At 50.6% G+C, this 57,671-nt stretch carries 49 protein-coding genes and 1 rRNA gene; 28 read left to right on the forward strand and 22 right to left on the reverse strand.

Features of this window, described 5'->3' with window-relative positions; translation table 11 throughout:
* A 5S ribosomal RNA gene (gene rrf, locus ABD836_RS16940) occupies positions 1 to 115 on the forward strand.
* Positions 116 to 570: 455 nt separating this feature from the next.
* Here rrf and ABD836_RS16945 read toward each other — a convergent pair.
* From ABD836_RS16945 to ABD836_RS16955, 3 genes are read right to left on the reverse strand one after another with little or no spacing between them, the layout of a single operon-like run.
* Entirely contained in the window at positions 571 to 1,533 is a 963-nt protein-coding gene (locus ABD836_RS16945) for a hypothetical protein (protein ID WP_344938264.1), read from the reverse strand.
* 18 nt (positions 1,534 to 1,551) lie between these two features.
* Positions 1,552 to 2,535, reverse strand: a complete 984-nt coding sequence (locus ABD836_RS16950) for an alpha/beta hydrolase family protein (RefSeq protein WP_344938266.1) — start codon at positions 2,533 to 2,535, stop codon at positions 1,552 to 1,554.
* Positions 2,536 to 2,537: 2 nt separating this feature from the next.
* A complete protein-coding gene (locus tag ABD836_RS16955) occupies positions 2,538 to 3,341 on the reverse strand; it encodes a hypothetical protein (protein WP_344938268.1) in 804 nt (267 codons plus the stop codon).
* A 381-nt stretch (positions 3,342 to 3,722) separates the two neighbouring features.
* Here ABD836_RS16955 and ABD836_RS16960 point away from each other — a divergent pair, with 381 nt between their 5' ends.
* The 6 genes from ABD836_RS16960 to ABD836_RS16985 all read left to right on the forward strand — a co-directional run bounded on the left by ABD836_RS16960 (position 3,723) and on the right by ABD836_RS16985 (position 9,793).
* The gene (locus tag ABD836_RS16960; RefSeq protein WP_344938270.1) at positions 3,723 to 4,886 is read left to right on the forward strand and encodes an aromatic ring-hydroxylating dioxygenase subunit alpha; all 1,164 of its coding nucleotides are present in this window, start codon (positions 3,723 to 3,725) and stop codon (positions 4,884 to 4,886) included.
* Between the two features lie 2 nt (positions 4,887 to 4,888).
* Positions 4,889 to 5,680 (forward strand): SDR family NAD(P)-dependent oxidoreductase, encoded by a 792-nt coding sequence (locus tag ABD836_RS16965; protein WP_344938272.1) that lies wholly within the window; start codon positions 4,889 to 4,891, stop codon positions 5,678 to 5,680.
* Position 5,681: 1 nt separating this feature from the next.
* Positions 5,682 to 6,458 (forward strand): maleate cis-trans isomerase family protein, encoded by a 777-nt coding sequence (locus tag ABD836_RS16970; protein ID WP_344938274.1) that lies wholly within the window; start codon positions 5,682 to 5,684, stop codon positions 6,456 to 6,458.
* 238 nt (positions 6,459 to 6,696) lie between these two features.
* Positions 6,697 to 7,305, forward strand: a complete 609-nt coding sequence (locus ABD836_RS16975) for a TetR/AcrR family transcriptional regulator (RefSeq protein ID WP_344938276.1) — start codon at positions 6,697 to 6,699, stop codon at positions 7,303 to 7,305.
* A complete protein-coding gene (locus ABD836_RS16980; protein ID WP_344938278.1) occupies positions 7,302 to 8,177 on the forward strand; it encodes an SDR family NAD(P)-dependent oxidoreductase in 876 nt (291 codons plus the stop codon). The genes ABD836_RS16975 and ABD836_RS16980 overlap by 4 nt, the downstream gene beginning before the upstream one ends.
* Positions 8,178 to 8,614: 437 nt before the next feature.
* Complete coding sequence (locus tag ABD836_RS16985; RefSeq protein ID WP_344938280.1) at positions 8,615 to 9,793, forward strand: saccharopine dehydrogenase family protein; 1,179 nt, start codon at positions 8,615 to 8,617, stop codon at positions 9,791 to 9,793.
* A 115-nt stretch (positions 9,794 to 9,908) separates the two neighbouring features.
* Here the strand turns inward: ABD836_RS16985 and ABD836_RS16990 are convergent, their stop codons facing one another.
* Together ABD836_RS16990 and ABD836_RS16995 are read right to left on the reverse strand one after the other, a co-directional pair.
* Positions 9,909 to 11,216, reverse strand: a complete 1,308-nt coding sequence (locus ABD836_RS16990) for an MFS transporter (RefSeq protein WP_344938282.1) — start codon at positions 11,214 to 11,216, stop codon at positions 9,909 to 9,911.
* Positions 11,197 to 11,886 (reverse strand): hypothetical protein, encoded by a 690-nt coding sequence (locus ABD836_RS16995; protein ID WP_344938283.1) that lies wholly within the window; start codon positions 11,884 to 11,886, stop codon positions 11,197 to 11,199. Before ABD836_RS16995 ends, ABD836_RS16990 begins: the two co-directional genes overlap by 20 nt.
* Before the next feature lie 196 nt (positions 11,887 to 12,082).
* On the opposite strand from ABD836_RS16995, the gene ABD836_RS17000 reads away from it, so the two are divergent.
* The 11 genes from ABD836_RS17000 (at position 12,083) to ABD836_RS17050 (ending at position 26,245) form a co-directional block, all read left to right on the forward strand.
* Positions 12,083 to 14,749, forward strand: a complete 2,667-nt coding sequence (locus tag ABD836_RS17000) for a TonB-dependent receptor (RefSeq protein WP_344938285.1) — start codon at positions 12,083 to 12,085, stop codon at positions 14,747 to 14,749.
* Positions 14,750 to 14,788: 39 nt separating this feature from the next.
* The gene (locus tag ABD836_RS17005) at positions 14,789 to 16,504 is read left to right on the forward strand and encodes a nitrilase-related carbon-nitrogen hydrolase (protein WP_344938287.1); all 1,716 of its coding nucleotides are present in this window, start codon (positions 14,789 to 14,791) and stop codon (positions 16,502 to 16,504) included.
* Positions 16,505 to 16,514: 10 nt separating this feature from the next.
* Positions 16,515 to 17,261 carry a hypothetical protein gene (locus tag ABD836_RS17010; protein ID WP_344938289.1) on the forward strand — a complete coding sequence of 249 codons (747 nt, stop codon included), beginning with the start codon at positions 16,515 to 16,517 and terminating at the stop codon, positions 17,259 to 17,261.
* 31 nt (positions 17,262 to 17,292) lie between these two features.
* Positions 17,293 to 18,561, forward strand: a complete 1,269-nt coding sequence (locus tag ABD836_RS17015; protein ID WP_344938291.1) for an acyl-CoA dehydrogenase family protein — start codon at positions 17,293 to 17,295, stop codon at positions 18,559 to 18,561.
* Between the two features lie 3 nt (positions 18,562 to 18,564).
* Positions 18,565 to 20,001: an aldehyde dehydrogenase family protein gene (locus tag ABD836_RS17020; protein ID WP_344938293.1), complete on the forward strand. Its 1,437-nt coding sequence runs from the start codon at positions 18,565 to 18,567 to the stop codon at positions 19,999 to 20,001.
* Positions 19,998 to 21,452, forward strand: coding sequence for an aldehyde dehydrogenase family protein (locus ABD836_RS17025; protein ID WP_344938295.1), 1,455 nt, complete (start codon positions 19,998 to 20,000; stop codon positions 21,450 to 21,452). The genes ABD836_RS17020 and ABD836_RS17025 overlap by 4 nt, the downstream gene beginning before the upstream one ends.
* Positions 21,449 to 22,300 (forward strand): alpha/beta fold hydrolase, encoded by an 852-nt coding sequence (locus tag ABD836_RS17030; protein ID WP_344938297.1) that lies wholly within the window; start codon positions 21,449 to 21,451, stop codon positions 22,298 to 22,300. The genes ABD836_RS17025 and ABD836_RS17030 overlap by 4 nt, the downstream gene beginning before the upstream one ends.
* The gene (locus tag ABD836_RS17035; RefSeq protein ID WP_344938299.1) at positions 22,290 to 22,883 is read left to right on the forward strand and encodes an isochorismatase family protein; all 594 of its coding nucleotides are present in this window, start codon (positions 22,290 to 22,292) and stop codon (positions 22,881 to 22,883) included. Before ABD836_RS17030 ends, ABD836_RS17035 begins: the two co-directional genes overlap by 11 nt.
* 30 nt (positions 22,884 to 22,913) lie before the next feature.
* Positions 22,914 to 23,708, forward strand: coding sequence for a GntR family transcriptional regulator (locus ABD836_RS17040; protein ID WP_344938301.1), 795 nt, complete (start codon positions 22,914 to 22,916; stop codon positions 23,706 to 23,708).
* A 34-nt stretch (positions 23,709 to 23,742) separates the two neighbouring features.
* Positions 23,743 to 24,939: an FAD-dependent oxidoreductase gene (locus tag ABD836_RS17045; protein ID WP_344938303.1), complete on the forward strand. Its 1,197-nt coding sequence runs from the start codon at positions 23,743 to 23,745 to the stop codon at positions 24,937 to 24,939.
* 106 nt (positions 24,940 to 25,045) lie between these two features.
* On the forward strand, positions 25,046 to 26,245 hold the full coding sequence (locus ABD836_RS17050) for an MFS transporter (RefSeq protein ID WP_344938305.1): 1,200 nt from the start codon (positions 25,046 to 25,048) through the stop codon (positions 26,243 to 26,245).
* A 25-nt stretch (positions 26,246 to 26,270) separates the two neighbouring features.
* On the opposite strand, the gene ABD836_RS17055 is transcribed toward ABD836_RS17050, so the two are convergent.
* The 6 genes from ABD836_RS17055 to ABD836_RS17080 form a co-directional block, all read right to left on the reverse strand.
* On the reverse strand, positions 26,271 to 26,759 hold the full coding sequence (locus tag ABD836_RS17055; protein ID WP_344938307.1) for a gluconokinase: 489 nt from the start codon (positions 26,757 to 26,759) through the stop codon (positions 26,271 to 26,273).
* Positions 26,760 to 26,771: 12 nt separating this feature from the next.
* On the reverse strand, positions 26,772 to 28,013 hold the full coding sequence (locus ABD836_RS17060) for an Nramp family divalent metal transporter (protein WP_344938309.1): 1,242 nt from the start codon (positions 28,011 to 28,013) through the stop codon (positions 26,772 to 26,774).
* A gap of 88 nt (positions 28,014 to 28,101) precedes the next feature.
* Positions 28,102 to 28,536 carry an RbsD/FucU domain-containing protein gene (locus ABD836_RS17065; protein WP_344938311.1) on the reverse strand — a complete coding sequence of 145 codons (435 nt, stop codon included), beginning with the start codon at positions 28,534 to 28,536 and terminating at the stop codon, positions 28,102 to 28,104.
* Positions 28,537 to 28,617: 81 nt separating this feature from the next.
* On the reverse strand, positions 28,618 to 29,382 hold the full coding sequence (locus tag ABD836_RS17070; protein WP_344938313.1) for an SDR family NAD(P)-dependent oxidoreductase: 765 nt from the start codon (positions 29,380 to 29,382) through the stop codon (positions 28,618 to 28,620).
* A gap of 151 nt (positions 29,383 to 29,533) precedes the next feature.
* Positions 29,534 to 31,780 carry a chondroitinase-B domain-containing protein gene (locus ABD836_RS17075; protein ID WP_344938315.1) on the reverse strand — a complete coding sequence of 749 codons (2,247 nt, stop codon included), beginning with the start codon at positions 31,778 to 31,780 and terminating at the stop codon, positions 29,534 to 29,536.
* 75 nt (positions 31,781 to 31,855) lie between these two features.
* The gene (locus ABD836_RS17080; protein ID WP_344938317.1) at positions 31,856 to 32,959 is read right to left on the reverse strand and encodes a polysaccharide lyase family 7 protein; all 1,104 of its coding nucleotides are present in this window, start codon (positions 32,957 to 32,959) and stop codon (positions 31,856 to 31,858) included.
* Between the two features lie 879 nt (positions 32,960 to 33,838).
* On the opposite strand from ABD836_RS17080, the gene ABD836_RS17085 reads away from it, so the two are divergent.
* Both ABD836_RS17085 and ABD836_RS17090 read left to right on the forward strand, forming a co-directional pair.
* Positions 33,839 to 36,781: a TonB-dependent receptor gene (locus ABD836_RS17085; protein ID WP_344938319.1), complete on the forward strand. Its 2,943-nt coding sequence runs from the start codon at positions 33,839 to 33,841 to the stop codon at positions 36,779 to 36,781.
* 398 nt (positions 36,782 to 37,179) lie between these two features.
* Positions 37,180 to 37,995 carry an alpha/beta hydrolase gene (locus ABD836_RS17090; protein WP_344938321.1) on the forward strand — a complete coding sequence of 272 codons (816 nt, stop codon included), beginning with the start codon at positions 37,180 to 37,182 and terminating at the stop codon, positions 37,993 to 37,995.
* Positions 37,996 to 38,088: 93 nt separating this feature from the next.
* Here ABD836_RS17090 and ABD836_RS17095 read toward each other — a convergent pair whose 3' ends face one another.
* A complete protein-coding gene (locus tag ABD836_RS17095; RefSeq protein WP_344938323.1) occupies positions 38,089 to 39,024 on the reverse strand; it encodes a hydroxymethylglutaryl-CoA lyase in 936 nt (311 codons plus the stop codon).
* A 131-nt stretch (positions 39,025 to 39,155) separates the two neighbouring features.
* On the opposite strand from ABD836_RS17095, the gene ABD836_RS17100 reads away from it, so the two are divergent.
* The 6 genes from ABD836_RS17100 to ABD836_RS17125 all read left to right on the forward strand — a co-directional run bounded on the left by ABD836_RS17100 (position 39,156) and on the right by ABD836_RS17125 (position 44,939).
* Entirely contained in the window at positions 39,156 to 40,352 is a 1,197-nt protein-coding gene (locus tag ABD836_RS17100; RefSeq protein ID WP_344938325.1) for a CaiB/BaiF CoA transferase family protein, read from the forward strand.
* 33 nt (positions 40,353 to 40,385) lie between these two features.
* Positions 40,386 to 41,369: a LysR family transcriptional regulator gene (locus ABD836_RS17105; protein WP_344938327.1), complete on the forward strand. Its 984-nt coding sequence runs from the start codon at positions 40,386 to 40,388 to the stop codon at positions 41,367 to 41,369.
* A gap of 66 nt (positions 41,370 to 41,435) precedes the next feature.
* Positions 41,436 to 41,966 carry a lipocalin family protein gene (locus tag ABD836_RS17110; RefSeq protein ID WP_344938329.1) on the forward strand — a complete coding sequence of 177 codons (531 nt, stop codon included), beginning with the start codon at positions 41,436 to 41,438 and terminating at the stop codon, positions 41,964 to 41,966.
* A 170-nt stretch (positions 41,967 to 42,136) separates the two neighbouring features.
* Positions 42,137 to 43,162: a ribosome biogenesis GTPase YlqF gene (gene ylqF / locus ABD836_RS17115; protein ID WP_344938331.1), complete on the forward strand. Its 1,026-nt coding sequence runs from the start codon at positions 42,137 to 42,139 to the stop codon at positions 43,160 to 43,162.
* Between the two features lie 9 nt (positions 43,163 to 43,171).
* Complete coding sequence (locus ABD836_RS17120; RefSeq protein ID WP_344938333.1) at positions 43,172 to 44,260, forward strand: DUF6635 family protein; 1,089 nt, start codon at positions 43,172 to 43,174, stop codon at positions 44,258 to 44,260.
* A 193-nt stretch (positions 44,261 to 44,453) separates the two neighbouring features.
* Positions 44,454 to 44,939, forward strand: a complete 486-nt coding sequence (locus ABD836_RS17125; protein WP_344938335.1) for a YehS family protein — start codon at positions 44,454 to 44,456, stop codon at positions 44,937 to 44,939.
* Between the two features lie 58 nt (positions 44,940 to 44,997).
* On the opposite strand, the gene ABD836_RS17130 is transcribed toward ABD836_RS17125, so the two are convergent.
* The 7 genes from ABD836_RS17130 to metG form a co-directional block, all read right to left on the reverse strand.
* Complete coding sequence (locus tag ABD836_RS17130) at positions 44,998 to 45,711, reverse strand: electron transport complex subunit E (protein ID WP_344938337.1); 714 nt, start codon at positions 45,709 to 45,711, stop codon at positions 44,998 to 45,000.
* A complete protein-coding gene (gene rsxG / locus ABD836_RS17135; protein ID WP_425583048.1) occupies positions 45,704 to 46,345 on the reverse strand; it encodes an electron transport complex subunit RsxG in 642 nt (213 codons plus the stop codon). The genes ABD836_RS17130 and rsxG overlap by 8 nt, the downstream gene beginning before the upstream one ends.
* 2 nt (positions 46,346 to 46,347) lie before the next feature.
* A complete protein-coding gene (gene rsxD / locus ABD836_RS17140) occupies positions 46,348 to 47,385 on the reverse strand; it encodes an electron transport complex subunit RsxD (RefSeq protein ID WP_344938341.1) in 1,038 nt (345 codons plus the stop codon).
* Between the two features lie 28 nt (positions 47,386 to 47,413).
* Entirely contained in the window at positions 47,414 to 49,765 is a 2,352-nt protein-coding gene (gene rsxC, locus ABD836_RS17145; RefSeq protein ID WP_344938343.1) for an electron transport complex subunit RsxC, read from the reverse strand.
* Positions 49,762 to 50,355: an electron transport complex subunit RsxB gene (gene rsxB / locus ABD836_RS17150; protein WP_344938345.1), complete on the reverse strand. Its 594-nt coding sequence runs from the start codon at positions 50,353 to 50,355 to the stop codon at positions 49,762 to 49,764. Before rsxB ends, rsxC begins: the two co-directional genes overlap by 4 nt.
* 3 nt (positions 50,356 to 50,358) lie before the next feature.
* Positions 50,359 to 50,937 carry an electron transport complex subunit RsxA gene (gene rsxA / locus ABD836_RS17155; RefSeq protein ID WP_301028009.1) on the reverse strand — a complete coding sequence of 193 codons (579 nt, stop codon included), beginning with the start codon at positions 50,935 to 50,937 and terminating at the stop codon, positions 50,359 to 50,361.
* 172 nt (positions 50,938 to 51,109) lie between these two features.
* Complete coding sequence (gene metG / locus ABD836_RS17160) at positions 51,110 to 53,161, reverse strand: methionine--tRNA ligase (RefSeq protein WP_425583046.1); 2,052 nt, start codon at positions 53,159 to 53,161, stop codon at positions 51,110 to 51,112.
* Positions 53,162 to 53,321: 160 nt separating this feature from the next.
* Between metG and apbC the strand changes: the two genes are divergently transcribed.
* Both apbC and dcd read left to right on the forward strand, forming a co-directional pair.
* Positions 53,322 to 54,419, forward strand: a complete 1,098-nt coding sequence (gene apbC, locus ABD836_RS17165) for an iron-sulfur cluster carrier protein ApbC (protein WP_344938351.1) — start codon at positions 53,322 to 53,324, stop codon at positions 54,417 to 54,419.
* 42 nt (positions 54,420 to 54,461) lie between these two features.
* A complete protein-coding gene (gene dcd, locus ABD836_RS17170; protein ID WP_344938353.1) occupies positions 54,462 to 55,028 on the forward strand; it encodes a dCTP deaminase in 567 nt (188 codons plus the stop codon).
* A gap of 64 nt (positions 55,029 to 55,092) precedes the next feature.
* Here dcd and ABD836_RS17175 read toward each other — a convergent pair whose 3' ends face one another.
* From ABD836_RS17175 to purM, 3 genes are read right to left on the reverse strand one after another with little or no spacing between them, the layout of a single operon-like run.
* Entirely contained in the window at positions 55,093 to 55,956 is an 864-nt protein-coding gene (locus ABD836_RS17175) for a DUF3108 domain-containing protein (RefSeq protein WP_344938355.1), read from the reverse strand.
* Positions 55,910 to 56,560 (reverse strand): phosphoribosylglycinamide formyltransferase, encoded by a 651-nt coding sequence (gene purN, locus ABD836_RS17180; RefSeq protein WP_344938358.1) that lies wholly within the window; start codon positions 56,558 to 56,560, stop codon positions 55,910 to 55,912. The genes ABD836_RS17175 and purN overlap by 47 nt, the downstream gene beginning before the upstream one ends.
* Before the next feature lie 3 nt (positions 56,561 to 56,563).
* The gene (gene purM, locus ABD836_RS17185; protein WP_344938360.1) at positions 56,564 to 57,613 is read right to left on the reverse strand and encodes a phosphoribosylformylglycinamidine cyclo-ligase; all 1,050 of its coding nucleotides are present in this window, start codon (positions 57,611 to 57,613) and stop codon (positions 56,564 to 56,566) included.
* Positions 57,614 to 57,671 lie beyond the last annotated feature (58 nt).

The following is a 57,671-nucleotide window of genomic DNA, read 5'->3' on the forward strand; positions in this document are numbered from 1 at the left end:
CTGGCGACCATAGAGACATGGTACCACCTGATCCCATCCCGAACTCAGAAGTGAAACGTGTCATCGCCGATGGTAGTTTGGGGTTTCCCCATGCGAGAGTAGGTCATCGCCAGGCTTCTAAATAAAATAAAACCCCAGTAGAGAAATCTACTGGGGTTTTGTTTTATTTAGGAAGCGGTTAGCGTCTCTCACTAAATACCGGGCCCATGCGACAAACTCTGTTCTGAAAGAACGAGTTTGGTGTGACGCAGCGCAGCGGAGGCATCCCGAAGGGATTACGTACCCAAAGCACTCGCTTCGCTCATGGGGCAGGCTCAGCACTGCTCGCAACACAAAGTAGGTCATCAGCACACACCGCACTCAATCAAGAATCGCAGGCCGCGCTAAGCTTTTTAAAGGCCGCAGTACCCCCAACAGCCCTACGCTAGACGGGAGATGGAAGAGATAGGATCGACACCAAGTCTCCGGTTCCTAGCCTCACGCAATATCGACAAAAAAGCCCCAGCAGGAAGACCTGCTGGGGCTTTTTAGTTTTAGCGTTTTCCTACTCTCGGTAAGCTCGTATTCGCTCTACAAATACTGCGCTTTCAAAACAAAATCCCCTGGCGTCCAGTCCAATACACCAAAAGTGGTGAACTCTTCTTGCTGAGAGTTATAGAACTGCCACATTGAGCAAAGGGTGTTGTTCGCGTCGAGCATTACGTCGCGGCTCCAGAACTTCATGGCTTCGCCATAAAAGTGTTGGATACCGAAGAGGTAGCGACCGTAGGCAATAGCGTTACCAAAAACGTCCGGGCCGTGGTACTGGTGGTGGTTTTCGTAACGGCTACGCTCGTAGGAAAACTGACGGTTAATAACGCCTTCAATGGTGACGTCCATACGCGCACGTAGCAGCGTAATGGGAGTGTATTTAATAGTTACCTGGTTTACGCCGACTTTTTCCTGCTGGACATTGTATACGTCCATGTTGCCGGTCCAGGTGCCAGACTGCTTCTGTGGGAGCAGGAATGGCTTTTTGCCGATTTTTTTCTCGTTCTCGAGAAATTCAGCAACCGTTCTTTGCGTTTCAGGGTTGGTGTCGTGGTCGTGAGTGCGCACGTATAGGCCGTTAAAGACGGCAACTAAGGTGTCGGCCTCGAATAGCTGTGATGAGTAAACCTGTACACCACGTTCTTCTATTACATGGTTAATGGTGCGCAGGTCAGTGTTCCAGCCGGGTGAGAAATATTTTGAATCGACTAGTGGGCCAAAAGGGCGACCAGAGCCGATTAAGTCTGGGCCGGTATAAATACGGTTTTGGTCGGAGTCGAGTACACCAAAACCAAATTCGCCGCATTCGAAACGGTTGGCTAACTGGCCGACCGCATCAAAGTCGGTTTTCATCCAGTACGTGGTCTTGCCGTCTTCAAAAACGCTGGAACGAGTGACTTTGTTGACGCCAACGTGGGTGCCATCGGGCGCATAGACCGCTGGGAAGCCGTGCCAATCACCGGTAATACTTTTCTGCCATTCACTGGGTTGCTTGTCGCTCATGTCTCGTCCTCAAAGTAATTATTTGCAGTGATGTTCTGCAATAAGTTGATTGTTATCGATTGTCTTAGAAAAAGTGTTCATCTCTGCGCTGTCGCCAAGCAGCTGACCTTTAATAAAGCTGATGATCAGTGTTGCCATGCAGGAGCGAATATCGTCATCTGAGCCTTCATGCTCCCAGTCGAGAAATTGCCGTCCAGTAGTGCTGTCTGTCGGGTGGGTAAAGGAAAAGTGATTGGCGCCACGAATTTTCACAAAGTGGGTATCACCCTGTTCCCGGTCAATTGATTCGCTAAAGGTACGCTCTATACGGTCGGTACTGACACTGGCTTTATCGTCGCCATAGCGAAAACTGCTGGCGGCTATAACGCCGTCGCGGCTGCCTGCCATGAGTAAATAGGGTAGGTCTGGGCAGATATTCAGCATACTGTCGTTGGCAAAACCAAGCTGGGTCGATGCGGCAGCGTGGGCGGCATACGTGAAGCAGCCTTTTAACCACGGGAACCAGGCTGGGTTATTATTTAATAGTGCGGCACTGCCGCCTGCGGAGTGGCCACCAATGATAATAGCGCTTAAATCCAAGCGGTTTTGCAGTACGCCGCCACTATTGATTCTTTCAAGTGCAGAATAAAGCGCGGGTAATGCGCTGGCGGTCGGCGCGCTGCCAAAAGTGCTTGGTGTGAGATTTTTAAGTTCAATGCCGGGGCTGAGGCAGATAAAGCCGGGCATATCTTCTTTTATCCAACTATATAACACCGTCACAATGCCGCTTCCGGCGAGTTCTTTGGCCAGCCATGCGTAGCTTTCTACCGGCACATTGGTGCCGGGCATAAAAATCGCAACTGGCCACGGCGCCGAATCTGCACGGGCGGGCACTACACCCATATTGATCTGTTCCATTGAGTCATCAAGACTGGCTGGGTAGTAGATCTTTAGGTGAATGGTGTCGTAGGGTGCCAGGGCCTCTCCGACCTTAGCGGCGTCGTAAAAGGCGCGTACAGTCATGGTTATACCGGCCTTGGCAGTTGGCGGTTTTCACCCCAAAGACTGGAGACCAGTCTGTCTGCTAATTCTTTACCGAACAAATTTTCTACCACGATATTGGCTGGGTCGCCTTGGGTAATGGTTTTGCGAATTTGCAGGTCACGGGCGGCCAATAGTTTGGCTTCTGACGGTGGAATGGGCTTTGCTTGGTCTACCCAGTCTAACCAACGGTCGAGCTGCTCATGGGAGACTTTACGCAGGTCCTCGATATTCTCGTCGGTGACGTCGGCGCTATAAACTAGGCTGCAGGGAGACTGCGCTACTCGGGTATACATGTGACGGCTAATGAAGTGGTGGAAATTCTCATTGCGTTCCATGGCAACATAGGCGTCATTGCTATCTCCCCCTAAATACTTTTCAGCGTATTCCGGGTTTGTCCACAGGTCTTTGCGAGGCATGTAGTCTTGGTAAAAAAATAAGTCTGGTGTGGTACCTAGCGCGTAGCCAAAGTGGGGCACATCGATATTGCCAGCCAAATTGATCGTCAGGTGCATATTGGTAAAGCTGGCTTTAGGGTTGCCGGTCCAAGAAAAAATTAGCCAATCGACCTTGGGGCCAACCCAAGCGCTGAGGTAACCGGCTGCGCCATCTTTGCCGGAATAAGGCATGAGGCCTTCGCAAGACGGGTCTAGGGTAAGTTCAAGGCGATCACGAACCTTTTCAAAAAGCTCAGTATTAAGTGCCCATAGTTTGTCGAAGGTCTCCTGACGGTCAATGCCAGCGTTTTCGGCAACCAACTCGTCGATCGATTTTGTAACATGCGCCATCTTTTTGTTCCTCAACACCGTATCTATTTTGCTGTAGCTTGCGTGCTTACTTTAATCAAATGATATAAAGATATGCGTTTAGTTCAAATGAGTTTACAAAATGTTATCGCCAGTGGCAAGTAGCTTTCGCTGAGGAGGGGGATATTGTCCGAACGCAGCGTGTTTTAGTGAATCGCGTACCGATCATATCTGTGTTTAGCTGGGCTATGCTGGCTTTAAAAGTACTATTTAAAAGCGCCTGTAAATAGCATCTTGGCATATTAATTATAATGTTATACCATTAGGTCAAATTTATGGTTATTCTCTCCTTTCAAGCCATTTAGCTTGTCAGGCTATTATAGGGTAGCAATATTTACTTACGCTCCAATGGGAGGACGTTCGGTGCTGATAAATCTTTGGTATGTAGCTGAGTGGTCAGACACGGTTAAAGACAAGCCGGTAAAGGTGAAATTGCTGGGTCAGAACTTTGTTCTGTTTAGAGACCAGCAAGGCAAGGTGAGCTGCCTCAGCGACGTTTGTCTGCATCGCGGTGGGTCTTTGTCCAGTGGTCGCACAATTCGCGATTGCGTTGCTTGTCCCTATCACGGCTGGCAATTTAATGGCGACGGCAAGGTAGAGTTTATTCCGTCTGAAGGTCGTGACTTTAAAATACCCGACCGCGCCCGCGTAGACGCCTACCCAACTGAAGAGCGCTACGGCATGATTTGGGTCTTTTTGGGGGACGCGCCGGAGGACGAGCGGATACCGATTCCAGAATTCCCAGAATATAGTGATACTGCCAATTGGCGAGCCCTGCACGATAAGTGGGACTGGAAAGCTGAAGCGGCGCGGGTTGTCGAAAATGGCATTGATATCGCTCACGCTTCTTTTGTGCATCCCATGTTTGGTGAAGCGGAAACCGCGCAAGAGAACCATATCAAAAATGTCGAGCTTCACGATTTTTGGGGGCGCTCTTGGAATGAGCAATACCCACCTGAGCTAACCGGTGGATTTTTAAACTGGCGTAAACTGATTCGCCGCGACCGCCAACCCACAGAGACTATTCCTACTTGGTATATGGCGGGCATGGTGGTGCGTATTCAGATTAATTTGAATCCACGGATGTCGCTAATTATGTTCGACGCTAATACCCCCATCGACGAACACAATACCCGCACCTTTGCGGTACAGCTGCGTAGCTTCGTTAAACATCCATTGTTTGATGCAGGTTCACGTAAGCGTCTGCACAAAATCTTCAGCGAAGACCAAGTTATTCTTGAGCAGTCTTCGCCGAATTATTTGCCAGAAACCTTGGCAAATGAGCTGTCGGTTAAAGATGACCGTTTTATGAGTTCCTTCCGGCGTGCTCGCCGATCTTTAATTGAAGAGAATGGTTGGCTAATAGACAGTGCTGTAGTCAAGGCCCATGACGGACGCAAGTCGTTTGCAATACCAAGTCCCTTCCGTCGTGAGCGTGCGGATTTACGCTGGGTAATGGATCCTGTTCCTCTTGTGCCGCCGCTAACGTCAGCAGTTAAAATTGTCGATCAAGCGGAGCTTAGCTAGCAATGAAAACCCTGGTAATTACCGGAAGTACCCGGGGCATTGGTCGTGGCCTAGCCGAGAATTTTTTGAAGCTCGGTTGCCAGGTAGTCATTAGTGGGCGCCAGCAATCGGCGGTCGATCAGACCGTTGGGGAACTTAGCGCCCTAGGCTCTGTTAGTGGCTTGGCCTGCGATATTACAAGTAGCGACGCGCTGCAGGCTTTGTGGAATCACGCCGAGGAGAACCACGGTAGCGTCGATATTTGGATAAATAATGCAGGCATGAGCATTAAGAAACAAAGTCTCGAACTGCAATCGGTGGAAGATATTCAGAATATCGTCGCCACCAATCTCACTGGTGTGCTTCTGGCGTGCCGCGTGGCGATGATCGGCATGAAAAAACAGGGTCACGGCCAAATCTGGAATATGGAAGGTTTTGGTAGTAATGGCGCGGTGCAGCCGGGTATGGCCAGTTATGGCGCGACCAAACGTGCGGTTAATTACTTGAACAAAGCCCTACGGAAAGATGTGGCTGGCAGCGGCGTGCAGATCTGCACGCTTAGCCCTGGAATTGTTGTAACCGACTTGCTCGTCGGTGATTACGACACCACCACGCCTGAATGGCAAAAATCCAAGCGCATATTCAATATTCTCGGCGACACCGTTGACACCGTTACACCTTGGTTGGCAAAAAATGTGTTGGCCAGCGAGAAGGATGGCAGCACCGTTGCGTGGCTGACCAATGGCAAAGCGTTTTATCGTTTTTTAACAGCGGGCTTTAACAAGCGCGACTTGTTTACTGATCACGGAGTGTGACATGAATAATTACCAGCTTGCCTCGCGAGCGCGTATTGGGGTGTTAATACCCTCAACGAATACCGGCGTTGAATACGATCTTCAAAAATTCGGTCTCGATGGGATTACATGGCATCCTTCGCGATTTTTGATTCGTCTCAAAGACTGGGCTGCAGAAGGCGAGCGTAGTGGTGACGACGCGAATACCGTATTTGAGCGTTTCTTGGAATTAATGCGCGAAGACATGGGCCCAGCCATTGATAATATTATGACCGCGCAAATCACTCATTTGATGCTCGGTATGTCAGCTGAAACGTTCTGGGGCGGCATTGAGGGCAACATCGAATTTGAAAATGCCATTCAATCTCAGATTGGCGATTTAGGTATGACCACCGGTGCGGCGGCAACACGTATGGCGCTAGAAGGTTTTGGCGCCAAGAAAATTTCAGTGATCACGCCTTACCCGCCAATAGGTGATGACAATGTACGCCAATATTTTGATGAAATCGGCTTTGAAGTTAAGCATGTGGTGGGCTTGAACTGTACTTCCGCTACGGCGATTGCCGAGGTGACTATTCCGGAAGTGATTGCTGCTGTTAAAAAGGCTGATGGCGACGATGTCGACGCGATTATTCAGTGCGGTACCAATCTGTCGACCTTGGACTTGTTCCCAACTCTCGAGCACTGGTTGGAAAAACCAATGATTCCGATAAATGTGGCCACTATTTGGCATGCGCTGCGCGCCAGTGGTATTCACGATAAGATCACCGGAAAAGGTCGTCTGCTCGAAGAGTTTTAAAACCTCTTTTTAAAGTTTGCCCTGTCAGTGCGGCTTACGCCGAATACAGTCTCTGTATTCGGCTTTTTTATACTTGGCAGTTGAGCTAGGTGCTTGGCCAGAGCTGGCTTAAATATAAGGCCGCCAATATCTCGCGCCACGAACCGTTTGCTCAAATAAACCCAATCTATAGCTTATGTGCTCAACCCCGACATCAATTAAAATTTACAACGTATAATATACGATGTAATATTTATTGATGCCAAGAAAACCACTTACAGAAATTGATATCGAAAATTTCCGCACGTCCTATTGCCAGCAAGCATATGCGCTCTATCAGCAAGAGGACTACGGTGCGGTAACGATGCGCGGAATAGCTAAAGCAATGGGCTGTAGCCCGATGATGGCTTACCGTTACTTTGACAACAAAGAAGCTGTATTTGCCCTGCTGCGCGCAACCCTGTTCCACCGTCTGGCCGATGCACTGGAAGCTGTTCCGTCCACTTTGCCGCCTCTTGCGCACCTTACGGCATTGGGCGTGGCCTACGCCAGATTTGCGCACGATGAGCCCCATGCCTACCGGCTACTCTATGTGATTCACGTTCATCAGGCGCAGGACTTCCCTGAGACAGCACTTGCGCAGAAACGCACCCGCAAAATTTTATTCGATGCAACGCGCAGGGCCATCGACTCCGGCGATATTGAGGGCGACCCGACGTTGATAGCCCATTCCATTTGGGCTTGGGTACATGGCCTGGTGTCTCTCGAGCTGGCGAATCAGCTTACTCAGGGCGCTGGATTCGATGAGTTATTTCCAGTGATGCTGGAGAATATTTTGAAAATACACAATCCGAGAAATTTAATATGAATCGATTTGCAGGAAAGACCGCCGTTATCAGCGGTGGAGCGGAAGGGATTGGCTTTGCCATTGCGACAGCCCTAGGCGAAGAAGGGATGAACATCGTATTGGCCGACATTGACCCCAACAGTCTTGCGCAAGCGAGTGAAGCGTTGGAACGCTCAGGTGTTGCGGTATTAGCCGTCGCGCTAGATGTAGTCTCTGAGGCCCAATGGCAGGTGGTGGCTGAACATGCGCTCGCTCGATTCGGGAAAGTTCATATGGTCGTTAACAATGCAGGTATAGGCGGCGAGACTGGGAGCATTGAGCAGCAAGACGCGAAAGTGTGGCAATGGGCCCTTGATGTAAACCTTATGGGGGTCGTTTACGGCGCCAAAACGATGGTGCCGCTAATTAAAGAGCATGGGGAGGGTGGTTGGATTGTAAACGTCTCCTCCATGGCTGGTATGGGTGGTGTACCTTACAGTGGCGCTTATAGCGCAACAAAAATGGCGGTAGTCGCGTTATCAGAAAGTTGGGCTGGCGAACTTGAAAAGGAAGGTATAGCCGTATCAGTACTATGCCCCGCCTTTGTTCAAACTCGAATACACGAGTCACATCGAAACCGTCAGGACATCTATCGCTCGAAAAGCACGCGCCATGGCGAAGCAAGTCGAGCCGTAAACAATATGAGCAAGGCCGTGGAAAATGGCATCGACCCTGCCATTGTGGGGAAGCGAGTGGTAGAGGCCCTCAATGCTGGTGAGTTATACATTTTCACTCATCCTAATTATCGCCCCATGCTTCAATATCGAGCAAAAAAAATCGATGAAGCATTCGAAAGAGCAGCGCAAAGTCCGTTGTTGCAACACATCGTCAACCAAAAAATAGACATGTTATGACAGGCTAACTGTGACCGAAAAAGGGGAGTCTAATACCTGAGGTTGCGTTGCTTGAATACATACAATAATAGCTGCCAGAGTTGTAACGGCTGAATAAAAAGGCCGAGCGTATCGGAGCTGTACTTTAATCGCGGTGGGTCACTGCGCTGATGAAATACACAAATGGCGGGGCTCCCCGCGGTAGCGGGTCACTTTCAGGCTTTCTGTCTCTCGGGGGCTATACTGTTTATACGATTCCGGCAATCACGGGTGGGCCGCACGTCTTCCGATATCAGATCCGATACGGACGAACCCTGAAGACCGATAACTGGAACAATTTTTTATGAATTTGTTGTGTTTTTTCTGGTGGGCTACATATGTCAGTTCTCCTTACTTAAAAAGCGCAAGCAATCGACCACTGCCTAAAAGGGCATTCATCATTAAGGGCCTTTAGAACTATGAAAAAAAATCGTGAATTGGACATCGTTGTATACGGCGCAACCGGATACACAGGAAAGCTGGTCGCTGCATATCTTTACGCTCAATATGGCGTTGGGGGGGAGGTGTCATGGGCAATGGCCGGTCGCAGCCTAGAAAAACTAGAAGCTGTGCGCAACGACTTGGGCATATCTACTGGTTTACCTTTGCTCGTAGCTGATGCGAGTGACTCGATGTCAGTTGTGGCTATGGTAGAGCGCACTTCAGTTGTACTCACCACGGTAGGGCCCTATCAGCTTTACGGTTCTGATCTGGTTGCCGCCTGTGTTAAAGCTGGCACGGACTACGTCGATTTATGCGGCGAGCCTAACTGGATGAACGAAATGATTGAGGCACACAACGACGCTGCAAAGAAGAGCGGTGCGAGAATTGTTTTTTCCTGCGGCTTCGACTCAATTCCATTTGATCTAGGCGTGTTCTTTTTACAAGAAAAGGCACGAGCGCAGTTCGGTGAGGCACTTCCCCGAATCAGAGGCAGAGTCCGTGGCATGAAAGGTGTGTGGTCAGGCGGTACTTTAGCCAGCTTCAAAGCAACGATGGCGGCAGCTGCAGCAAACCCAGAGCTGGTAGCCGTTCTCACAAATCCGTTTGCGCTAACACCTGGTTTTACCGGCGCAGAGCAGCCAAGCGGAATGAAGCCTATGTATGACGAGGTCCTAGAGAGCTGGGTCGCACCCTTCGTGATGGCGACTATCAATACCAAAAATATTCACCGCTCTAATTATCTGCAAAATCATAGTTACGGCGAAGATTTCGTCTACGATGAAATGTTGCTAACAGGTCCTGGTGAAGCTGGTGAAGCAATTGCTAAAGCGGTGGCCGCAGATACATCGATGGCCACGGACCAAACCCAGCCAGGCGAGGGGCCGACAAAAGAGCAGCGAGAAACAGGCTATTACGACATATTATTTGATGGCGAGACTAAGGATGGAGAAACATTGCGTGCAGCCGTAAAAGGCGACATGGATCCTGGATATGGCTCAACCTCTAAAATGATAGCGGAAGCCGCAGTATGCCTCGTTATGAATCCAGCACCTGATGCGGGTGGTGTGATGACACCCGCATCGGCTTTGGGTAATCACCTCATTGAGCGATTGCAAAGTAATGCCGGGCTAACTTTTCAGCTAGAGGTGAAATGATCCCGAGTTGAATCTGCTAGCCCAATAGGGCTGACGTTAAGTTGAGAAGGTGAGGCGTCACTCCACAATGCGAGCGTTGTGGGGCGACGCGAGTACGCTTAGTTTTACCGCCTTGTTAAGCGACAGGCACAACCTTTTTGCGAACTATTATTGCCCAGATCGTCACCACTAAGGCGAGTAGGCCAAACAGTACAAAAGGCCCCGACTCACGCCAGTGGTCGAATAAGTAACCGCCAAATTTAGCTGCGACCAAAATCCCGACTGCGCCAGATAGGTTGAAAAAGCCGATAACTGCGCCGCGAATTTCGGCAGGTGTTTGTTGGGCTATTAATACGGCGCTCGTAATAATAACGCCGACTTCACCTAGGCCGATAAAAATGGCGCAGATAATCATTTTAGTGCTGAAAGGATCGTCTATGAAAAAGGTGCCGCCATAGCCGATAAACGACACGAGTAAGCTAATAATCAAGGCGTCGACGCGGGCCAGACGATCAGAGAGAATACCAAATAGTGGCGCGCCAATTAAGGTGACACCCTGGGCGATCCCGACAATCATACCGCCACGTGCGAGCGCATCGGCGCGGCTAAGCCCAAGCTCAGATGTTCCGTAATTCGCTAGCCATAAAGTAAAAAAAGTCCCTACGATGGCAAGATTGCCCCGCGACACAAACGCGGCGGCATATGAGAGGGCAACGCCGTGGTCACGCGCGGCGCGGAAGCCTTTTTTGGTAATCTCCAAAAATGAATCGCTGCTGCTTTGCTGGGTAGAGGGATCGTGCTTTTTTAAACTGAGCCACATCCACGCTGCAAACAGTAGGCTGACGCCGGCAATAATAAAGTAGGTGACCATCCCTGCTGCGTGCGGATCCATACCCCGTGCTTGAAAAATAGCGGGGAGTCGTAAGATTAAAAACACTGTGGTCATGGCGCCCAATCCATTGGCTAGGCCGAGAAATCCGGTGGCCTTGCCGCGACTGCGATCATTGACGTAGTCGGCCATAATTGTAATTGTCATGCAGCTGAATGCAGCGACACCAATACCAAAAATAATACGAAAGAAGATCAGCTGCGGATAGCTTTGTGCAAACGGAAACCCTGCAACGCCAATAGCCATGATGACAAAGCTCACAGCCATGACATGGCGCCGCCCTATTTTGTCTGACATTGTGCCCCAGAATCCTGCCGCAATAATAATGGCTATCTCCCCCCAGAAGGCGATATTGCCGCTCATGACCCCCTGTTCGTTTTCAGGTATGTGCAAGAACTCACTTAAAAGATAGGGTTGCATCTGCGGCATAAAGGTGGAAAGCAAGATGCCGGCAAAGCAGGCGCCATAAAATCCAATGAGGTTTGACGGCAGCACCGAATTGGTGAGTTGCACGCCCAGAAATGATCTCGATGCGCTATTTTGTGGCGATGTCATGGTCAGCTGTCTCCGGTGAACTTGCTTTGATTGCTGAGTAAAGGGTGTATGCCGCATAAGCAAAAGCGCCTTGGCTAGCAGTATTGATCAGTTCTTCTATCCATTGCAGAGCTTCTGACTGGTCTGGCAGTCTGGCTAAACCGGCCATGGTAAATACGGCAAGAATATTGCAAAAAAACATAACACTTGCACTAAGCCGCTTTGCGTTCCAAGACTTGATTATAAGTTGGAGGGCTAGAGCGACGTTGCCTAAGGTGGTAAGCGCTAGTAAATAGAAGGTTCCGTAGCGCTTTTCGGGCCATGAGACGGTAATGGCGAGTGCAGCGATAACAAGGAGGCCGGGCACTATCAATGTTATATGCCTTGCCGTTTGACCTTTGTTGTTACTCGCGCCCCAAATCGTTGCGGCAAGAATTAGCATGCCTGGGGCGAGACAGAAAAACAGGGCGCTGTTCATCCAGCTAATATCTATTTGAAACGTGGCAACTATGAGCTTCCAGCTTGCTTTTGAAATGCCGCCGCAGAGAATGAGTATCGCACCGAGGCGCGCGAGTTGCTGCCAGCGTGCGCCCCATAATGTGGCGGTTATGGATACAAAATACAGGCCAATGCCGGATAAAACGATTGGCACAAAATCGAAAACAGCGAGGCCAATACTGTACTGGTACATAAAATCTCCTTTTCGATATTTGATAGCTTGACTTAAAACGCTTAAAGATATTACATTATATCAATAGGGCATACCAACAAGAATTATAGATGTCAGTAGCAGTGACGGCGTTCGTGGTTTAGCGCTGGGTAAAGCAGTACAGCGTGGCCTTAGGCCTAAATCTTAGAATTTACAGATATAGAAAGAGGTAGTCAGGATGCAGTCGCACAGAATTAGCCAGAATTTAGCTTTACTGATGGGGACAGCGTTAGTGATGTCTCCTTCGCTAGCGCAGGAAAAGGTCAGCCCTAAAAGAGCCTCGCTGCAAATGGAAGAGGTGATCGTTTCGGCTCGTAAGCGTGATGAGAGCCTTCAGGAAATTCCGCTCTCAGTTACGCCGTTTACTATGGAGCAGATGGAGCGCCGGGCCTTTACTGGCGTCGAAGATATTGCTGCGAGCACACCAGGGTTTTCGTATGAAGGATTCAGTACCTCCGGCACGAACGGTAACGCGGTAATCCGGGGGCTAGCGCAGCAGTTCACCACCGCGCGTATTCAGAACGTCGCGTTTTTTATCGATGGCATATATATGCAGCGTCAGTCCATGCTAAATATGGGCTTAATCGACATGCAGCGTGTTGAGGTCGTAAAAGGCCCGCAGAATGCGCTCTATGGTCGCAACGCATTCGCGGGCGCGCTCAACTATGTTACGAGCCGTCCCACGGTTGAGCCGGGTGGCTATATAAGCCAGACCGTGGGTAGCCATGATCGCTATGATCTTCGGGCAAGTTATACCGGCCCCATTTTTAGTGAGCGTCTGCTCGGTAAGTTCTCTTATGGATACACCACGTACGATGGCCATCACCGCAATGATCACAGCCAAGCGGATGCAGATCCTAGTGGCGTCAATAGCAAGGGCCGTGTTGGCGGCTGGGATGACCAGTCTTGGGCGGCGGCATTTACTTATGACGTAACACCAAATATTGCAGCTCACCTTGGCTTGTATCATGTTGAAATCGAACGAGAAACTCAGCCTGCTTATCAGATTAGTGGTATTGGCGCTCGGGCATTTGGGTTATGGGAACAAGATGATCTGAACTGTATTGAGGGCGAAGGCTCTCAGCAAACGGCATTGGGTCCGCGTAGCTTTACAGCGAATGCTGCTTATTGCGGTGAATTAAAACCCTACGCAGCTGAGATTGCGCCGCGTAGTTATGGCCCAACTGCCTTGGTTATGGACCCGCGTAGCTGGGGGGCTGTCGCAAGTACCGATCTAGTGACTTTGGCTTTTGATTGGTCTATTACCGAAGATATGACCTTGAGTTACTTATTCGGTTGGACTGGGCATGACTCTAACTCCACTGGTGGGCCTGGCGGCGAAGATCCTGAACTGGGTTCTAGTGTTGAAGTGGGTACAGGTATTTCTAATATCGTTCAGGTAAATGCTTTCAGTAGCCGGCCGAATTCCGAGATTGAGTCCTTTTCTCATGAATTACGTCTCGACTGGCAGATTACTGATCGCATTGGTGTGCGCGTGGGTGGGTACTTCTCAGAGGTTGAAGATCGTCAGTGGACTTTGCTTTTCCTGAGCCCTGTTTGTTCATCAGGTCAGTTCACTGACGCCCAAGGTGATGTGATTGGTAACTCTGACAACTGTGATGTGGCCCTCGGAAATGCTCTGTCGCCAATCGTAACGGATCGCCGTGCTACCGATATTACTTTTATCCAAGCTTACGATATGGGTTTCCGTCAGCATGCCACTAATCGCGCTGAAGATACCGCCTACAACGATATGGTTGAGGCGGCGTTTATTGCATTTGATGTGGATATTACCGATAGCATCAGCTTGTCTGCCGAGGGTCGTTATACTCACGAGAAAACTGAGGTGTACTATCATACCGACTCCTTTGGTATCGCCTACGGTGAGAAGGTTGATTACTCTTTAATTCCAGGTCGCGTGTTTGGTATTCCTTCAGGAGATTGTACTGATCCGGTGACAGGCATTAACGACGGCACTACCTTGTGCAGCGCCATTGTTGATCCATCTGACGCTGAAGATTTCTATTCCTTCTCGCCGCGCGCCATCCTTGAGTGGAAGCCGACAGATGAGCATATGTTCTACATTTCTGCGGCCAATGGTGTTAAGGCAGGTGGTTTTAATAATGCGGTTGACCCAAGTCAAAAAGTTTACGATATCGAAGAAAACTGGACCTATGAAATAGGCACTAAAAATCAGTTTTTTGACGATCGTCTAACGCTCAATTTAGCACTGTACCAAGTGAATTGGACTGGAATGCAAGGTGGTGTTTCACCCGCGGTGGTTGGCTTGTCAACGTCCGATGTTATCGAAAACCTCGGTGAAGCGACCAGCGTCGGTCTCGAGTCAGAAATTGTTGTTCGCTTGACTGAAAGTTTGATTGTTGATTTAGGCTTGTCGTTTAACGATCCAAAATATGAAGACGGCGTAAAATACTCACCGGCAGTAACACGATTCCAGTGTGATAAAACTGATCTCTGTGCTGACGATGGCGAAGTGGGCGGCAATCAGTTGGCGCGTACATCTAAAGTTCAGGTCAACAGTGGTTTTACGTATAACTTAATGTTTAACAGCGGTTGGATGCTAAGCACTCGCTATGATTTTACCTACCAAAGCAAACAGTATGTTACGCCGCTAAATCTTGCCTGGGTACCTGAGCGCTTTATTTCTAACGCCTCTATTAATCTTCTCGATCCAAATGATGTATGGGAATTCAATCTCTGGGGCAAGAATATATTTGATGAAGACAAAGCGGCAAATGCATTCTACCTAGGTGTTTTTAACCAGTACCTGGTTTCCAAGGTAACGGGTCCTTCGTATGGCCTACAAGTGAAATACAACTTGTAAGCTGCGTGATACTGATAACAATAGGAATGGAGCTGTACAGTGACAAGTGAAACATCTACGCCAATTCGGGTTGCCGCTGCGCAGTGCGCCATAGGCAGTAATATGGACGAAAACCTGAGTACCTGCTTGCGGGTACTCGACAAGGCCGCCGAACATAAGCCCGTACTGGTGGTGCTGCCGGAGTTTTGCAATCACTTGTCATGGTATGACAACGCCGAACATTGTTATGAAGTTTCACTAACACTCGATTCAGCTTTTCTTACGGCAATCTCCGCTAAAGCTAAGGCTATTGGCGCCTATGTCAGTATTGGCGCAACCCTGCGGAGAGAGGGCGGCAAGGTTAGTGGTTCTGCACTTCTCTATTCTCCGCAAGGCGAACTGCTGGGTATTGCTGACAAGCAGGTATTGATTGGGCATGAGAATGACTTTCTAGAACCCGCGCAAAACGCCGCGCCGATTATCGACACCGACATTGGCCGCCTCGCCATGTATATGTGCATGGATGGCGTCATAAACGAAACACCACACTGTCTCGCTTTGCGTGGCGCGCAGGTCTTGTGTAACAGCCTCAACTCATTTGCACCAGACGAAGGGAATTTACATATTCCTGTGCGCGCAGCCGAGAACAAAGTCTTTGTTGTTGCGGCCAACAAGGTTGGCCCGTTAGTGCCAGAAGCCATGATGGCCGACATCAGCGCGGCGACAAATATCCCCGAAGTCTTTTTGTGCGGCGCAGGAGAAAGTCAAATTGTCGCGCCAGATGGCACAGTGTTAGCCATGGCGCAAACCCAGGACGAGGAAGTGATTTCTGCACTGATCACAGTGGTAGCGGCCGACAGTAAAGTCCGCCCTGACGGTACTGATATCATCGCATCGCGTCGACCTGAGCTCTATAGCAGCCTCGGTGAAAATCCTGCGTCACAAAGCTTAGCTGTGTTTGGCGGTAAACCGGATCTGCAAGCGGCAATGATCCGTTGGCAAGACGAAACGATTGCAGAAATGTGTGTGCTGGTTGCTGAAGCTCAACGTGCCGGTGCTCAGCTCATTGCGCTATCGCCGCCGGCGGCGTTTGCCCATATTCAAGAAAATGAACTAGGCCATTGGCAGTTGCGTGGTGCTGAGCTCGTTAGCGCGCTGGGCGAAATTCTTAATGATGATGTTTACGTGCTTAGCGCGCAGGTTGCTGCGCAGGGCGCCGCATATCAACATCAAGTTGTCGCAATTGCTAGCCACGGCGTTGTTGCAGAGCAGGGGCAAGTGCACTTCAGTCAACGCTTTGCTTGGTCGACATTGGCGGATGATTTTACGAGCGTCGACCTGCCTTTTGCTCGTGTATGTATGCTGACGAGTGACGACAGTATATACCCCGAAAGTTTCCGCCTTTGTGCTATGGCAGCGGCAGAAATTGCAGTAGTGCCGATGATGCCTTTGGAGCATTGGGAGCTGCAGACTGGCCTTGTAGAGCGCGCAGCAGAGAATAGACTCAACCTCTTGGCGCCGACTGCTAATTTTGAGTTTGGTCGCGGTTTTGCTGCCGGGCTACTTGAGGATTTTACCGTTTTTGGCGAGTGGAAAACGCGCATCTTTGACGGCGTACTGACTCGTCCGCCGCTAACAGACATGCGTGACGACAGTGCCATAACCCTGGCGATGCTTCACCCTCGCTATGCAGAGAATAAAGTTGTGTCGCGCAACACTCACCTGATTGAAAATCGGCCGTGGTATTTGCTGCAGCCGATGACTACCGCAAATTAAGGACAACACCATGAGTATGTCATTACCCAAAGCCCTCCACGAAAAAGTACTTAAGGCCATTGTTGAGCGCTTTGATTTGGTCGAAGACCTTGCGGAAGACGGCGGTCCCTTTCTGCCGTTGAATAGTCATATTCCTATGCATGAAGGTTCGGTTGGCTATATGCGCCGCTTCACTGGTAGCCCCATGTTCCAAGTGGTGACCTCGAGTATTGTGGTGCCGGCTCTTCAACTCGATTCCCATATGGTATTTGCATTCACACCCTCAGACAGTGCAGTTCCCCATTTTACGGTTGACTCTGTTTGTGCAGGTGAACATCACGCCTTTCATCTAGACCTTATCCCACGTATGGATCTCGGTTCACAGCTCACTTATATGAATGAAGTGTTTTTGCCGTTGACCGAAAGCTGGGAGCGTGGCAGTGCAATTGAAGGCTTGAGTCGCGCGCATTTGTCGCCGCGTCAGCTAGGAATTATGTCGCCATGGATGCTAGCCAATCGCGCCACAGAATCTGCGTTCGTTGAAATTGGCAGTGTGGTTGATGACTACCTTAATCACTGGTTTGGATTGGTTGAAAATGGCATTTCGACTGAAGCCCTCAATGGGCTTAGCGCGAGTGAATTGATTGAGCGCGATCGCCGCAATAAATTTGCCATTTTCAATGCTGATGTCGACCCCGTATGGCAGCGCATTGCACCACTAGTTGGCAATGAAGCGGCAGAAAAACAAATTGAAACCTTGCGCGCCGTGAGCGCTTAAGACCTCACGACGTGACGCTAGGAGATAAATAATGGCCAAAATGATAAGTGAATTATTAATTGAAGACATGACCCCCGAAGAGCGCGAGCGCGCTGAACGGGTCGAATCAATACTGCCTACGCTCGCTGAGCGCGCAGTGAAAACTGACCGTGAAGGAAAATTCGATCCGGATAATGTCCGTCTGCTTGGCGAGGCCGGATTGCTTGGGCTGATGGTGCCCCGAGAATACGGCGGCCTTGGCGGCGGCTTGCGCGATTGGGCGGCAGCGTGTTTTGCGATTGGTAGCGTGTGCCCCTCCACCGGCTTGGCCTATTTCTTTCACAACACCTCTGCCTCACGTGGCACCTTGGCGCTGGCTGCTTTGGATGAAGGTTTGTTCTCTGCCGAAGAAGCGCCAGGTGTGCGGGCCTTTGCTGAGAAAGTACTCTACACCATGGGGCGCGATCGCAAGTGGCTTGCAAATTACGCCAGTGAATCTGTTAAGTCGGAGCACTCGGCCATTACCATCACCACTGAGGCACACAAGGTTGAGGGCGGTTGGGAACTGAATGGCGAAAAATCATTTGGTTGCGCCACGGGTATTGCCGATCAGTATCTAGTTACCGCCGGTCTGCAGGGTATTAATGACGCTAGCGCCTTGTGCACGTTCTTTGTTGATCGTGATGCGCCGGGTACACGTGGTCGCATTGAATGGGATGCAATGGGCATGCGCGGTACGGCGACTGAAGGCTTGGTGTTAGAAAAAGTATTTGTGCCCGATGATGCCGCGCTCGCAATTCCGGGCGCCTTTGCTCGTAGCTGCCAAATGAGCCGCTCAAGTTTTGTTGGCAACCAAGTTGCTGCGTCGGTTATCTACCTGGGCGCAGCGGTAGCGGTATACCAAACTGCGATTAAAATGCTCAAGGAAAAAACCTTTGTCGACACCGGAAAACCTATTGGGACCGGTCCATTCCAATCGCAGTTTGTGGGCGATATGTACGCCGATTTACAAACCGCATTGCTGTGGGCGCGGCGTCAGATTCAGATTGAAAGCTGCAATCCGCCAATGGTTTCTAAAGACGAGGTGGTGACTTTTTGGCGAACCTGTAAAGGTCAGATTGCGGAATACAGTTTTAACGTAGGCGTGACTGCGCTGAAAGCTGCTGGTACATCCGGGACCATGTTTAGTACCCCGTATTCGCGTGCCTTACGTGATCTTGCGATGGGTTTGGTGCAAGCCTTCCCCGCCGAGCGCGGTAGGCTTGAGGCGGCTAAGTTAATTATTGAAGGTCGTGAACAAAACTCCTTTGGTAAAGGCTAAATCATGCTGCTGAATTTAATCAATGGTGAGCATGCGGCACCACGTGTCGCGCTAGATAGCTGGGTGTGTAACGCCAGTACTGCGGCGCAGTTATTTCCACAATTAGCGGCGGACGCCGAGCAGGTCGAAGAGGCAATCGTAACCGCATCGGCGGTTCATGCAGGTGGTGAATGGTCGGGACTGAGCAATTCGTCGCGGGCGGATCTACTTGACGCTGCGGCTGACGCACTCGCCGAGCAGGCAGAAAGGATCGCGGAGGCCGACGCGCGTTGTACAGGTGCGATCTTAAAATTTACCCGCGTTGTAGCCAGCATTTGCCCAATGGCATTTCGGTCTGCGGCAAATTTGCTGCGTGGCTTGGAAGCCGAAACTGCTGGGCATGAGCCACTGCAAGGCCCCCATGGTGCGTTGTTAAATGAACGTTTGGCACTGGGTCCTGCGGCAATTATTGCACCATGGAATGCGCCCTCAGGAATCGCCTGTCATAAAATTGCCTCGGCGCTGGCGGCGGGTTGTCCGGTTATTGTTAAACCCTCTGAGTGGGCGCCCCTGTCTGCGCAGTATATTGTTGAAGCGCTGCAAGAGGTGGGTTTTCCTACTGGTCTAATTCAGTTGCTTCATGGCGATGCCAAAGTCGGCGCTGCACTCGTGGCAGATTCACGGATTGCAGCGGTGTCTTTTACTGGTGGTTTGGCAGGTGGTCGCGCGGTGGCAACCGCGTGTGCACAAGATATTAAACCCGCGCAGTTGGAATTGGGCGGTAATAATGCGTTGGTGGTATTGGAAGATGCCAATATTGAGGCGAGCTGCGATGCAATCGTGCAGGGCTTGGTGACTTTGAATGGTCAGTGGTGCCGAGCACTGGGCCGTTTGCTGATTCATGAGTCACTGGTCTCGCCTGTGCTAAAGGGTGTTATGGCGCGACTTGAGAAATTGCATATTGGCAGCGCATTATCACCAGAAAGTGATATGGGGCCACTGGTTCATGCCGCACACCTCGCTCATATTAAACAAACACTAGAAGCGTATCGGGCACTTGGTGGCAAGGTAATGCAGAGCAGTTCAATACCAACAACACCCGGTTATTATTTTGCTCCGGCACTTATTACAGGTTTGACGCCAGAGCAAACCCGCAATGAAACCTTTGGACCAGTGGCAACTGTACACAGTTTTAACAGTGACGATGAGGCAGTTGCACTAGCCAACGGCACACCCTTTGGTTTAGCCGGTTATGTGTTTGGTGAAGAGCAGCGCTGCTGGGCTGTGGCCAAGCAAATGCGCACCGGAATTGTAAAAATAAATGCCGTAACCATGATGAATTTGCACCCACTCGCACCCCGACCTGCCTGGGGTTTGAGCGGGCAGGGCGATGAGGGCGTACGTGAGAGTTTTGAGTTTTTCCGTGGCAGCCGCGTTATTGGTGTAGGGGCGAGACCGTGAGCGAATATTTTAATTGTGATCATGGCCTCTATATCAATGGTCTGCAGCGACCAGCCATCAATGGCGACTGGTTCGACGTTTTGTCGCCCCTCGACGAACAGCCGCTAGCACGTGTGGCCAGCGCCAGTGAGAAAGATGTCGCTGAGGCAGTTGCGGTGGCCGCTAAGGGTTTGGTCTTGTGGTCAGCACTGCCCCCTAAAGATCGCGAAGCGGTGTTACTTAAAGCGGCGCAGATCATGGAGGCCGAAGGCGAAGCCCGCTACCTTGAGCTACTTATTCGTGAAAGCGGCTCAAGTATTACAAAGGCGCGCTTTGAAATTTCGTACACCGTAGATTTACTGCGCACTGCGGCGGGCGAAGTGCGCCGACTTTATGGCGATACTTTCCCGAATGATCGCCCCGATCGCATGTCTATGGTTTTTCGTGAACCGCTCGGTGTGGTGGCGGTGGTGTCTCCGTATAATGCGCCGCTTGCCCTACTTTGCAAAATGGCGGCATTTCCGCTTGCTGCAGGCAATAGCGTGGTTATTAAACCATCGGAAGAAACGCCGATAATCGCCCTAGCCTTCGCGAAATTACTCGTTGAAGCGGGGCTGCCCGCGGAGGCGGTTAGCGTGCTGCCGGGCTTTGGTTTGCAATGCGGTGCGCCACTGGTCAATCACCCCGGTATTGACGGCATTGCACTTACTGGTTCGACTCAAACCGGGAAAATGATTGGTGCGGCGGCCATGCAACGCATGGTGCCGGCGCAACTAGAACTTGGCGGAAAGAGCGCACTGTTAGTACTGCGCGATGTTGACCCTGAGCGGGCGGCGGCCATTGCGGTGGCTGGCATGTTTAACCACGGTGGCCAGATCTGTATGGCCAACTCGCGGATCATTGTCGAGGCGCCGATTTACGATGCCTTTTGCGCTGCAATAAAGCGTGAAGCTGAGGCTTTGGAAATTGGCAATGTTTTCGATAATCAGTGTGCTTACGGTCCGCTGATTAATCGTCGCGCAGTTGAGAAAATTCAAGCACATCAAACCGATGCCTTAGCACGCGGCGCCACGCTTCTTTGTGGTGGCAAGATTCGTGAAGGCTTGGTTTACGAGCCAACATTGCTGCTTAGTCCACCATTGGATGCCAGTATCTGGCGGGAGGAGAGCTTCGGCCCTTTGGCCAGTATTGTCTCGGCGGCAGACTTGGACGAAGCCATTGAGCTTGCTAATGACAGCGACTACGGCCTGTCGGCTGGCGTACTGACCTTAAATATGCAATGGGGTTTCACTGCTGCGCGGCGTATAAAAGCCGGCGCCGTGCATATTGGCATGCACTCATTCCAGAGTAATGCCCTAGCACCGGTTGGCGGCAGCGGTTACTCAGGCGTAGGCCGCAGCGGCGGTAAATTTAGTACCAAAGAATTCACCGAATTAAAATGGATTAGTGTCGAGCTTGGAGCTGCACTGTGAGCGAGGTGCTCGTGCAGCGCGGCTATGTGCCTGCCGGCACAGGGCAAATGCATTATCGCTTTGCGGGTCAATCTGGCGCGCCGGTTTTACTGCTTATTCATCAGGCGCCAAGTAGCTCGGTTATGTTTGAGGCCATGATGGCTTCACTCGCTGAGGACTACTATGTACTTGCGCCAGACCTGCCCGGATTTGGCCAAAGTGACTCGCTAACAATCAGCAATACCATTGCTGATTGGGCTGACGCGCTAAAGGGTTTTTGCCAGGAAATTACTGGTGCTCAGACCTTAGCTGGGGTATTTGGTCATCACACTGGGGCTGCAGTTGCGACTGAAATGCTTTATCGCCACCCGCAAATTGCAGACAGCCTAATGTTGTCTGGCCCGACGCTGCTGAATCAAATTTTGAAAAATATCCTGCCAGAAAAAGCGAGGGCTTTTCCCGCGTCAGCGGATGGCTTGCATTTGCTTGGTATGTGGCAGCGTATGCAAGGTAAAGATACCCAGGCCGAGTTAAGTCTGATACTCCGTGAAACCTTGCTGGGCTTAGGAATGGGGGAGCGTTACCCCGATGCTTATGCGGCGGTGATTGACCACGATTTTCAGCGTGCAATTAGTGCGATAACACAGCCTGTGTTGATGTTTGCGGGTAGTGCAGACCCATTGTATTCCGTTTTAGATGACGCGTTTTCCTGTGTGCAGCAAGGCGTTGTAACACGTATTCCCAATACCACGAGTTGGGTATGTGACCGACAGCCGGATGTTGTCTGCGGGCTGATTCGGCGGTTTTTGAGCCGCTCAAGGCCAGCAGATAGCGCTGGTGGTAAAGAGGAGTGGTCCTGTGAGTCATAATCTCGAACGCAATAGCCTCGGCATTGTTGGTCGCCCAGCTCTGTTGTTGGTCGACATGATTAATGGTTTTACCAGCTCGCGCTGTCCGCTGGGCACAGATTGTCCTGAGGTAGTGGCTGCCAATGCACGCTTGCTTGCGGCGTTCCGGGCGCGTGGATTGCCCGTGGTGTTTACAACGGTGGTCTACCACCGCGACGATCAGGCCAAGGTATTTCGCGCCCGGATTCCGGCGCTTAATTGCCTTACCCCGGATTCCGAATGGGTTCAGGTCGACCCTGCGCTGCAGCCGATAGCGGGTGAATTGCTCGTAGAAAAGCAGTGGGCGAGTTCTTTTTATGGCACCGAACTCGATGCGGAACTAAAGGCGATGAATGTCGACACCCTTATCGTGACAGGGCTAACAACCAGCGGGTGTGTACGCGCGACCGTAGTCGACGGCCTCCAGCATGATTATGTAGTTATTGTGGCCGAAGAAGCGGTTGGCGATCGCAATGCAGAGGCGCACGCCGCTAATCTATTCGATATGCACGCTAAATACGCCGACGTGGTGAAAGTCGATGATGTGCTACATCAACTGCCGTAGAATGGCACCCAGCCATTATAAGGAGGAGTTATGGACGCTGTAATCGAAAAGCTATTTAGCGATCACGATCTGAAGTCTTTGCGCGGAGATACGCCAACCCCGCTTTATCACCAGACCTATTTATTGCTCAAGGGTCGAATACTCGACGGTTCAATTGCGTTTGGCGCGCAAATGCCGACCGAGCAGCATTTGGCCGAAGTTTTTGGGATCTCCAGAATTACCGCGAAACGCGCGATGGATGAACTTGCTGCCGAAGGCTTGGTAGAGCGCCGTCGCGGAAAGGGTACCCACGTTACTTATCAGTACACCGCCGAGGCGGTAAACGCACCACTGATGGGAATGTTAGAGAAACTGGCCAATCTTGGTCGTCGTACCAAGGTTCGGGTACTGGATTTGTCTGAGGTGACACCACCGCCGATGATTGCCAGCCAATTGGGGCTGAAATCTGGCGAGAAGGCCTTTCGCTTACTGCGTGTGCGCAGCAGCGAGGAGGGCAAACCATTTGCCTACTACGAGAGTTGGACTGCTGGAATTACCCACGGCTTCACCCGCGAGAATCTGGAATCGGCGGTGCGCTTAGAAGTGATTAAGGAAAATGGTCTGCAGCTGACCAAGGTCGAGCAGGATCTCAGTGCCATTGCGGTGAGTGCGGATGTGGCCCGTGAACTGCAAATGGAGCCCGGTGAACCGGCGCTAACGTTGTTGCGCCAGTCCTACAGCGAAGATGGTCGCTTGGTCGATATTCTCAGCTGCCAATATAACCCGCGGCGGTTTATCTATCGTATGAGTCTGGGTATAGATGAGTACATAGGTGAGCAGACGTAAAATTTAATGATGTCTGATATTTACGGAAGTAGTTATGAATCAACCCATTGTTGTCGTTGGCGCAGGTCCGGCTGGATCAGCCCTGACGCTTTATTTAGCACAGCACAATATCCCCGTTATTCTGCTTGAGCAGGCAGAGCAACTCCCGGTTGATTTACGCGCGTCTACTTTTCATCCACCGTCACTGGAAATGCTCGACAGCATTGGCGTCACTGAGAAGATGGTGGCAAAAGGGCTGATCGCAGACAAATATCAATACCGAGATCGGCAGAGCAACGATATTGCTGAATTCAATATGCAGCTAATTGCCGACGAAACCAAATTTCCATTTCGCCTGCAGCTTGAACAATATGAGATGACACGTATTGTCGGTGACATGCTCAAAGACTACCCCTGTGCCGATGTGCGCTTTGGTCATAAAGTGATGGGCTGTCAGCAAAACGACGAGGGCGTAACAGTAACAGTCGAAACCGCGACGGGAACTGTAGAGCTGCAAACTCCCATTCTCATTGGAACCGACGGCGCCTCAAGCAATGTGCGTAAAGGCGCGGGCATTGGTTTTGGCGGCTTTACTTACGACGAAAAATTTCTGGTCGTCAGCACCAGCTTCCAGTTTGAAAATGTCTTCGATAATCTGGCTTGGGTAAATTACGTATCCGATCCCGACGAATGGTGCGTGATATTGCGCACTGAGAAGCTCTGGCGGGTGTTGATTCCCACTGTACCGGGAGACGCTGACTCGCTGCTATTGTCGGATGAGTTTATTCAATCTCGGCTACGCCACTTGCACGATAAAGGTAGCGATTACGATATTCATCATCGTACCCTTTACAATGTACACCAGCGTGTATCAGAGACCTATTACACCGGACGTATTGCCTTGGCCGGCGACGCCTGTCATATCAATAATCCTCTCGGGGGCATGGGTATGAATGGCGGTCTGCACGACGCCTTCAATTTGGCCGAGCGTCTGGTGCGAATTTTTCGCGATGATGCTGATATCGAAAGCGAGTTTGCTCAGTACGACCGTCAGCGTCGCCAATTGGCGGTAGACTTTGTGCAAAAGCACACCATCGAAAATAAAAAACTGATGGAGTCCACTGATCCAGATATGCAGAAAAAACGTCAGGCTATGCTGATGGAATCTGCGAATGATCCGGCCAAAGCCAAAGCGTTTCTCATGGAGCGCGCTATGATCAACTGCGTGCGTGACAGTCTCGCTGTAGCCTAGTTTTACAAAATTCATTATTGAAAACCAAATCCGCAGCTGGCGATAAAACGTCGACTGCGGATTGCCGTCTTTGTACGGCGCAGACATACCAAGGGAATTACCCGCTGTGTTTATTATCTTTCTGGTTATCGTCTTAGATCTTATCGGCTTCGGCATTATGATTCCGATATTTCCCTACTTTGCACAAAACCTCGGCGCCGGTGCTGGCCTCGCGACCGCGCTAATGGCGACTTACTCAGCGGCATTATTTATTAGCACGCCCTTGCTGGGCAGGCTAAGTGATTACTATGGCCGCAAACCTGTACTGCTATTAAGCATGGCGGGGGCGGTTGCTGCCTACCTATTACTCGCCTCATCAACGACGCTGTGGATGATCGCCTTGGCCCGAATTTTGGGCGGCGCGATGGCCGGTAATCTAGCCGCCGCGCAGGCCTATGTTACCGACATCACCACTGCAGAGAATCGCGCCAAGGGTATGGGTATGGTCGGCGCGGCGTTTGGTATAGGGTTTATCGTTGGGCCTGCTTTAGGTAGTGCGCTTGCCGGTGAGGATTTTGAATCTGCCAACTTTGTATTGCCGGCGCTGTTTTCTGCGGTTATGTCGGCGTTGGCGTTCTTTACTATTTTGTTTTTTCTACCAGAAAGCCTGCCGTTGGAAAGCCGTCAGGCGCTGCGTCGGCAAGCGCGACAGAGCCGTTTACAAAGTTTGCGGACCCTGGCGTCTAAGCCCGCATTAATGGCGATAATTTCCTGTGCGCTGGTCTACAACATTGGCGCAGGATTGGTGGAGTCGCTGTTCCCTATATGGACTGCTGAGTTGGGCGTAATTGACGGTCCTCGCGGCCTAATGCCGATACTGCTGGCGAGTGGTATTGTGCTAGTGGCTATCCAAGGTGGTTTGATTGGTCCATTAACCCGGCGCTTTGGGGAATTGACGCTATTGCGCAGTGGCGCCTGTATTTATGCCGGAGGCCTTGTGTTTATGGCATGGGCTGGCGAGCAAGGTAGTTTGCTGTTGGTTACCATTGCCATGATGGTGCAGTCGGCGGGGGCGGCGTGTGTATTAACCAGTGCTCAAAGTTTAGCCTCTATGGCGGCGGTGCACACTGATCGCGGTATGGTGATGGGAATATTTTCTTCCGCAGGTACCTTGGGCCGCACCTTGGGCACAGTGGTCACTGGCAGCTTATTCGCACATGTTTATCTGCACTCCTCTTATTTACTAGGAGCATGTTTGAGTTTGGTGCTGCTGTATTTGTCGCGCTCGGCGGCGCCGATTGTGGAACTGCGGGCGCAGGCTAAGTAGGCCAGCTACGCGGTTGCCAGCGTGGCTATTCTTTATTCAGCCGCATTAGAATGTTATCAATAATTTGGCTTGGCGGTGGCGCTATATCAATAGTCCAGCCGTAGTCAGGCAATTCAAGTGCGCTCAATTGGGATGCCAATAAGCGAAGGTCGAAGAAATGCCCCTTTCGTGAAGTGAGTCGCTCATTCAGCAACTCCGCAGTACCGTGCAGCATAATCCACTCTATGCGGCCGTGGCATTTGGCGGCCAAAACCTGTCGGTAGCTTTCCTTTAATGCCGAGCAGGCGAGAACAGCGCCGCCCCTGCTTTCCCAGCTTGCGATTTCATTGGCTAGCAATTCAAGCCAGGGCTGGCGATCATCGTCATTTAGCGGAACGCCACTCTTCATTTTTTCTACATTGGCGTCGGGATGAAAGTCATCGCCGTCGTAAAAGGGCAGCGCTAAGGCGTCAGCTAATAGCTTACCTATTGTTGATTTTCCTGTTCCGGATACACCGCAAACAATTGCAATCATATGCTTACTCCATCAGTGGCCGGTAAGTGCAAGTACACCGTTAAACGAAATCAAAATCGAGAATAAAAAGGCTAAGCCTAATACGAAGTTGAGGAGATGTCCTGCGGCATGTACGCCCATTAATTTTTTGTTGTTGATCATCAAAATAATTCCGAGGATAACCAAGGGCAGTACAAATACATTAAAGACCTGTGTAAGTAATTGCCCCTTAACAGGATTGAAGCCGAGTACCGGAATGGTAAGTGCAAAAATAGCGGCGATACCGGTGATTATACGGAACTGTTTGGATTGGGTGTCTAGTTTGCCCGAGCGGTAGTCTTCAATTAATAGTGGTGCGATTAACATGCATGGGAATACTGATGATAAGCCTGCGGCAAGTGTGCCAAAAAAGAAAACCGTCAGTGCGCCCTTGCCGGCAACGGGCTCTAAGGCATTGACCATGTCGAGAACGGCGGTTACTTTTTTGCCGTCGTGATATAGCGCGCCTGCCGCAACAGCCATAACTGCTCCGCTAATAATAAACACAAGCACTGCGGCGACAATGGCATCTTTCTTTTGCTGAGCACTGTCTTTGATCGTCCAGCCCTTACCTTGAATGAACAGCGGGCGAGAAAGAAACGTGGCGGCAGCCATGGTTGTTCCAACAAAGGCAGCGACCATCATTTTTCCGCCTTCTACGTCTGGTATCACCGGTATCAAGCCTCTCACTACCTCAACAGGTAAGGGATGCACAACAAACAATGACAGAATAAAAGACAGGCCCATACAAGACACAAAGATGGTAAGAATTTTTTCAAACAGAGAGTACTTACCAATCAGTAATATCGCGTACATGATGCTGATCACCACAACCGCAATAGCGATTACAGCTCCGTATTTATGAGGCACCACCGAGGGGAAATACATGGCAATCATTTCAAACAGAATATTGGCCGAAATACCGAGAATTCCTATTAGTGAATTCCATTGGCCGAAGGTCACACCAATAATGATTAGAATGGCCATCGGCTTGCCAAACCTTAGGTGTTTCTTAAAACTGTAGAGTGCGGTTTCTCCGGTCACCAGCGCAAAGTTACCGTAGGCATAAATTAATACGCCAGAAAATATGCAGCTGAGTAAGAGCACCCACAGTAACTGCATACCAAAGGTGCTGCCCGCGACGATCATTGATGTCACGCTACCGGTGCCGATGGTATAGCCGATTGCTAAAAATGCCGGGCCAAAACTTAAGAATAGTCTAATGAGTGCTGACACAATGAATCCTCAATATATAATCATTATTAGTTGCAAGTGGTTGCAGATACCTTGTTCTGTTAACACCGAGATGAATCGATGGCTAATGCTAAAAGCGCGATTCTTCTGCCATTTTGACTACGCCAACCGTGAGGATAAGATTGGCAAAACGACGTTGTTCACCGGTCTGAATAATTAATGTCGTCGCTGGATCTCGAATCTTGTCGTAGAACGCCCAGCGCTCCATCGTCTCCCACGTAACATCGCCAAGCAGTAATTGATAGGCGTCGTGAATCTCGGCGCAGGCCTCCGCTGGTTTTTCCATGACAGTGGCGCCCTGAATTGGGCATACCGCCACTATACCTTCGAGCACTGTTAGGGCATCCAATAGCCCGGGGCGAAAATTAAGATGCACCGTTGTGGAATTAGGGCCGGCCATTGCGCCGACCGCTAAATTGCCGTCGGCGATCACAACTTGTGCGAAATGGCCGGAGCGACCAAGGACTTCTAAAATAGTAGGGTGTATTACCGCTGTTTTAAGCATTTGTTGTCTTTATTACCGTCGCGAAAGGAATGCTCAGCGCCACTAACGATAGCGCCAGCTTATGCTTGGCCAGGCAAGCCGTTACATATTGTAAACACCGCCGTTGATATCGAGCGTCGCGCCGGTGATAAAGCCATCGTACTCGGAGGCTAAATACGTCACGGCCCGCGCCACATCGTTGGCATTGCCAGGGCGTTGGATGGGAATGCCGGCAATTGTCTGATCCGCTGATTCTTTTGTTGTGTGCGTATTGTGAAACGAGGTGCCTAAGATAAGGCCCGGTGCAACAGCATTAACACGTGTACCCTGAGGCCCCAGCTCCGCTGAGAGTGCACGTGTTAAGGTCAAAATCGCGCCTTTGCTCACGGAGTAGGCAAGCGAGCCCGCGTGACCGCCTTTGCGACCAGCGAGGGATGCCAGGTTCACAATGCTGCTGTTTGCATGCTTTGCGAGATAGGGCGCTGCGGCCTGTGTTACAAACATCATGGAAGTCAGGTTGATGTCCATTACCTTGTGCCAGAATGCTGAATCCATATCGTTTAGGGATCTCCGCGCCACTAAGGAACCCGCATTGTTTATCAGTATATTGAGCCCTCCCAGTGCAGTTGCAGCCTGTTCGACCACGGCATTCGCGTCTGCTTCGTCGGTTAAGTCGCCTTTTATGGCCACCGCTTTTAGACCTTTTTCGGTGGCATAGTCGATTAGTCGGTTTGCTGTATCCGCGCTAGAAAAATAGTGGATAGCAACATTGGCGCCACTGTCTATTAAGTGACGGGTGATCGCTTCGCCAATTCCTTGTGCGCCAGCGGTTACCAGAATATTCTTGCCTGCCAATTTGCTGTTCATGTCGTTACCTAATGTAAATGATCGTAATGGAGCTTTGTGTTGGGTATTTGAATTTTGCCGTACAAATCGGTGGTTCATAGAAGTATCCCTACCAGTCGCCTTGGTGGAGCGCGTCCGGTAGGGATAACGCTACGGTATTGCCGAATATTGACTACTGGTACTTAATATTCCGGGTTTCATAGTCGTTGTTGTTTGCACTGATTTTGGCGGTATTTTTCATGAGCACATCTTCAATCACGGTAATGGGTTCGCCGTTGGATAGGTGCAGTTTAAGTGGTGCGCTATCAATCCATTTTGAATCGGAAATATGGAGGTGTTGGACGCCGTGAAAATACATCGACGATGCTGATTTATGGGTAGAGCCCTTCCCAGTGTTGGTGAATATATTGTTTGTCACCGTTACCATGGGGCCAAAGGTGCTCTCGTCGAAGCCACCGCGATACACGTTGGCTATCTCCGCTTTAATGTCGGTAAAAGTGTTGCCAGCGATGGTTAGATTCTCGACGCTGTATACGCCAATGTCGTCAGTTTCTTTGTCTAAAACGAGGACCGCGCCAGTGATGTTCGTTATCTCGGAGTCAATGATCTCGATGGAGTCAGCGAAGGTACCTGGTGTCGCTTTGAAGAAATCGAAATAGCCGTTGATATCGAGGTCGGTGACTTTGATATTTCGTACCGAAAGCGAGTAGTTGATGTTCATAGCGTAGCCACTGGTTCGAATAATATTATTACCTTTGTAATCAGGTGATTCAGCACCGTCGAACCACAGGTTTTCTATCTCCAAGGCGCCACCATTTTCGATGACTAAAAAGCTGGGCTTTTGCGAGCGAATAATGGGCTTTTTCCCGCTTTTTGCGATTATAGTAATGGGGTGTTTGATGGATGCGAGCTTAGTCAGTAAGTACTCTCCGCCATTTTCAAGGATTAGGGTATCGCCAGGTTCACTTTTATCGAGTGCCGCAAGTATGGTGTCTGTTCCTGCGTCAACTGCGATCGTCTTGCCACTATGGAATGCAATATTGGATTCGTCTTTTTTGTAATAGTTAGCGCCGGTTTGTGCTTTGGATATGGGTAGTTTGATTTCGCCAAAGGCGATTTTATCGACGAGTGATTGCTCTGGAACGCGCAGACTTTGCTTGTTTTCGCTGACTTTGTACTCTGAATTTATGAATCCGTCTTTGATTGTTGCCGGTATGTTCACTTCACTGTTGATAATGTTTCCTTCAAAGGCAATGCCAGAAACATCGTCGTACAATGTAATGGGGTCAAGATTACCCTTCCCCATTATGAGGTTGTTTCGGAACGAGGAGTCTATAGGTGTTGCGGTGCGCTCTTCGTCGCTGCCCGCACCGAAGTTTATGTAATCGCTATCTACAACAATATTGTTTTCCATGATGGCTTCAATTGCTTGGTTGTAGCGATTCGGTGAGGAGTTCGGAACGCCGTTCATAATGACCAGTGCGCCGCGAAAACGATGGCCTGTTAGGCCTGAAAGATAGTTGTTTTTAACTGTTTGGTATTCATTGATGATGCGAATACCGCCGGTGTTGGGTTTGCGGTTGCCTATAATGTAATTGCCTTCAACGGTGGTGTGGTGGCCATGACGCATTGTTAAGGTGCCTTGGCTTTCGAAGATCACATTGCCTCGATACACGTTGCCACTGGATTTGTTCGAGATAATTTCATGCTCGCCATTCACGCGGTCGAAAAAGTTGTATTGAATAAGGGTGTTGGAGTATTTGGTGGAAAAGTGGCTGGTGCCCACGCGTAATGTTTCACCGCCATTGGCGCCGAGAATCTGTCTTGGTCCAAAATAGTTGTATTCAATAAGGTGATTGTTCTCTTCGCTGCCCTCTGAATTGAGTCTCACAGCAAGGGTAACGCCACGATTACGTTTGTTAACCAAAGAATTGTGGTCGAATCGATTATTTTTGCCATAAATAGCGACCCATAGATCTGCTAGATGTCGTTCCGGATGGCTAAAGTTGTCGATCACCGTATTGGTGACCCGAGCGTTGTTTGCTAAGTCATTATTCGATGTGCGAAAAGAAATGACCTCGCCAGTTGGCGTATAGCCGTCTTTGAATACCAAGCCTGAAACCACAAAGTATTCACCCGATAAGCTGAGGTTCGATTGGCCAGTAATTATTACCTTGCCCGGTGTTTGGGCTTTTAATTCTATACGTTTTTCTGGTAGCCCTTTCGCTTTAAAAACTAACTCGACGTCTCGCCATACGCCATTGGCTAGAACGATTTCATCGCCGGGCTTTACCGTTTCCACAGCCTTATCGAATTGCGCCATGGTCTTTACTAGCTTTGCACTACTCATAGGTGAAAAGGATAAAAATACCAGTAGCAGTGCTAATGGATAGAAACGTGATTTCCCTATTTCTGACATGTTCGATACTCCTGAAATTTGGCTGCTACGCGAAAATTTTGACGCTTAGCGAGTAGGTACACTTTAGTTATTGATTTACTTTAAAGGTGTTGCGGGTCCGACTATCAGTTTGGAGAAAGTGACTTTGGCGTAGTCGCCGTTGAGTACATCGGTTTTCCAGTTGCCGGTACCCGCACAGGCCGGGTAGCGAAAGCTCGGGTCATCAGCCTTGGTGCTGCATTGGTTGTAGGCGCCGGCCTTAAAATACAATGTCTCATCCTTGTATCCTGATGAATGGTCCGCGCTGTCTATAATGCCGTTGGCGTCGATGTTGTTTGCTAGATTGATCTGGTAATTGACGGTGGGGTGTTTTGCGCTGCTAAATGTCAGGTACATAGTGTTTTTGTATATATTTACGGTGTAGCTAAACGCATCGCCCAGTGCAATGCCGTCCTCACCGGGGTCTGAAGAATTGTCCCAATTACTACCCCAAACCGGATACGCTATGTCGATTCTATTGGGGTCGTCCGTCGCAAGGTTTCGTTCGTAGGCCCAAAATACGGAACCCGTCTTATGATTTGGCCACTTTTTATAGGAAATTTTCAGCGGTTCATTTCCCCAGCCTAAGCCGGGCTTTTGTTCGGTATCATCAAGTTGGTATGCATGCACCTGACCTACTACAACAGAGTAGGCGGGCGGCTTCTTTGGGTGTTTGGCGTTCTGGGCGACGTGGTCTATGTGAAGCGTCGCTTCAAGTTTTCCGCCGACTGCCGAAAATTTTTCAGCTTGCGGATGTGCGGCCAAAGAGAAATTATTAAGAGGGGACGATTCTGCAATGGAAGTGTCATTGCCGCGGCTCATATAGCGCAGCTCGCTGCGAGTGTTGGTCGATGTCCGTTCCGTTGCCGCGCGATTTGGGGTGGCAAAAACCAGATTGCCGGCATTGTCTAAATAGAAAAAATCAGGGTGCGAGTAAGTTTGAATGCTAGGCGCATCGAAAATATCGGACACGCCGTCGTTATTTATATCTAGCGGAACGGTGAGCGACCAATGACTCAAATCAAATTTACTCGCCGGTACTTGTTGTATCGCGGCCGAATAGTCCTGGTGCCCGTCTACCGTTGCCTGCCTAGAGTCGTCGCAGCTGGCTAAAGCCATGTAGAGGAAACAGCACGAAAACTGTAAATATGTCTTGTCCATATTTGACTCGATTAACGTCTTTATTAGCAAAAAAATAGAATTTTTATAAGCATCGGCCGTATTGAGTGCCGTTGGAAAATGCACCTTTGTATTGCCGCAACCAATAATTTTTAAGACGTATCCCTTGCGCTGCTTTAAGCGGTAGTCCGGCTTAATGCTTTGGGGTCTGGTTTCATAATGTTGGCTCGGTGCAGTTAAATATAGCGGTCTTATGCTCCGCTAAGTCTAAGCGCTTTCTTATCTTGTGCTTATTTTTAAGTCAAAAAACTATACTAAAGTCAGATTTTAAGGTCAACCAATCAATCTGACATTTTGAGGTAGTGTTTTTTAATCTTTGTAGGCTCGTTATTGGCGGTTCAAATAAAACTAATGAATACAGCTGCTTGCGATGAGTTGACTAATCCTTGTCTCGCTTTTTGTTGGCAGGCGACCAATAAATCAAAGAAGCATAGGCGGGCGGGCTAGGCGAGGTGTGGTTATCTTTCAGCCATAAGCACCAACACTGTGCAAATTGCATCTCGGGGTTCGGGTCGGTTGTTCAATTTCTCTTGTTGCGTATTGGCGTGGGTGGCGCGCGTTTCTCAGGGCGATAGCGCGCTTGCTCTTTGGTAAATGTTATCGACCAAAATTTAGGGTTCTACTGTTCATTGCCTGGGTTGCCGGTGTTTTTTGTGTTTGGAGTTAAAAAGGAGAAATTTTTTTCAGAAATTTACCGGAGCTAAGGCCTTGTAACTTCAATGGAAAGTTAAATTGATCTGATCAATTTACGTAATTTGGTCAGTAATTTTGGTTGCGCTATCGTTTGGAATGGGTTTAATCTCGCCGCAATCAAGTTGGAATGTAGCGCTTGAGCAAACATAAAAATAGAGGAATACAGGAATGGCAGATAAAAATAAACATCACTTGGCGATGGCTATAAGGGCTATCAATACCCTCGCAGTTTCAGCCGCCACGCTTGCATTGGCGCCAAGCGCACTGGCCCAAGAACAAAAGGTATTAGAAGAGGTTGTCGTTCAAGGTATTCGCTATAGCCTAGAAGAAGCGGCTGACCGCAAGCGTGCCGACGGCCGCGTGGTAGACGTTATCGTCGCGGAAGACATTGGTAAACTACCAGACAACAATATTGCTGAAGCATTGCAGCGCATTACGGGCGTCACCATAAACCGAGACTTTGGTGTTGGTTCAGAGGTTTCGATCCGCGGGCTTAAAGAGAACCGCGTAGAGGTAAACGGTCGTTCCACCATGGGCGACGGTCGTAATGGTATTAACTTTGAAGATTTTCCGGCTGGCTTTCTGTCAGCAGTAGAGGTTGTTAAATCACCAACGCCGGAGATGGTAGAGGGAGCATTGGGCGGCACAATCAGTTTGAAAACAGCGCGGCCATTGGATCTCAAAGACACCGTAATGGCGGCTACTTATGACATGGAATACGCAGATAAGGCCGATAATTGGGCTCCGAAAATTAATATCGCTGCAGGCGACTCCTGGGATTTCGGCGATGCCGGTGTTTTTGGCGCGATGGCTATGTTCTCGTATCAGGATCGCACTCTACGTCAGGATTCGTATGAAACGAGCCTATTTGTATACGATCATACACAAATTGCCAATTTAGACCAGCCTGCGCAGAATACGCCAAGCGGCGATTATGTGGTTGCTGCTGAGCATAAGTTTGAACCCTATACTGAAGAGCGTGAACGCACCGCTTATAACGTCACTTTGCAGTGGGCGCCAGCCTCTGAGAAAGGAAACTTTTATTTAGATGTGAATGCGACTGAGCGTGATGGTAACCAGGAGGCCTACTCTATTCTTTATGCCTCAGGTACACCGGTAGCAACTGCTGATACTTATGAGGACGCGAATGGCGCGCTCAATAATTACCGCATGGAAGGTGTGGTTGCTATTCCTAAAACCTGGAGTTCGTTTCGTAGCACTGAGGCCTTTACGAATGCCTTTGGTGGTGAGTGGAATTTCACCGATAAGCTAAAAGTATCTGGTGAGTTCTCGCGAGCGGAATCTAAAACCTTTGAACCTGCCTCGGAGTTTAATTGGCGGTCAGTTGACGCGGCAGCAGAAGCCTTAAACCCCTCTGCAGCTAATGAATTAAAATCAGATTTAACCATTGTGAACAGTAACAGCAAGCCCGGTAGTGTTGTGTTCGACGATGGCGATATTTTCGCGCAAACTGAGAATTTTGCGTTTCGTGAGTACCGTTATATCGATGAGCGCGTTAACAATGAAGAGACTGCATTTAAGTTTGATGTTGAATATGCGGAGCCCTTTGATTTGGAGTGGGTTACGGCGGTTAAGACGGGGATTCGACATACCGAAAATGATTATGAACGCACGCAATCTGAATTACGTTTAAAGGATATTTATAAAAACCTCAAAGATGCTAATGGCGATCCAGCCATTATATGGATGGATGAAATTGCTGCGGCTTTCCCCGGCTCAATCATCACTCCTGGGGTCGGCAGCGACGCGTTTGACCACACTGGTATTGCCGGTTCGAACGCGCTGACGAATTTTACCGTGTACGATGCCGGGCGTCTGAAAAACGTTAACGAAACCTTCCGCATGGTTCAGCAGTTGCTGGCTGGCAGTAATTACAATACGCCAGGTAACAGCGATGGTTATATCAGCACGAATGGTTCGGTAGCGGATGATTTGGTTGAATCAAAAGGGTCTTATGCGTTGATCGGTGAGGAAACCTCTGCGTTTTACTTACAGGCGAACTTAGACTTTGAGCGTTGGCACGTCATTGTTGGTGGTCGCTATGTTGAAACAGATATTACGTCTACTGCCTATAATCAAGACGGTACGTCGCTGGTAGTGGAAAAGCAAAGTTACGATGACCTTCTGCCAAGTGTGAACGTTGCCTACGATTTGATGGACGATACGATTGTGCGCTTTGCTGCAGCAAAGGTTATGCGCCGCGCCGACTACAATGAATTAAGCCCAACGTATATTTTCAACTCTGACCGTATTACCGCAACAAAGGGTAATCCGGCTCTAGAGCCCTACCGTGCTACCCAATACGATATCGCGATAGAGCATTATTTTGGCACCGGTAATATGGTCTCGGCGGCACTATTCTACAAAGATATTGCTTCCTTCCTGAAAGAAACAAGCCGCTGTGATTATGTTCCAGATGCAATGGCAACGCAGAACCAGTCGATTTATGAAAACATTTGTATTAAAGATTTCGATAATCGTTTTGCTAATACAAGTGACTACACCTTTGCTTCATCGCAAGCGGAGTTTGACACCGCCGTCGCTGAAAGTCGCAACGGTATCCTTACCACACTGCCAAGTAATGGTGAAAGTGGTAAGGTTCAAGGTCTCGAGTTGGGTTACCAACAAGCCTTTGATTTCCTTCCCGGTCTTTGGTCAGGTTTCGGTGTGAACGCAAACTACACCTATGCAGACAGTGAGGATCCAGACGGTGTGGCTTTGGAAGATATTTCTAAAAACACATACAACGCCCAGTTGTATTGGGAGCATTCTGGATTTGGTATGCGCTTGGCTTACACCTACCGTGATGAGTTCTTAGATGATATCTATCAAAAGCGTACCGAGCGTGTGGGTACCCAAGTAGGCTATAACGACGGCGTATCTGATCCAACGGCGGGTAATTCTTACCGTGATGAATTATCACAGTTAGACTTCTCTGCGAACTGGGATGTTAACGACAATATTGGCTTGGTCTTTAATGTGACGAACCTTACCGCTGAGCCAACCGTTAACCGCAGTGTTACTGGCACGGTTTGGCAAGTACAAGAGAACGATAGGCGCTTCACTCTGGGCTTGCGTGCCAAGCTTTAAGTTAAGCGATTTTGAAAAAGCCGGGATCTCCCGGCTTTTTTTATGTCTGTCATAATCTGCGCTCAGCTTGTGTTGTCCGATGTGGCCCATCCTGTTGTGTATGTTCCAAGGATTTATTATCGGGTGTGGGCGGGCGGGGCAGCAGTAAAATTTGAATAAATTATTAGGTGCACAAGTCGTTTAGTTGGGTGGATAGCAATCATGAGAAATCCCGAATAATCTGCAGTCCAAGTGCATTTTTCGCCATCTGAATACACTGTATATCTTTTGAGCGTCAAGATTTAAGCTTGGCCATTACATTCAGCGCGCTCGTTTATATAACGTGTGCTGTTTGGCAGGCTAGGTCCGTCAGTACGCAGGGCAGCCGCAGGTTTAAATAATAATTAAGGAGAATACGGGTGAATCTTGAGGTCCTTTCAAAATGCGATGAGTTAAATTCCGCAAGGCCGCCAATTGTCCTCGTACACGGAGCGTGGCATGGCGCTTGGTGCTGGGAGAAAAACTTTCTGGCGTATTTTAGTGATAGGGGTTGGGATACCTTTGCGATCAGCCTTCGGGGTCACGGTCAAAGCGAGGGGCGCTCGGCACTCCGCTGGGCGGCGATTTCTGATTACGTGGTTGATCTGAAGCAGTTCATTGCGACTCTTGATCGTCCGCCAATTCTTGTTGGGCACTCCATGGGTGGCTTGGTCGTGCAAAAATATCTGGAGAGTAATACTGCTGTCGGAGGCATTTTGTTGGCGTCGGTTCCGGTTTCAGGGACGCTCAAGTTTAATTTGCGGCTACTTCTTCGGCATCCGCTGACGTGGTTGACGGCGAATTTGCTATTGCGTCCGTACTTAATAATTGGGAAGCCTGAGTTTGCCAGAGAATGGTTCTTTTCGCCGACCATTTCTAGTGATGCTTTATCTGCGCACTTTTCTAAACTTCAAAACGAATCCTTTCGTGCGGCCTTGGACATGCTCGGGCTTAACTTGCCAGCGCCAAGTAAAGTGAGGTCACCCATAGCGGTTCTAGGTGGAGAAATGGATCAAATTTTTACTGTTGCTGAGGTTCTGGCGACAGCCAGTGCTTACGGTGTTAAAGCGAAGATCTTCCCGAACATGGCGCACAATATGATGGCGGAAGACAATTGGGAGGCTGTCGCCGACTGGATACTGACTTGGGCGTCGTCTATTACTGATGCGCGTGACCAAGGAATTAATGCCGCGTAGTGCAGGTCGGCCTCAGAAAATGTGGTCACCTTCACTTGCCAATCCCAATAGGTGGCGGGCGTCGCCACCTTATTAGTGGAGTCACGTAAGGTATTAGCTATGTGATGTATACCCTTTGGGTAGGCCTGCATTTGCGGTAAAGCCATACAGCTCTGTATTGGGTAATGCGGCTTGAACTAGCTCGCGGACGGTGATCAATTGTTCAATATCAATGCCGGTTCGCAATCCCATTGCCTCAAGCATAAAGACCAAATCCTCGGTTACGATATTGCCGCTTGCGCCCGGTGCCGCTGGGCAACCGCCGATACCGCCCAGCGAACTGTCGATGGTGGTTAAACCTAAGTCGACGGCAGCTAAGGCGTTGGCTAAGCCTTGGCCGCGAGTATTGTGTAAATGTACGCCATTGAGTTTTTCGCGACCACAATGTTCCCAAATTTGCGTCACTAAGCGGCGAAGCTGTGCCGGATTGCCGCTGCCCGTGGTGTCGGATAGGCCGACTTCATCTACGCCGAGGGCGACGAGCTTTTCTGCAATTGCCACAACTTTGCTCTCGGCTATGGGGCCTTCAATAGAGCAGCCAAAGGCGGTCGACAAGCCAACTTCAAAGTGGGGCCGTTTACCTGCTACGGAATTCATTAGGGTAATGATGCGTTCAATTTCTTCAAACATTTGCTGGTGGCTGCGATTCACATTGCGTTGGCAGTGGGTTTCGCTCACCGAGAAGGGAATTGATATTTTGTGGGCACCAGCCTCTAGAGCGGCTTGTGCTCCGCGCAGGTTCGGCACCAGAACGGCAACGACTAATCCTTCAATGTTGCGAGCGTAACGCACGAGTTCAGCGGTGTCTGCGAGTTGCGGAAGTATCTTGGCAGGTACAAATGAACCGACCTCTATTTCGCGCACGCCGGCGGCAGCCTCAGCGCGAATCCAGGCTTTTTTCGCCTCGGTGGGCATAATTGCAGCAATGCTTTGCAGTCCGTCGCGCGGACCTACTTCGCTGATTTCAATGTCTATTTTGGCATTTTGCATAGTCTGTCCGGTACTTGTGGTAGCAACAAAAGATATATTGATATAACATAAGGACAAATTGTAGATGTAGAGCCGCTTAATGTCCACTTCTCCGTGGCTGAGCGGGAATATGATTCGATTGGAGATGTGTTATGTCCGAGCAGGACTCAAACAAGAACTTACCGCTGAGTGGCATCCGTGTGGTGGAGTTTACCCATATGGTGATGGGGCCGAGCGCGGGTCTTGTGCTTGCCGATCTCGGCGCCGAGGTCATAAAAATAGAACCAATTAAGGGCGATAACACTCGTCGCCTCAAGGGTTCCGGCGCCGGTTATTTTCCCATGTACAACCGCAATAAGCAGAGTCTGTGCTTGGATTTAAAAGATAAAGCAGGGCAGGAGATCGCACTGAAACTGATTGATAAAGCCGACGTGCTTATCGAGAACTTCCGGCCCGGAGCGATGGATAAACTGGGTTTTGCCTACGAGCAACTACGCCTGCGAAATTCACGGCTGATTTACTGCTCTTTAAAGGGGTTCCTTGACGGCCCTTACCAGCATCGCACGGCGCTGGACGAGGTGACGCAAATGATGGGTGGTCTCGCCTATATGACCGGCTTGCCGGGTAAACCAATGCGCGCGGGTTCTAGCGTGATTGATATTGCCGGTGGCATGTTTGGCGCTATCGCTATTTTGGCCGCACTGGAAGAACGCCACCGCACGGGCACTGGTCAGTTAGTGAAAAGTAGCTTATTTGAAAGCACCGCTTTTATGGTTGGCCAGCACATGGCGCAACAAGCGGTAAGCGGTTTGCCCTTGCAACCGATGTCGGTACGCACCTCGGCTTGGGCAGTTTATGACATATTCGATACCTGCGACGACGAACAGGTATTTGTTGGCGTGGTCAGTGACACCCAGTGGGCGATTTTCTGTCAGGCCTTTGCACTGGCGGAGTTTGCCGAGGATGCTAGTTTGGCACTCAATAACGAGCGGGTTACGCAGCGCGATCGCATTATGCCGGTTATTAGGCAATGCCTTGGTGCAATGACCAAGCAACAGCTAATGAGCAAACTAGATCAGACGGGTCTGCCGTTTGCGCCGATTGCCTCGCCAAGCGATTTATTTGATGACCCGCACCTTAATGCTGGTGGCGGCTTGGTGGAAATTAGTTTGCCAGACAATGGCGGTAAAGCGCGCTTGCCGGGTTTGCCAATAGACCTAGCCGGGCGTCGCTTAGGTCTGCGCCAAGACTTGCCGACAGAAGGCGAACACAGTCATGCCGCCTTGCTCAGCATCGGTTATAGTGAAGAGCAGATTCAAGCGCTGCGTAGCGCGGGAGTCGTGCGCTAGGCAAAATCTACGCTATAGGTATCAGGTGGTGAGATGGCGAAGCAATCTACACAGATCAATCGTAAACTGCACCGTGTCATCACCTTTCGGCAGATGGAGGTCCTTCATGCTGTGGCGGAAACGCACGGCGTAGGCAGCGCAGCCGAAAAGTTAAGCCTCACTCAACCCAGTGCCTCGATGCAGCTAAGAAAGCTCAGTGATCATTTGGGTTCTCCGCTGTATGAAGTGCTAGGCCGCAAATTAAAACTCACTGATTCAGGGGCGCTTGCAGTTGCCGCTACGCGAGACATCTTCGCCCGTTTGGAACAGTTGGAGCTTGATTTGAATGCGCTGGCGGGGCTGCACGCCGGAACCCTTCGCATTGGTATCGTCACCTCGGCAGAATACTTTGTGCCGCATATTCTTGGCCCGTTCTGTAAAACCTACCCCAATATTGATGTTCATCTTGCAGTCGGTAATCACCGTGAAATGATGAAACGCCTCGATGAAAATCTTGACGATCTTTACTTTTTTGCTGACCCACCGGCGTCTGAACAATATGAAGCACTTAGCGTTGGCGCGAACAAACTCTTGCTGATTGCCTCTGCCAAGCACCCTCTTGCCGGGCGTAAAGCGCTGAAATTGTCTGATCTGGAAAATGAAACATTGCTGCTGCGGGAAGACGGTTCGGGGTCGCGGCGCATGCTAGAACAGCACCTTGCGGCGCAGGACTATGTAATCCCTAAACACCGTGTAATTGCCAGCAATGAAGGGATTAAACATGCGGTGCTCGCTCAATTAGGTATTGCAGTAGTATCGGCGCACACCCTTGACCATGGCGCTAGCGACGATTTAGTGCAGCTCAATGTTGAGGGCTTTCCTATCGATAGTCAGTGGTATTTACTCAGCCATCGTGATAAAAAATTTTCGGTGCTCGCACAAGCCTTTCGTGATTTTTTGCTGGACGAAGGCGGGCAAATGCTGAGCGAGGGCTTGGCATACTGGGAGCAACATCGGCAGCCGCGCTTGCCGCGTTAGTAGAGTAAACTGGTGGTCTATAATAATTATTCGGGCGGTATGCCCCTTAAATAAAGCGGAGTGAAGATGAAAAAATTACTGAGCAGTTTTAGCTTGTTGCTGGTTGGCTGCATGGGGATGCCTGAGACGGTCGCACCGGTTCAAAACTTCGAACTCGATCAGTTTTTGGGTAAATGGTATGAGGTGGCCCGGCTCGACCATTCCTTTGAGCGAGGACTGTCTGAAGTAAGCGCCGAATATTCCCTGAAAAAAGATGGCAGTGTTAAAGTGCTTAACCGTGGCTATAAGCGCGAAGACAATAAATGGAAGTCGGCTATTGGTAAGGCCGGTTTCGCTGAGGGCGCAGATCAGGGCTATTTGAAAGTCTCCTTTTTTGGTCCGTTTTACAGCTCCTATGTTGTCTTTGATTTGGGTGAGAATTATCAGCACGCGTTTGTGTCGGGGGCCAATACTAACTACCTATGGCTACTCTCGCGAACACCTGAAATTAGTCCTGCACTGCGGGACCAGTTTTTAAATATGGCCAAAGAACGGGGCTTTGACACCACTGCGGTGATCTGGGTGGAGCAGGGCGCTGAGAACACCCCGCCGATGTAATCTGCTGGGTCGAGTGCTAAGCGCGTGAATGACCTTGGGCTCCCCAATCGCGGGGGCTTAACGCGGAGCGTGGTTTGGCGCGTATACACCCTTGCTACATAGGCCATTTTAGCTAAATTGCCTTGCCATAACGTACAATACGCCCTTTATCTCAGAGCAGGGCGTAATACATGGCGATTCAGTGGTATCCGGGGCATATGCACAAGGCCCAGAAGGACATCCGCGAGCTGTTACCGCAGGTCGATTTATTGATAGAGGTGCTGGACGCCCGTATTCCATATTCCAGTGAAAACCCTGCTATTGAAAAGATTCGCGGCGACAAACCCTGTATTAAGATTCTGAGCAAGTCGGATCTTGCCGACCCTGCGGTGACAGCGGCGTGGCAGGTGCATTTGGAGCAACAGCGCGGGGTTAAAACCTTTGCGACTACGACGGATGAGCCGCAGAAGATAAAGCAGTTGTTGGAGCTTTGTCGCCGTATGTTTCCGGCTAAAGATGCCGGTGTAAAAACCATTAACGCCATGATTGTTGGTATTCCCAATGTCGGAAAGTCGACGATTATTAATACCTTGGCGGATCGTATTATTGCCAAAACCGGTAATGAGCCGGCAGTGACCAAAAGTCAGCAGCGAATTAATTTAGGTAGCGGCATTGTGTTATTCGATACGCCCGGCATTCTGTGGCCAAAAATCGAAAACCCAAATAGCAGCTACCGGCTGGCGGTGACCGGGGCCATTAAAAGTACGGCGATGGAATACGATGATGTGGGCTTTTATGCTGCAGACTACTTGATAAAGGCCTACCCAGAATTACTTAAAGAACGTTTTCAGCTTGAAAGTATCCCCAATACTGAATTAGCTTTTTTGGAAGTCGCCGCTTTGCGGCGGGGCGCCTTAAGTGCCGGCGGGCGTATTAATTTACACAAGATTTGTGAATTACTAATTAACGAACTGCGCGCCGGCACAGTGGGGCGGATTACCTTAGAAACGCCTGAAATGGTGGTGCAGGAAAAAATTGAGATCGCCGAAGCCCAGGCTAAGAAAGATGCGGATGCGGCCGAGCGTAAGCGACGGTTTAAAGCTGGGTCGCGCAATCCTAGTGAGAGTGAATTGGCAGCCCAGGAAGCGAACAATGCCAAACGCGCACCGCGTGGATCTCGCCCGCCTAAGGCGACGAAACCGCGCAAGTCAAAATAGCAGCTTGTATTGGGGCGGGCATATGCTGAATACTTATCTGAAATTCCTGCCGCCGGTGGGCGTGGTGGGCTCGGTACTTCGCCGAGCGATTACACTTGGTATGACGGCGTGAAAGATCTTCCTGAATCTTGGCCGATTGTATCGTTAAACGGTGTAGATGTGACGCGTTTACACGCTGATGTAGAGCAGGCGATCAGTTGTGCCGCGGCGCGCTATTTTGATGATTGTCGCGATGCCATTCCTGGTTTTATTGATCGCCATTTTAACTACCCGGGTGCCATCGCACTGAATCGCGTCGCCTTGGGCTGGGATATGTTGCGGGCACCGATTAATTTGTTTTGGGCACCGATCTATAGCCTGATTGCCATCCTACGATACGGTTTAGCAAAGTTGAGGCACTTAGCGGGTTTGTGCCGTCTATTGGATCGGGTTCCCGCTGGTTTTAGCACCGCGGTGCAGACACATATCAGTGAGCTTATCCAGCGCGAGCTTTTAAATAAGCATCAGCAAGATAATTTACTTGAGTCTTATATGCTGGCGGCATTGCAGGATGTCTATCAGCGGCACAGTCAGGCAATATTTCCTGAACAGCAATTTGCCCAACATATCGAGCCTTTAGTGACCGATGCGCTGCAGCAGTACCAATACACACGTACTGCTTCGGCAGACATCACGAATAGTTTATCGTGCACGATACTGGGTGCGTTTGCATTTCAGAAGTTTACCCCGGGTGGTATTGGGATTGCGGCGTTGCTGGCTTCGGTGGTCTCTACTGAATTGGCCAGTCAGCAGTTTTGGTTTGGTGAGACAATTGGTCGTTGGTATTACAGCGTGTTTCCACCGGAACCCAGTATGGCCTTAAGCTTGGGCGTATTCGCTGGGGTGCTGGCGGCACTGGCGTCATTTGCGGCCTTGTCTGGTGTCATTACCGACCCAGTGCAAGCGCTGACTGGGCTACATCGCCGCCGTTTGCTTAAAATGTTAAATCACTTACAACAAGATTTTACGCTGAGTACTCGCGGCAGTTTCCGTCCCAAAGACCATTTTGTGGCGAGAATTTTGGATGGTTTCGACATGATTCGGGCGAGTGTGCTCTAAGATTTAAGGTGCGTTGTCCAGCTTTGTTTACTGCACAGCCTTCTGGCGCGGCAAGTATGGCATAATGGTTGGTGAGCAATCGGTATATGGGCTCGCGCCGCAGATTAAAAATATCGGGCTTGGTTTTTGTAAAAAAGGCTTTGTGAGTAAATAAGGCGATATGCCTTAGCGTTTAATTAATTGGGAAGTAAGCATGGAAAATAATGATGTTCTGCGCCGGGTGCGCTACATCTTCGATTTTAATGACGCAAAGATGATTTCGGTTTTTGGTTTGGCGGATCATTTAGTGAGTCGAGAAGAAGTGAGTGATTGGTTGAAACGCGAAGGCGACCCGACCTATCAGCCCCTCGGTGATCTTCATCTTGCGGCTTTTCTCAACGGTTTAATCAGCGATAAGCGCGGTAAGCGTGAAGGCCCTAAGCCTGAGAACGAAAAACGCTTAAGCAATAATATGATTTTTATGAAGCTGAAAATTGCCCTTAACCTCAAGGCCGAGGATGTTATGGCGATCTTGGCGTTGGCGGATGTCATTATCAGTAAGCATGAACTGAGTGCTTTTTTCCGCAAAACCGATCATAAGCATTACCGTGATTGCAAAGATCAAATCTTGCGTAATTTCTTAAAAGGCTTACAGCTTAAATATCGCAGTGATGCGGAAGCTGAGGCAGAAGAAGAGTAGCGAGTTGCTTAAACGTGGGGTGGCATGCTCACGCTGCCACCCCAGTGTTCACAGGTAATTAGCTAATATTGCCGGTCACTCGAACCCGGCGGCTGGTCCGAGTAGTACCCTCAGACTTGGCCGCTTCACGCTTTTTAATGCCGTCATCGATGATGTTTTTCAGCGCGATGATCATACCGGTAAAGATAAATGCGCCGGGTGGCAATATCGCCACGAGCACCGCGGTGTAATCATCGACTAATACGATCTTCCACGCTTTGGCACCTTCGCCAAAGAGTAAATCCATATTCGCGAATATGGCGCCTGTGCCAATCACTTCTCGTACTGCACCCAGTAGCATCAAAATGACGGCAAAGCCTACGCCCATAATAAAGCCGTCGTACATGGCCGGTAGTACTTTGTTTTTACAGGCGAAGGCGTCAGCGCGGCCGAGTATCACGCAGTTGGTGGTAATCAGCGGTAGAAATATCCCTAAGATTTGAAACAGCTCATAGGCAAAAGCTTGCATCAATAATTCAATACAGGTGACGGCCGCGGCAATAATCATGACAAACGCTGGCAGGCGAATGGCGTCAGAGGCGAAGCTACGAATCATCGAGACACAGGTATTGGAAATGGTGAGTACTAGCATCGTGGCTAGACCCATGCCTAAGGCGTTAATAACCGAGCCGGTCACGGCGAGCAAGGGGCATAAGCCGAGGAGCTGAACAATAGCGGGGTTATTCTTCCAGAGGCCGTTTAAGGAAATTTCGCGGTAACTGATATCACTCATGGCTGTGCTCCTGTTTTGGGGCAATGCCGGTAATCGTCGCGCGATTGGCATCGAAATACAGTAAGGCGCGGTGTACGGCGCCGGTCACTGCGCGGGGCGTAATCGTCGCGCCGGTAAATTGGTCAAACACGCCTTTGTCCTTTTTTACGGCCCATTTGCTCGTTTCTGGATTACTTAGGCTTTTACCGATAAACCCGTCGACCCAATGGCTCTTTTTGTAGTCTACCTGATCGCCAAGGCCGGGTGTTTCGCGATGAGATAAAACCCGCACACCGGCAATGCTGCCGTCCAAATTAATGCCGACGATCATGTCGACATCCCCAGTATAACCATCGCGAGCGGTAGCGGGCAGGATCGCGCCGACAAACTTGCCGTTTTGGGTTGCGCGATAAAATTTCTTGGTTTCGCGCAGGCCCAGTAACTCGCTGTCGGCGACGCTGTCGATGTCGTCGAGCATGGAGTTGTCGTGCCGGGATTTAGGAATAATCTCTAGCAGCGCGCGTTCTTCTGCATGACGTATATTTTCCTGAATCAAGCCTCGGGTCGAGAGATACGTGCCGGCGATCACACCGGTGGTAACTACCGCAAATAAGCCCAGCAATACGCTATTTTTACTAATTGATTGGCCGAGGATGTTCATTTTTCGGCTCCAGACTTATGCCCGTAAGTGCGTGGCTGAGTAAAGTGGTCAATAAAGGGCGCAGCGAAGTTCATTAGCAGCACCGAGAATGCCACGGCATCAGGATAATTTCCCCATACCCGAATGATATAAATTAACAGGCCAATCAAGGCACCGTAAATAAGGCGACCGCGATTAGACACTGCCGAGGTGACCGGGTCGGTCACAATAAAGAAAGCGCCGAGCATAGTGGCGCCACTGAATAAATGGAAGAACGGCGAGCCGCCGGAGGCAGAGCTGCCGCCGTCGTAGAAGAATAGCGACATTAGAGTGAGTACGGCGAGCATGCTAACTGGTGCGTGCCAGGTAAAAATGCGGCGGTAAATTAGGTAGGCGCCACCGAGTAAAAAACCCGCGTTAGCCCACTCCCAGCCGATACCGGCTACTTGACCGAATTGGGGTGACTGCGACCAGAGGTCGTCGATGAGCAGTGCGTTATTTTGCTTCAGTACATCTAATGGCGTGGCCATGGTGATGGCGTCAATGGCTTCGCGACCAAATCCAAAGCAGTAGCGTAAGGCCTCGATGGGCCCGAGCAAATCACCATTAAAGCTGCCTTTGGGCGCGAGCCACTGGGTCATTTGTACTGGAAAGGAAATCAGCAGCATAACGTAGGCGGCCATGGCGGGGTTAAAGGGGTTGTAGCCCATACCGCCATAGAGTTGTTTGCAAATTAAAATAGCAAAACCAGTGCCGATCATAATTAGCCAAAATGGCGCGGCGGGTGGTAGGGCAATGCCGAGCAGAAAGGCGGTAACCAGCGCGCTGCAATCATTGAGGTAAAAACCGATGGGGCGCTTGCGCCAGCGCAGGGCTAAGGCCTCAAAAGCCAGTGCGGTAATGCTGGCCCAAAGTACGTTAATAATGGTGCCAAAACCAAAGAACCAGGTCAGTGCCAGCATACCGGGCAGGGTCGCCAGTAGCACGAGGCGCATAACATTCGCGGTGCTCATCGGTCCGTGGGCGTGTGGTGAACTGACTTTTAAAAATCCCATAGTCTGTTTTGTGCTCTATAAAAGGGTGTTAGCCCAGCTGCTGTTTGGCGCTGGCCAGTTTGTCTTGTAACTTCGCGATGGAGTCGGCCAGTATCTCTGCTTTGTCGTCGCCATTTTCTTGAGCGGCACTCAATTTTTCTTGCGTGCGGGCGATACGATTTTCTAGTGACTCAATGGTCTGCTTAAGTTTGTCTTCATCGCTCATCTCTGCCTGGGAGGCGCGCGCGGCTTTCGCGCGTTCAATAGCCGCCTGTACGGGATCGTCGCTACTTGCTGCTGTGCTTGGCGCAGATTCCTTGATAGTCGCAAGATGTTCGGCTAACTCTTGTTTGGCAGTGTCTAGCTTGCTTTGCGTTTTATCACGGCCGGTTGCGAAGGCGGCGACATTGGCGTCGTTTTGCTCTTCGGCCATGCTTAGCTTTTGCTGCGCCGCGGCAAGGCGTTTTTCAGTTGTGGCGACGAGATTTTGCAGGCGCAGGGTTTTGTCTGCGTCGCTTTCGTCGGTGCCGCTGCCAGCGCGCTTGGCCATGGCGCGGGCGATTGCAGCCTGGGCTGGGTCGCTGGAGTTTGGCGCTGCTGTGTTCGCTAAACTGGCTTCATGTTCAGCAATTTCTTTTTGCAGTGCAGCAAGCTTATCCTCGGTTTTGATCACGGCGGTGGCGAAGGCTTCAACGTTTTCGCTAGCTTGTTCCTTGGCGAGCGCTAATTTTTCGCGCGCGCTGGTGAGCCGTCGCTCAGCACTGGCAAGCAGCAATTGTAGGCGCTCTGATTTGGCTGTAGGACTTTCTTCTTCGGCAGTACCTTCACGTTTGGCTTGCGCGCGGGCGATCGCATCGTGCGCTGGATCGGCGTCCGCTTTTTTTGCCTTGCTGCGGTCGATGGCCGCTTGAATAAGATCGGCCTTACCTGAATCGGGGTTGTTGGCGGCCGCGGCGGCTTTGTCTTTAGCCGCCTGCAAACGGGCGGCGCGCTTGGCTTCTTTTTCTGCTTCTTCTCGCTCGAGTCTGGCGGTACGGGCTTCAAAGCGCTCCTTTGAGCGCTCAGATTTAATTTTGTCTTGCTGAGCTTGGCGAATCTCGGCCTTTGACGCGCGGTAATACTGCACAAGCGGAATATTGCTTGGGCATACGTAGGAGCAAGCGCCGCACTCTATACAATCGAAGAGTTTGTGGTCCTCGAGTTTTTCGTGCTCCTGGGCCCTAGCAAACCAGTACATTTGCTGCGGTAGCAGCGATACCGGGCAGGCCTCGGCACACATGCCGCAGCGAATACAGGCTTGCGCTGGCGGCGGTGGTGGCAATTCGGCAACGCTGGGAGCGAGCACGCAGTTGCTAGTTTTGACGATGGGCACCGCGGTATCTTGGAGGGTGTAGCCCATCATCGGGCCGCCCATCACCAAGCGAATGCAGTCATCTTTTCTAAAGCCACTTTGGTCGAGCAGGAACTGCACTGGCGTACCGAGTAGTACTTCGTAGTTGCGGGCTTGGCTGCAGGCTTCGCCGGTCACCGTGGTAATTCGGGAAATCAGTGGTTCGCCAAAGCATATTGCCCGGTAGATTGCGGTTGCAGTGCCGATATTCTGACAGACGATGCCAATGTCAGCGGGTAATCCGCCCGCAGGGACTTCTTTGCCCGTTAGTATTTGAATGAGTTGTTTTTCACCACCGGAGGGATATTTAGTGGGAAAGGGGACTATTTCAATGCCCGTGCCTTCAGCGGCTTTTCGTAGCGCTGCGATGCCCTCGGGCTTATTGTCTTCGACGCCGATCAATGTTTCTTTGCTGGGCTTTATGAGGTGGCGAAGGATTTCGGCGCCCGCAATGATCTCGGCAGCGCGCTCGCGCATCAATATGTCATCGGCGGTGATATAGGGTTCACACTCGGTGCCGTTGAGAATGAGGGTCTCAATGGGTTTGTCGTCGCGGGTACTAAGTTTTACTGCGGAAGGAAAACCCGCGCCGCCCATGCCAGCGATGCCCGCTTGGCGAACACGGTCAATTAAATCGAGTTTACTGAGGCTGCGGAAATCTTCGACGCCGGCATGATCAATCCATTCGTCCTGGCCGTCGGTGTCGATGACGATACAGGGCGCGCTCATGCCTGAAGGGTGAGGAATTAAACGCGATTCAATCGCCATTACTGTGCCGGAGCTGGGCGCGTGCACGGGGGCGCTGACAAAGCCTTTGGCCTCGGCAATCATCTGGCCTTTAAGTACGCGGTCGCCGATATTCACAATTGGGCTAGCTGGCGCGCCAATATGCTGGGCAAGGGGCAGTATCAATTGCTGGGGTATACCCGCAGCGTGAATCGGTTCCTGCAGTGATTGCTGCTTGTTTTCTGCGGGGTGAATGCCGCCGTGAATGTCCCACACCTTTCTCATGCGGCAGCCCCATTGCGGTCAGTGGCAATTAGGTCTTCTGCTGGCTTGGGCTTGTCCCAGTGCCAGGTTTGCAGGCTGGTTTCGATCGGGCGCATATCTATACAGTCAACAGGGCAGGGTTCAACACAGAGGTCACAGCCGGTGCATTCGCTGGCGATAACGGTGTGCATATGTTTGGCCGAGCCTAATATGGCGTCGACAGGGCAGGCTTGGATACACTTGGTGCAGCCAATGCACTCGTCTTCGCGAATAAAGGCAACCGAGGGCACCGCTTCTTCGGTAGCGTCTAGGGGTTTGGCCTCTACGCCAAGTAAGTCTGCAAGAGCGGCAATAGTGGCTTCGCCGCCTGGCGGGCATTTATTGATGTCGTCGCCGTCGGCAATCGCTTGCGCGTAGGGTCGGCAGCCTGGGTAACCGCATTGCCCGCACTGGGTCTGGGGCAGCAGCGCTTCAACTTGATCGGCGATGGGGTCGCCCTCGGTTTTAAATTTTACCGCAGCAAAACCTAGCAGGGCACCGAACACCACGCCTAGGCTGACCAGTGCCAGCAGCGAGGCGATAAAGGGGTTTTGGGCAATCAATTCAATCATTCTTTATACCAACCCAGCAAAGCCCATAAAGGCCAGAGACATAAGCCCGGCGGTGATCATGCCGACGGCTGGGCCTTTAAATGGCTGGGGAACATCGGCGGCGGTAATGCGTTCGCGCATGGCAGCAAATAAGACCAAGACCATAGAAAATCCGGCTGCTGCGCCAAAGCCGTAGAGCGCAGATTCAACAAAGCTGTGATCTTTGTTGATGTTGAGTAGTGCCACACCGAGCACTGCGCAGTTGGTTGTGATTAGAGGCAAAAATACGCCGAGCACTTTGTATAGCATGGGGCTGGATTTTCGCACGACCATTTCGGTGAATTGCACAACCACCGCGATGACGAGAATAAAGGTTATGGTGCGCAGGTATTCTAGGCCGAGAGGGATCAGCAGCCATTCATAGGTTAGCCAGCTGCAAATAGAGGCGAGTGTCAGTACAAAAGTCGTTGCGCTGGACATGCCAATGGCGGTTTCCAATTTATTGGAAACACCCATAAAGGGGCAAAGGCCCAGAAACTGTACCAGTACAAAGTTGTTAACCAGAATGGCGCCGATTAACAGTATTGAATAGTCTGCTAGCACAAATTTAGCCTCGTTTAGTTCTGTGTATACTCGCGTGCAGTATTGGTGCAGCGACCAGCATAAATATGCTGGCTAGACACTCACAGCTCGGATCTTAGTTTATTTCGATCAAGCGTTCAATTTAAAATCCTGTAACCCTCGCGCGCCAGTGATGGCGCGCAGCGGATTGAATTTATTGGATTTTCATTCCAGCTTTGGCACCACTGTCCGGGCTGAGCAACCAAATTTCCTGATCGCCGGGGCCTGCGGCGAGCACCATGCCTTCAGAAAGGCCAAAGCGCATTTTACGCGCCTCGAGGTTGGCAACCATTACCGTGAGCTTGCCAACTAATTGCTCTGCCGTATAAGCGGTTTTAATGCCAGCAAACACTTGGCGTTGGCCGTGTTCGCCAAGACTCAGGGTCAGGCGAAGTAATTTGTCAGCACCGTCAACGGCTTCGGCAGCGACAATCTCGGCCACTCGCAAATCGATTTTAGCAAAATCTGGGTAGGCAATTGTGTCGGCTATACCCGTGTTGTTGTCTTTGGCCGCCTTTTTAGCTTTTGTTTTTGCTGCGGGAGCGGGCGAATTATCGCTGCTATCGTCAACCATTGCGGCGACTTTGTCGGCGTCAACACGGCTCATCATGGCTTTGAAGGGCGCAATTGCGTGGTCTTGCAGTGGGCTGAATTCACCCTGCCAGCTAAGGTCGCAATTTAAGAAGCCTTCAGCTTGCGCTGCAAGTTCGGGCAGTACTGGTGCCAGATAGGTCATTAGCACCCGGAAAATGTCGATGCACTGGGAGGCGACATCGGCGGCTTGGCCTAGGGTGTCTTTGCTTTTGGCGAGTTTCCACGGTTCGCAGGAATCAAAATATTCATTGGTGGAATCGGCTAGGGCCATAATTTCCCGTACTGCTTTGCTGTATTCGCGTTGCTCATAAAGCTCGGCAATCGCCTCGCTGGCGCCGGCAACGCGTTTCCATAGCTCTGGGTTGTGCTGCCGGCTAGACAGCTTGCCGGCATTGCCCTTGTGGACGAACTTGGCGCTGCGGCTGGCGATATTGACCAGCTTGCCGACGAGGTCTGAGTTCACTCGGTTGATGAAATCTTCAAGGTTTAAATCGATATCGTCGACCGCACCGGATAATTTGGCCGCAAAATAGTAGCGCAGATACTCCGCGGGCAAGTGCTTGAGATAGGTTTCGGCCTTGATGAAGGTGCCGCGCGACTTCGACATTTTTTTGCCGTTGACGGTTAAAAATCCGTGGGCATAGATCGCCGTTGGCTGACGGAAACCGGCTGAGTCGAGCATTGCGGGCCAGAACAGGCCATGGAAATTGATAATGTCTTTGCCGATAAAGTGATAGAGCTCGGCTTTAGAGTCGGTACCCCAAAATTCATTAAAATCGCGACCGTTGGTTGCGCACCAGTTGGCGCAGCTGGCCATATAGCCGATGGGGGCGTCGAGCCAAACGTAGAAAAATTTACCTGGGGCGCCAGGAATTTCAAAACCAAAATAGGGTGCGTCTCTGGAAATGTCCCAGCTATGAAGACCAGCGTCTAACCACTCGCGTAGTTTGTTGGCAATTTGCGGTTGCAGTGCATTACTGCTGGTCCAGTCGCGTAATAAATTTTCAAAGTCGCCGAGTTTGAAGAAAAAATGCGTGGAGCTTTTTTCAATTGGCGTGGCGCCAGAGATTGCCGAGCGGGGATTGATGAGGTCCGCTGGGGTGTAGGTGGCGCCACAGGCTTCGCAGTTGTCGCCGTATTGATCTTCGGTTTTGCACTTCGGGCAGCTGCCTTTGATATAGCGATCAGCAAGAAAAAGCTGCTTTTCAGGATCAAATAACTGGGTAACCTCTTTGCGCTCAATGTGGCCGTTGGCGTCGAGTCGGCGATAAATTTCTTCAGAGTAATGTTTGCACTCTGGGGAATGAGTGGAATAGTAATTGTCGAAACGGATGAGAAATCCCGCTAAATCCCGCTCGTGCTCAGCTTTTACCCGAGCTATTTGCTCCTCTGGGCTAATGCCGAGTTTTTCGGCAGTAAGCATAATCGCCGTGCCGTGGGCATCGTCGGCACATAAATAGATGCAGTCATTGCCGCGCTGTTTTTGAAAGCGCACCCATATATCGGTCTGGATAGATTCCAGTAAATGGCCTAGGTGGAGCGGGCCATTGGCGTAGGGTAGGGCGCTGGTAACGAGGATCTGGCGCGACATGAGTGTCCTTGTTGTGAACATGGCGGCGACAGCTGAATTGGCTGGCGACGCGGGTGGATTCAGAGGCGCCATACTATAGCGTTTTTGACTCTCTCGTGCATCTGCTATGGCGTTGTTCGATGCTTGTCTGCCGCGTATACTCGCCGGCTGATTAAAAGGTTTATCTGAGTAGGGGCGGGAAATGGCGACAGAATTGGAATCTCGAGTTCGCGAAGCGTTATTGGCGGTGGTTTTACCGGGCATGTCATCGCCGCTCGCACAGTTTGCCGATATTCATTCTCTTGCTGTGAAGGGCGCCAGCGTTGACGCGGTGGTTGAACTCGGATTTCCGGCACGCAGCGCGCAACAGTCTTATGAGCAAGCGTTGTCGGCCGCGTTGAAATCTTTAGACGGCGTTGCCGATGCCGCTGTGCGGGTAACGTGGAAAGTAGCGCCGTATGCTGCTCAGCAAAATATTAAGAGCATGGAGAATGTTCGCAATATTATTGCAGTGGCCTCGGGTAAGGGTGGGGTCGGTAAATCGACCACCGCAGTTAATTTGGCGCTGGCGCTGGTGGCGGAAGGTGCACGAGTTGGCTTGTTAGACGCCGATATTTACGGCCCTAGCGTGCAGATGATGCTGGGCGTTGCCGATGGCGTGCGACCCAAGCAATACGGCACCCATTATTTATTGCCGATTGAGGCGCACGGTGTGCAGTCGATGTCGATGGGCTACTTGGTTACCGAAGATACGCCTATGGTGTGGCGCGGACCAATGGCAACCGGTGCGCTTCAGCAGCTATTGAATCAAACGTATTGGCAGGATCTAGATTACCTAATAATTGATATGCCGCCGGGTACCGGCGATATTCAGTTAACCTTGTCGCAAAAAGTACCGGTATCGGGTGCTGTTGTCGTTACCACGCCGCAGGATATTGCATTGCTCGATGCCAAAAAAGGAATTGAAATGTTCCGTAAGGTCTCGGTGCCGGTGTTAGGTATTGTCGAGAATATGGCAGTGCATATCTGCAGTGAGTGCGGGCATCATGAACATGTGTTTGGCGAGGGTGGCGGTGCGCGGATGGCCAGTAATTACCAGGTGCCAATGTTGGGTTCGCTGCCTTTGTCTATGCAGATTCGCAGTCAGGCAGATTGTGGTAAGCCGGTGATGGTCGCGGACCCAGAAGGTGATGCGGCGGCATTATATCGCGCTGTTGCAATTGGCATGACGGCAGAATTGGCCAAGCGCCAGCGATTGCAGAGCAACGCCTTTCCCAATATTTCCATCAGTGACGATTAAATTATTTTTATTAAGCCGCGGCTTAGAAGCTAAGGGGATGCAATGAGTATTAAGTCGGATAAGTGGATTCGCCGCATGGCTGAAAATGAGGGCATGATTGAGCCCTTTGAACCGGGCCAAGTGCGGGCGCAGGGTGGTGCCAAGATTATTTCTTATGGTACTTCAAGCTATGGCTATGACGTGCGCTGCGCCAATGAGTTTAAGGTATTTACGAATATTCACTCGGCAACGGTTGATCCCAAAGCCTTTGATGACAAGAGCTTTGTGGATATCACCGGCGATTATTGCATTATCCCACCCAACTCTTTTGCTCTGGCACGCACCGTGGAATATTTTCGGATTCCTCGCAGCGTACTGACCATGTGCCTGGGTAAATCAACCTATGCGCGCTGCGGTATTATTGTAAACGTCACACCGCTGGAGCCTGAGTGGGAAGGTCATGTGACGTTAGAATTTTCTAATACCACAACGCTACCTGCTAAAATTTACGCGAACGAAGGCGTGGCGCAGATGCTGTTTTTTGAATCAGATGAAATTTGTGAAGTGAGTTACAAAGATCGTGGCGGCAAGTATCAGGGCCAGACCGGCGTTACTCTGCCGAAAACTTGAGAAAAGCGCTAAGCGCTTGACGGTGTGCGCGCCCTTGGTGCGTAAGGGCAATGCGGGCAAGCCGCTAGCCCTTAACTTTCTTGCCGTTAAGGGTGGCGCTGAGCAGCTCAAGTGAATAGGTGTCGTCCTCGTCAATTTGCTCTAAACGAACAATTAAATAATTCCAATCTTTTGCCAGCCATACGATGGTTTCGCTATCACTACCTTCCCGGCTGCGGCTCAGTTTAACGGTGTTTAATTTGCCGACTGGACTGTCGATTACTTCTTCGCCAATTTTTTCTACTTGGTAGGTTTTATGTTTGCCTCGGTTGACCACGGTCTGGGCCATGGCGGTATCGAAGCGGCCGTGGATAAGTGCTTGACGCATTTGCAGTTGCGCGCTGAGCTGGTCAAAGGTGCCTGCGGTTAAAGCTGCGGTCCACGGTTTGCGGTATTTTTTATCGCTAGCCAAGCCTTTTTGCCAATCGAAGTTAATTTTCTGATCTTGTCTGCTGCTGAAATTATTGCTGTATTCATAGCTTAACGGGCGCAGGCCCTTGGCGCCGTCTTCAATCACGCTTTCTTCGCTCACTTTAATAAACATGAGTTTAGCGTGCTGGGATAGCTGCCAGTTATTTCCTTGCTTACTCAGGCTGCGAGTAGCCGTCGTGGTCAGGCTATTGCTGCTGATTTTGTATTCAGCTTGGTAAGGCAGGATTTCGCTTTGTTGAGAGGTTGGGGCACTAAGCGGTTTAGTGTTCGTGGGTTCGCTCGCTATTGGCTTGGTTTTAATGGTCTGAACGGGAACCAGCATTGTGGGGCCGGCATCTGGCGTCGCGCTAATGCCGCCGCCGCTAGCAAGTGCATGGCTTGCTAGGGTGCAAAATAGCAATACGGACAGGCTAATCTTGCTGAAAAAGAATGCCATTTTCGGGTAAGACTTGCGCATCGAATACCGCCTTTGAATTCTGCAAAACCAAACGTCCCTCGGCAAACCAGCGCGCCGCCATTGGGTAGATAGTATGCTCTTTGGACAGTACACGATCAGCAAGTGCTGCAGCATCGTCGCCGGGAAATATCGGTATTTTTGCCTGAATAATAGCGGGGCCGCCGTCGAGCTCTTCGGTAACAAAGTGAACTGTGGCGCCGGCCTCGCTGTCGCCTGCGTCTAGGGCACGCTGGTGAGTGTGCAATCCTGGATATTTAGGCAGCAGTGAGGGGTGGATGTTAATCAGTCGCCCTAAATAGTGACGGACAAACCCTGGTGTGAGTATTCGCATAAAGCCAGCAAGCACAACTAGGTTGGCATGATAGCTGTCAATGCAAGCTTGTAGTTCAGCGTCGAAGGCTTCTCGGCTGGCGAACAGGGTGTGATCAATACAGGCGGTAGCAATGCCCGCCTGCTTGGCGCGATCAAGACCAAAGGCTTGCGCCTTATTGCTGATTACCGCGCAGATTTCAACGTCTGGCAGCAGGCCGTCTCTGCTGGCATCAATAAATGCCTGCAGGTTTGAGCCGCTGCCAGACAGCAGTATGACAAGTTTACAAGGCATGATTTACATGCCTTGAATGGTGACTTGCGGCTCGTCTTCCCCTGCTGCATCTATGCTGCCGATCACTTGCGCCACTTCACCTTGTTGGCCGAGCATGTCAAGAACGGCCTCAACGTCATCGGCGGCAACCGCCATGACCATACCGATACCGCAGTTGAAGGTGCGGTACATTTCCCGCGCTTCAACATTACCCTGCTCTTGGAGCCAGTCAAATATCGGCGGGCGCTGCCACGTTGTGCTATCGATAACCGCTTTGGTGTTGCGCGGTAGAACCCGAGGAATATTGTCGAGTAGGCCGCCGCCAGTGATGTGGGCAAGGGCGTTGATTCGATATTGTTTGATAACCCGCAGTACTGGTTTGATGTAAATCCGAGTTGGTGCGAGCAGTGTTTCGCCCAGGGTGCTATCGCCAAATGCTTGGTCTAGTTTGGCGCCGCTGTGCTCAATAATTTTGCGCACCAGCGAGTAACCGTTCGAGTGAGGACCTGATGAGTTAATGCCGATCAGTTTGTCGCCGATTTTGACAGAGCTACCGTCAATAATATTGGCTTTTTCGACGATGCCAACACAGAAGCCTGCTAAATCGTAGTCGTCGCCCTCATACATGCCAGGCATTTCAGCTGTTTCGCCGCCGACTAGTGCGCAGCCTGCTTGCTCGCAGCCGATACCAATTCCGCTGACAACGCTGGCAGCAATATCGACATTCAGCGCGCCAGTGGCGTAGTAGTCGAGAAAGAATAAAGGCTCGGCGCCAGTCACCAGCAAGTCATTGACGCACATGGCGACCAAATCGATACCGATGGTGTCGTGAATTCCCACTTCCATGGCAAGTCTGAGTTTGGTGCCTACACCGTCCGTGCCTGAGACCAGTACGGGCTCTTTATAGCCGGTCGGAATTTGGCACAGGGCGCCGAAGCCACCTAGGCCGCTCATGACCTCGGGGCGGCGGGTGCGTTTGGCAACATCTTTAATGCGTTCTACGAGCGCATCACCGGCATCGATATCAACGCCGGCATCTTTATAGCTTAAGCTGGGCTTACTGGTGTCAGTCATAGTCGTTGGCTGTCCTCTAAGAGGGCGCCATTCTAGCTTGATTAGGACATTAATTCAG

Source organism: Zhongshania borealis, assembly GCF_039539625.1.
Lineage (GTDB): Bacteria > Pseudomonadota > Gammaproteobacteria > Pseudomonadales > Spongiibacteraceae > Spongiibacter > Spongiibacter borealis.

Excerpts from the sequence above, each read along its gene's own strand:
- ABD836_RS17175 (WP_344938355.1), bottom strand. The coding sequence starts at position 55,956 with ATGCGCAAGTCTTACCCGAAAATGGCATTCTTTTTCAGCAAGATTAGC.
- ABD836_RS17105 (WP_344938327.1), top strand. The coding sequence starts at position 40,386 with ATGGCGAAGCAATCTACACAGATCAATCGTAAACTGCACCGTGTCATC.
- ABD836_RS17065 (WP_344938311.1), bottom strand. The coding sequence starts at position 28,536 with ATGCTTAAAACAGCGGTAATACACCCTACTATTTTAGAAGTCCTTGGT.
- apbC (WP_344938351.1), top strand. The coding sequence starts at position 53,322 with ATGGCGACAGAATTGGAATCTCGAGTTCGCGAAGCGTTATTGGCGGTG.
- rsxC (WP_344938343.1), bottom strand. The coding sequence starts at position 49,765 with ATGAGAAAGGTGTGGGACATTCACGGCGGCATTCACCCCGCAGAAAAC.
- purM (WP_344938360.1), bottom strand. The coding sequence starts at position 57,613 with ATGACTGACACCAGTAAGCCCAGCTTAAGCTATAAAGATGCCGGCGTT.
- ABD836_RS16995 (WP_344938283.1), bottom strand. The coding sequence starts at position 11,886 with ATGTACCAGTACAGTATTGGCCTCGCTGTTTTCGATTTTGTGCCAATC.
- ABD836_RS17110 (WP_344938329.1), top strand. The coding sequence starts at position 41,436 with ATGAAAAAATTACTGAGCAGTTTTAGCTTGTTGCTGGTTGGCTGCATG.
- ylqF (WP_344938331.1), top strand. The coding sequence starts at position 42,137 with ATGGCGATTCAGTGGTATCCGGGGCATATGCACAAGGCCCAGAAGGAC.
- ABD836_RS17080 (WP_344938317.1), bottom strand. The coding sequence starts at position 32,959 with ATGGACAAGACATATTTACAGTTTTCGTGCTGTTTCCTCTACATGGCT.
- ABD836_RS16955 (WP_344938268.1), bottom strand. The coding sequence starts at position 3,341 with ATGGCGCATGTTACAAAATCGATCGACGAGTTGGTTGCCGAAAACGCT.
- ABD836_RS16945 (WP_344938264.1), bottom strand. The coding sequence starts at position 1,533 with ATGAGCGACAAGCAACCCAGTGAATGGCAGAAAAGTATTACCGGTGAT.
- ABD836_RS17070 (WP_344938313.1), bottom strand. The coding sequence starts at position 29,382 with ATGAACAGCAAATTGGCAGGCAAGAATATTCTGGTAACCGCTGGCGCA.
- ABD836_RS17020 (WP_344938293.1), top strand. The coding sequence starts at position 18,565 with ATGCTGCTGAATTTAATCAATGGTGAGCATGCGGCACCACGTGTCGCG.
- ABD836_RS16990 (WP_344938282.1), bottom strand. The coding sequence starts at position 11,216 with ATGACATCGCCACAAAATAGCGCATCGAGATCATTTCTGGGCGTGCAA.
- rsxD (WP_344938341.1), bottom strand. The coding sequence starts at position 47,385 with ATGGGATTTTTAAAAGTCAGTTCACCACACGCCCACGGACCGATGAGC.
- rsxB (WP_344938345.1), bottom strand. The coding sequence starts at position 50,355 with ATGATTGAATTGATTGCCCAAAACCCCTTTATCGCCTCGCTGCTGGCA.
- ABD836_RS17095 (WP_344938323.1), bottom strand. The coding sequence starts at position 39,024 with ATGCAAAATGCCAAAATAGACATTGAAATCAGCGAAGTAGGTCCGCGC.
- ABD836_RS16985 (WP_344938280.1), top strand. The coding sequence starts at position 8,615 with ATGAAAAAAAATCGTGAATTGGACATCGTTGTATACGGCGCAACCGGA.
- ABD836_RS16975 (WP_344938276.1), top strand. The coding sequence starts at position 6,697 with ATGCCAAGAAAACCACTTACAGAAATTGATATCGAAAATTTCCGCACG.
- metG (WP_425583046.1), bottom strand. The coding sequence starts at position 53,161 with ATGTTCACAACAAGGACACTCATGTCGCGCCAGATCCTCGTTACCAGC.
- ABD836_RS17075 (WP_344938315.1), bottom strand. The coding sequence starts at position 31,780 with ATGTCAGAAATAGGGAAATCACGTTTCTATCCATTAGCACTGCTACTG.
- ABD836_RS17010 (WP_344938289.1), top strand. The coding sequence starts at position 16,515 with ATGAGTATGTCATTACCCAAAGCCCTCCACGAAAAAGTACTTAAGGCC.
- ABD836_RS17125 (WP_344938335.1), top strand. The coding sequence starts at position 44,454 with ATGGAAAATAATGATGTTCTGCGCCGGGTGCGCTACATCTTCGATTTT.
- ABD836_RS17040 (WP_344938301.1), top strand. The coding sequence starts at position 22,914 with ATGGACGCTGTAATCGAAAAGCTATTTAGCGATCACGATCTGAAGTCT.
- ABD836_RS16950 (WP_344938266.1), bottom strand. The coding sequence starts at position 2,535 with ATGACTGTACGCGCCTTTTACGACGCCGCTAAGGTCGGAGAGGCCCTG.
- ABD836_RS16970 (WP_344938274.1), top strand. The coding sequence starts at position 5,682 with ATGAATAATTACCAGCTTGCCTCGCGAGCGCGTATTGGGGTGTTAATA.
- ABD836_RS17045 (WP_344938303.1), top strand. The coding sequence starts at position 23,743 with ATGAATCAACCCATTGTTGTCGTTGGCGCAGGTCCGGCTGGATCAGCC.
- ABD836_RS16980 (WP_344938278.1), top strand. The coding sequence starts at position 7,302 with ATGAATCGATTTGCAGGAAAGACCGCCGTTATCAGCGGTGGAGCGGAA.
- ABD836_RS17055 (WP_344938307.1), bottom strand. The coding sequence starts at position 26,759 with ATGATTGCAATTGTTTGCGGTGTATCCGGAACAGGAAAATCAACAATA.
- ABD836_RS16965 (WP_344938272.1), top strand. The coding sequence starts at position 4,889 with ATGAAAACCCTGGTAATTACCGGAAGTACCCGGGGCATTGGTCGTGGC.
- ABD836_RS17130 (WP_344938337.1), bottom strand. The coding sequence starts at position 45,711 with ATGAGTGATATCAGTTACCGCGAAATTTCCTTAAACGGCCTCTGGAAG.
- ABD836_RS17085 (WP_344938319.1), top strand. The coding sequence starts at position 33,839 with ATGGCAGATAAAAATAAACATCACTTGGCGATGGCTATAAGGGCTATC.
- dcd (WP_344938353.1), top strand. The coding sequence starts at position 54,462 with ATGAGTATTAAGTCGGATAAGTGGATTCGCCGCATGGCTGAAAATGAG.
- ABD836_RS17100 (WP_344938325.1), top strand. The coding sequence starts at position 39,156 with ATGTCCGAGCAGGACTCAAACAAGAACTTACCGCTGAGTGGCATCCGT.
- purN (WP_344938358.1), bottom strand. The coding sequence starts at position 56,560 with ATGCCTTGTAAACTTGTCATACTGCTGTCTGGCAGCGGCTCAAACCTG.
- ABD836_RS17015 (WP_344938291.1), top strand. The coding sequence starts at position 17,293 with ATGGCCAAAATGATAAGTGAATTATTAATTGAAGACATGACCCCCGAA.
- ABD836_RS17000 (WP_344938285.1), top strand. The coding sequence starts at position 12,083 with ATGCAGTCGCACAGAATTAGCCAGAATTTAGCTTTACTGATGGGGACA.